At 60.4% G+C, this 54,847-nt stretch carries 56 protein-coding genes and 1 pseudogene (1 of these 57 cut by a window edge); 26 read left to right on the top strand and 31 right to left on the bottom strand.

Annotated elements, in window-relative coordinates; all coding sequences use genetic code 11:
- Positions 1-562, bottom strand: the 5' portion of a protein-coding gene (locus ACKLKD_RS20765) for an MBL fold metallo-hydrolase (protein WP_080897981.1). Its footprint begins 218 nt before the window's first position; 562 of the gene's 780 nt are visible here — the first part of the coding sequence; its start codon is at positions 560-562; the stop codon falls past the left edge of the window.
- 167 nt (positions 563-729) lie between these two features.
- On the opposite strand from ACKLKD_RS20765, the gene ACKLKD_RS20760 reads away from it, so the two are divergent.
- Positions 730-1,290 (top strand): NUDIX domain-containing protein, encoded by a 561-nt coding sequence (locus ACKLKD_RS20760; RefSeq protein WP_016161989.1) that lies wholly within the window; start codon positions 730-732, stop codon positions 1,288-1,290.
- Here the strand turns inward: ACKLKD_RS20760 and ACKLKD_RS20755 are convergent.
- The 3 genes from ACKLKD_RS20755 to ACKLKD_RS20745 all read right to left on the bottom strand — a co-directional run bounded on the left by ACKLKD_RS20755 (position 1,280) and on the right by ACKLKD_RS20745 (position 4,002).
- Positions 1,280-2,134, bottom strand: a complete 855-nt coding sequence (locus ACKLKD_RS20755; protein ID WP_002922972.1) for a DMT family transporter — start codon at positions 2,132-2,134, stop codon at positions 1,280-1,282. The two genes, ACKLKD_RS20760 and ACKLKD_RS20755, sit on opposite strands and share 11 nt — an antisense overlap.
- A 24-nt stretch (positions 2,135-2,158) precedes the next feature.
- Entirely contained in the window at positions 2,159-2,968 is an 810-nt protein-coding gene (gene nlpA, locus ACKLKD_RS20750) for a lipoprotein NlpA (RefSeq protein ID WP_012967033.1), read from the bottom strand.
- 128 nt (positions 2,969-3,096) lie between these two features.
- Positions 3,097-4,002, bottom strand: coding sequence for an AraC family transcriptional regulator (locus tag ACKLKD_RS20745; protein ID WP_025714565.1), 906 nt, complete (start codon positions 4,000-4,002; stop codon positions 3,097-3,099).
- A 118-nt stretch (positions 4,003-4,120) separates the two neighbouring features.
- Here ACKLKD_RS20745 and ACKLKD_RS20740 point away from each other — a divergent pair, with 118 nt between their 5' ends.
- Entirely contained in the window at positions 4,121-4,657 is a 537-nt protein-coding gene (locus ACKLKD_RS20740; RefSeq protein WP_025714566.1) for a carboxymuconolactone decarboxylase family protein, read from the top strand.
- 20 nt (positions 4,658-4,677) lie between these two features.
- On the opposite strand, the gene ACKLKD_RS20735 is transcribed toward ACKLKD_RS20740, so the two are convergent.
- Together ACKLKD_RS20735 and ACKLKD_RS20730 are read right to left on the bottom strand one after the other, a co-directional pair.
- Positions 4,678-5,148, bottom strand: coding sequence for a DUF1348 family protein (locus tag ACKLKD_RS20735; RefSeq protein ID WP_025714567.1), 471 nt, complete (start codon positions 5,146-5,148; stop codon positions 4,678-4,680).
- A gap of 2 nt (positions 5,149-5,150) precedes the next feature.
- Complete coding sequence (locus ACKLKD_RS20730) at positions 5,151-5,777, bottom strand: pyridoxamine 5'-phosphate oxidase family protein (RefSeq protein WP_025714568.1); 627 nt, start codon at positions 5,775-5,777, stop codon at positions 5,151-5,153.
- Positions 5,778-5,818: 41 nt separating this feature from the next.
- Between ACKLKD_RS20730 and ACKLKD_RS20725 the strand changes: the two genes are divergently transcribed.
- Positions 5,819-6,787, top strand: coding sequence for a LysR family transcriptional regulator (locus ACKLKD_RS20725; protein ID WP_370511768.1), 969 nt, complete (start codon positions 5,819-5,821; stop codon positions 6,785-6,787).
- Here ACKLKD_RS20725 and ACKLKD_RS20720 read toward each other — a convergent pair.
- Entirely contained in the window at positions 6,784-8,277 is a 1,494-nt protein-coding gene (locus ACKLKD_RS20720) for an MDR family MFS transporter (protein ID WP_080897982.1), read from the bottom strand. The genes ACKLKD_RS20725 and ACKLKD_RS20720 overlap by 4 nt on opposite strands.
- 80 nt (positions 8,278-8,357) lie before the next feature.
- Between ACKLKD_RS20720 and ACKLKD_RS20715 the strand changes: the two genes are divergently transcribed.
- Positions 8,358-9,005, top strand: a complete 648-nt coding sequence (locus ACKLKD_RS20715) for a TetR/AcrR family transcriptional regulator (RefSeq protein WP_080897983.1) — start codon at positions 8,358-8,360, stop codon at positions 9,003-9,005.
- A 502-nt stretch (positions 9,006-9,507) separates the two neighbouring features.
- On the opposite strand, the gene ACKLKD_RS20710 is transcribed toward ACKLKD_RS20715, so the two are convergent.
- Positions 9,508-9,924, bottom strand: coding sequence for a GNAT family N-acetyltransferase (locus ACKLKD_RS20710; protein ID WP_046620763.1), 417 nt, complete (start codon positions 9,922-9,924; stop codon positions 9,508-9,510).
- Here ACKLKD_RS20710 and ACKLKD_RS20705 point away from each other — a divergent pair.
- On the top strand, positions 9,899-10,015 hold the full coding sequence (locus ACKLKD_RS20705) for a hypothetical protein (RefSeq protein WP_162676795.1): 117 nt from the start codon (positions 9,899-9,901) through the stop codon (positions 10,013-10,015). The genes ACKLKD_RS20710 and ACKLKD_RS20705 overlap by 26 nt on opposite strands.
- Here the strand turns inward: ACKLKD_RS20705 and ACKLKD_RS20700 are convergent.
- Positions 9,975-10,097, bottom strand: coding sequence for a hypothetical protein (locus tag ACKLKD_RS20700; RefSeq protein WP_046620780.1), 123 nt, complete (start codon positions 10,095-10,097; stop codon positions 9,975-9,977). The genes ACKLKD_RS20705 and ACKLKD_RS20700 overlap by 41 nt on opposite strands.
- 206 nt (positions 10,098-10,303) lie before the next feature.
- Between ACKLKD_RS20700 and eefA the strand changes: the two genes are divergently transcribed.
- From eefA to ACKLKD_RS20660, 8 genes are all read left to right on the top strand, one after another.
- Positions 10,304-11,428 carry a multidrug efflux RND transporter periplasmic adaptor subunit EefA gene (eefA, locus tag ACKLKD_RS20695; protein ID WP_016529678.1) on the top strand — a complete coding sequence of 375 codons (1,125 nt, stop codon included), beginning with the start codon at positions 10,304-10,306 and terminating at the stop codon, positions 11,426-11,428.
- Positions 11,428-14,535, top strand: coding sequence for a multidrug efflux RND transporter permease subunit EefB (gene eefB, locus ACKLKD_RS20690; protein WP_080897985.1), 3,108 nt, complete (start codon positions 11,428-11,430; stop codon positions 14,533-14,535). The genes eefA and eefB overlap by 1 nt, the downstream gene beginning before the upstream one ends.
- Positions 14,536-14,538: 3 nt before the next feature.
- Positions 14,539-15,903 carry a multidrug efflux RND transporter outer membrane subunit EefC gene (eefC, locus tag ACKLKD_RS20685; RefSeq protein ID WP_025713767.1) on the top strand — a complete coding sequence of 455 codons (1,365 nt, stop codon included), beginning with the start codon at positions 14,539-14,541 and terminating at the stop codon, positions 15,901-15,903.
- Positions 15,904-15,948: 45 nt separating this feature from the next.
- Positions 15,949-17,112 carry a multidrug effflux MFS transporter gene (locus ACKLKD_RS20680; RefSeq protein ID WP_025713766.1) on the top strand — a complete coding sequence of 388 codons (1,164 nt, stop codon included), beginning with the start codon at positions 15,949-15,951 and terminating at the stop codon, positions 17,110-17,112.
- Between the two features lie 162 nt (positions 17,113-17,274).
- The gene (murQ, locus tag ACKLKD_RS20675) at positions 17,275-18,177 is read left to right on the top strand and encodes an N-acetylmuramic acid 6-phosphate etherase (RefSeq protein ID WP_025713765.1); all 903 of its coding nucleotides are present in this window, start codon (positions 17,275-17,277) and stop codon (positions 18,175-18,177) included.
- Between the two features lie 24 nt (positions 18,178-18,201).
- Positions 18,202-19,632 carry a PTS N-acetylmuramic acid transporter subunit IIBC gene (murP, locus tag ACKLKD_RS20670; RefSeq protein ID WP_080897986.1) on the top strand — a complete coding sequence of 477 codons (1,431 nt, stop codon included), beginning with the start codon at positions 18,202-18,204 and terminating at the stop codon, positions 19,630-19,632.
- Between the two features lie 151 nt (positions 19,633-19,783).
- The gene (locus tag ACKLKD_RS20665) at positions 19,784-20,686 is read left to right on the top strand and encodes a DMT family transporter (RefSeq protein ID WP_080897987.1); all 903 of its coding nucleotides are present in this window, start codon (positions 19,784-19,786) and stop codon (positions 20,684-20,686) included.
- Positions 20,687-20,792: 106 nt separating this feature from the next.
- Entirely contained in the window at positions 20,793-21,083 is a 291-nt protein-coding gene (locus ACKLKD_RS20660) for a YicS family protein (RefSeq protein WP_002923120.1), read from the top strand.
- A gap of 3 nt (positions 21,084-21,086) precedes the next feature.
- Here ACKLKD_RS20660 and ACKLKD_RS20655 read toward each other — a convergent pair whose 3' ends face one another.
- From ACKLKD_RS20655 to galB, 4 genes are read right to left on the bottom strand one after another with little or no spacing between them, the layout of a single operon-like run.
- The gene (locus ACKLKD_RS20655) at positions 21,087-21,950 is read right to left on the bottom strand and encodes an NAD(P)-dependent oxidoreductase (protein ID WP_080897988.1); all 864 of its coding nucleotides are present in this window, start codon (positions 21,948-21,950) and stop codon (positions 21,087-21,089) included.
- A gap of 2 nt (positions 21,951-21,952) precedes the next feature.
- Positions 21,953-23,038 carry a 4-oxalomesaconate tautomerase gene (locus tag ACKLKD_RS20650; RefSeq protein ID WP_080897989.1) on the bottom strand — a complete coding sequence of 362 codons (1,086 nt, stop codon included), beginning with the start codon at positions 23,036-23,038 and terminating at the stop codon, positions 21,953-21,955.
- A complete protein-coding gene (locus tag ACKLKD_RS20645) occupies positions 23,039-23,752 on the bottom strand; it encodes a 4-carboxy-4-hydroxy-2-oxoadipate aldolase/oxaloacetate decarboxylase (protein WP_008806775.1) in 714 nt (237 codons plus the stop codon).
- Positions 23,749-24,489, bottom strand: a complete 741-nt coding sequence (gene galB / locus ACKLKD_RS20640) for a 4-oxalmesaconate hydratase (protein WP_008806774.1) — start codon at positions 24,487-24,489, stop codon at positions 23,749-23,751. Before galB ends, ACKLKD_RS20645 begins: the two co-directional genes overlap by 4 nt.
- Before the next feature lie 127 nt (positions 24,490-24,616).
- On the opposite strand from galB, the gene ACKLKD_RS20635 reads away from it, so the two are divergent.
- A complete protein-coding gene (locus ACKLKD_RS20635; protein ID WP_080897990.1) occupies positions 24,617-25,843 on the top strand; it encodes a LysR family transcriptional regulator in 1,227 nt (408 codons plus the stop codon).
- On the opposite strand, the gene ACKLKD_RS20630 is transcribed toward ACKLKD_RS20635, so the two are convergent.
- The 3 genes from ACKLKD_RS20630 to ACKLKD_RS20620 all read right to left on the bottom strand — a co-directional run bounded on the left by ACKLKD_RS20630 (position 25,840) and on the right by ACKLKD_RS20620 (position 29,639).
- On the bottom strand, positions 25,840-27,102 hold the full coding sequence (locus tag ACKLKD_RS20630) for a gallate dioxygenase (RefSeq protein ID WP_080897991.1): 1,263 nt from the start codon (positions 27,100-27,102) through the stop codon (positions 25,840-25,842). The genes ACKLKD_RS20635 and ACKLKD_RS20630 overlap by 4 nt on opposite strands.
- A gap of 13 nt (positions 27,103-27,115) precedes the next feature.
- Entirely contained in the window at positions 27,116-28,486 is a 1,371-nt protein-coding gene (locus tag ACKLKD_RS20625) for an MFS transporter (RefSeq protein ID WP_080897992.1), read from the bottom strand.
- A 211-nt stretch (positions 28,487-28,697) separates the two neighbouring features.
- Positions 28,698-29,639 carry a LacI family DNA-binding transcriptional regulator gene (locus tag ACKLKD_RS20620; protein WP_080897993.1) on the bottom strand — a complete coding sequence of 314 codons (942 nt, stop codon included), beginning with the start codon at positions 29,637-29,639 and terminating at the stop codon, positions 28,698-28,700.
- Between the two features lie 293 nt (positions 29,640-29,932).
- Between ACKLKD_RS20620 and ACKLKD_RS20615 the strand changes: the two genes are divergently transcribed.
- The 4 genes from ACKLKD_RS20615 (at position 29,933) to ACKLKD_RS20600 (ending at position 33,505) form a co-directional block, all read left to right on the top strand.
- Complete coding sequence (locus ACKLKD_RS20615) at positions 29,933-30,247, top strand: PTS sugar transporter subunit IIB (RefSeq protein WP_025713757.1); 315 nt, start codon at positions 29,933-29,935, stop codon at positions 30,245-30,247.
- Positions 30,248-30,258: 11 nt separating this feature from the next.
- Entirely contained in the window at positions 30,259-31,581 is a 1,323-nt protein-coding gene (locus tag ACKLKD_RS20610; RefSeq protein WP_008806769.1) for a PTS cellobiose transporter subunit IIC, read from the top strand.
- Between the two features lie 97 nt (positions 31,582-31,678).
- Positions 31,679-31,981: a PTS lactose/cellobiose transporter subunit IIA gene (locus ACKLKD_RS20605; RefSeq protein WP_002923158.1), complete on the top strand. Its 303-nt coding sequence runs from the start codon at positions 31,679-31,681 to the stop codon at positions 31,979-31,981.
- A gap of 144 nt (positions 31,982-32,125) precedes the next feature.
- The gene (locus ACKLKD_RS20600; protein ID WP_080897994.1) at positions 32,126-33,505 is read left to right on the top strand and encodes a carbohydrate porin; all 1,380 of its coding nucleotides are present in this window, start codon (positions 32,126-32,128) and stop codon (positions 33,503-33,505) included.
- A gap of 146 nt (positions 33,506-33,651) precedes the next feature.
- Here the strand turns inward: ACKLKD_RS20600 and phnV are convergent, their stop codons facing one another.
- The 5 genes from phnV to phnR form a co-directional block, all read right to left on the bottom strand.
- Positions 33,652-34,449, bottom strand: a complete 798-nt coding sequence (phnV, locus tag ACKLKD_RS20595; protein WP_025713854.1) for a 2-aminoethylphosphonate ABC transport system, membrane component PhnV — start codon at positions 34,447-34,449, stop codon at positions 33,652-33,654.
- 2 nt (positions 34,450-34,451) lie between these two features.
- Positions 34,452-35,312: a 2-aminoethylphosphonate ABC transporter permease subunit gene (gene phnU / locus ACKLKD_RS20590; protein ID WP_025713853.1), complete on the bottom strand. Its 861-nt coding sequence runs from the start codon at positions 35,310-35,312 to the stop codon at positions 34,452-34,454.
- Positions 35,312-36,424: a 2-aminoethylphosphonate ABC transport system ATP-binding subunit PhnT gene (gene phnT / locus ACKLKD_RS20585; protein WP_080897995.1), complete on the bottom strand. Its 1,113-nt coding sequence runs from the start codon at positions 36,422-36,424 to the stop codon at positions 35,312-35,314. Before phnT ends, phnU begins: the two co-directional genes overlap by 1 nt.
- 5 nt (positions 36,425-36,429) lie before the next feature.
- Positions 36,430-37,443: a 2-aminoethylphosphonate ABC transporter substrate-binding protein gene (gene phnS, locus ACKLKD_RS20580; RefSeq protein ID WP_025713851.1), complete on the bottom strand. Its 1,014-nt coding sequence runs from the start codon at positions 37,441-37,443 to the stop codon at positions 36,430-36,432.
- Positions 37,444-37,621: 178 nt separating this feature from the next.
- Positions 37,622-38,341 (bottom strand): phosphonate utilization transcriptional regulator PhnR, encoded by a 720-nt coding sequence (gene phnR, locus ACKLKD_RS20575; protein WP_025713850.1) that lies wholly within the window; start codon positions 38,339-38,341, stop codon positions 37,622-37,624.
- A 141-nt stretch (positions 38,342-38,482) separates the two neighbouring features.
- Between phnR and phnW the strand changes: the two genes are divergently transcribed.
- Positions 38,483-39,586, top strand: a complete 1,104-nt coding sequence (gene phnW / locus ACKLKD_RS20570; protein WP_025713849.1) for a 2-aminoethylphosphonate--pyruvate transaminase — start codon at positions 38,483-38,485, stop codon at positions 39,584-39,586.
- Positions 39,587-39,595: 9 nt separating this feature from the next.
- Entirely contained in the window at positions 39,596-40,405 is an 810-nt protein-coding gene (phnX, locus tag ACKLKD_RS20565) for a phosphonoacetaldehyde hydrolase (protein ID WP_025713848.1), read from the top strand.
- On the opposite strand, the gene nepI is transcribed toward phnX, so the two are convergent.
- From nepI to ACKLKD_RS20550, 3 genes are all read right to left on the bottom strand, one after another.
- Entirely contained in the window at positions 40,402-41,595 is a 1,194-nt protein-coding gene (gene nepI / locus ACKLKD_RS20560; protein ID WP_025713847.1) for a purine ribonucleoside efflux pump NepI, read from the bottom strand. The two genes, phnX and nepI, sit on opposite strands and share 4 nt — an antisense overlap.
- A 230-nt stretch (positions 41,596-41,825) precedes the next feature.
- Positions 41,826-42,350, bottom strand: a complete 525-nt coding sequence (locus ACKLKD_RS20555; RefSeq protein WP_016162009.1) for a hypothetical protein — start codon at positions 42,348-42,350, stop codon at positions 41,826-41,828.
- A 102-nt stretch (positions 42,351-42,452) separates the two neighbouring features.
- Positions 42,453-42,905: a DUF1198 family protein gene (locus ACKLKD_RS20550; RefSeq protein WP_025713845.1), complete on the bottom strand. Its 453-nt coding sequence runs from the start codon at positions 42,903-42,905 to the stop codon at positions 42,453-42,455.
- Between the two features lie 105 nt (positions 42,906-43,010).
- Between ACKLKD_RS20550 and ACKLKD_RS20545 the strand changes: the two genes are divergently transcribed.
- The gene (locus tag ACKLKD_RS20545) at positions 43,011-43,916 is read left to right on the top strand and encodes a LysR family transcriptional regulator (RefSeq protein WP_022064559.1); all 906 of its coding nucleotides are present in this window, start codon (positions 43,011-43,013) and stop codon (positions 43,914-43,916) included.
- A 47-nt stretch (positions 43,917-43,963) separates the two neighbouring features.
- Here ACKLKD_RS20545 and uhpT read toward each other — a convergent pair whose 3' ends face one another.
- The 7 genes from uhpT to ivbL form a co-directional block, all read right to left on the bottom strand.
- Positions 43,964-45,355 (bottom strand): hexose-6-phosphate:phosphate antiporter, encoded by a 1,392-nt coding sequence (uhpT, locus tag ACKLKD_RS20540; RefSeq protein WP_025713844.1) that lies wholly within the window; start codon positions 45,353-45,355, stop codon positions 43,964-43,966.
- A gap of 145 nt (positions 45,356-45,500) precedes the next feature.
- Positions 45,501-46,829 (bottom strand): MFS transporter, encoded by a 1,329-nt coding sequence (locus ACKLKD_RS20535; RefSeq protein ID WP_025713842.1) that lies wholly within the window; start codon positions 46,827-46,829, stop codon positions 45,501-45,503.
- Between the two features lie 11 nt (positions 46,830-46,840).
- Entirely contained in the window at positions 46,841-48,322 is a 1,482-nt protein-coding gene (gene uhpB, locus ACKLKD_RS20530; protein WP_165931846.1) for a signal transduction histidine-protein kinase/phosphatase UhpB, read from the bottom strand.
- Between the two features lie 17 nt (positions 48,323-48,339).
- On the bottom strand, positions 48,340-48,933 hold the full coding sequence (uhpA, locus tag ACKLKD_RS20525) for a transcriptional regulator UhpA (RefSeq protein ID WP_015369064.1): 594 nt from the start codon (positions 48,931-48,933) through the stop codon (positions 48,340-48,342).
- 152 nt (positions 48,934-49,085) lie between these two features.
- Positions 49,086-49,373: an acetolactate synthase small subunit gene (gene ilvN, locus ACKLKD_RS20520; RefSeq protein ID WP_002923283.1), complete on the bottom strand. Its 288-nt coding sequence runs from the start codon at positions 49,371-49,373 to the stop codon at positions 49,086-49,088.
- A 3-nt stretch (positions 49,374-49,376) separates the two neighbouring features.
- A complete protein-coding gene (gene ilvB / locus ACKLKD_RS20515) occupies positions 49,377-51,065 on the bottom strand; it encodes an acetolactate synthase large subunit (protein WP_080897997.1) in 1,689 nt (562 codons plus the stop codon).
- Positions 51,066-51,169: 104 nt separating this feature from the next.
- Entirely contained in the window at positions 51,170-51,265 is a 96-nt protein-coding gene (ivbL, locus tag ACKLKD_RS20510) for an ilvB operon leader peptide IvbL (RefSeq protein WP_002923286.1), read from the bottom strand.
- Between the two features lie 12 nt (positions 51,266-51,277).
- On the opposite strand from ivbL, the pseudogene ACKLKD_RS20505 reads away from it, so the two are divergent.
- The 5 genes and pseudogenes from ACKLKD_RS20505 (at position 51,278) to emrD (ending at position 54,816) form a co-directional block, all read left to right on the top strand.
- Positions 51,278-51,437 (top strand): annotated as a pseudogene (locus ACKLKD_RS20505) (hypothetical protein).
- Between the two features lie 461 nt (positions 51,438-51,898).
- Positions 51,899-52,018: a type I toxin-antitoxin system toxin TisB gene (gene tisB, locus ACKLKD_RS20500; protein WP_004145059.1), complete on the top strand. Its 120-nt coding sequence runs from the start codon at positions 51,899-51,901 to the stop codon at positions 52,016-52,018.
- A gap of 90 nt (positions 52,019-52,108) precedes the next feature.
- A complete protein-coding gene (locus ACKLKD_RS20495) occupies positions 52,109-52,555 on the top strand; it encodes a GNAT family N-acetyltransferase (protein WP_025713839.1) in 447 nt (148 codons plus the stop codon).
- Between the two features lie 67 nt (positions 52,556-52,622).
- A complete protein-coding gene (locus ACKLKD_RS20490) occupies positions 52,623-53,456 on the top strand; it encodes a DMT family transporter (protein WP_080897998.1) in 834 nt (277 codons plus the stop codon).
- 175 nt (positions 53,457-53,631) lie between these two features.
- Positions 53,632-54,816 carry a multidrug efflux MFS transporter EmrD gene (gene emrD, locus ACKLKD_RS20485; RefSeq protein ID WP_004181587.1) on the top strand — a complete coding sequence of 395 codons (1,185 nt, stop codon included), beginning with the start codon at positions 53,632-53,634 and terminating at the stop codon, positions 54,814-54,816.
- Positions 54,817-54,847 lie beyond the last annotated feature (31 nt).

The raw sequence follows: 54,847 nt of genomic DNA, 5'->3' as shown, positions 1-54,847 counted from the left end.
CGGCGTTGAGGACCACCACGTCCGGGCGCAGCTTCAGCAGGTCGGCTTCAATTTCATCACGCCAGATGGTATCCCCCATCAGCCACAGCGTCTTCTCCTGCGGATGGCGAAACACCACGCCGCAGGCTTCTCCCAGGCGCTCAGCCATCGCCGGCACCGCGTAGGTACGGTCGCTGCCGTGTTGGCCGGAGGTGGTTTTCTGCAGGCGCACGCCGGCAAATTCGCTGTCTGCCGACAGCAGGCGCAGATCCTGAAATCCCTGGCTGCGCAGCAGCGCGGCGTCGGCCTCATGCTGGACGAACACCGGCAGGGTTTTCGGGATCGCGGCGATCGCCGCCGCGTCACAGTGATCGTCATGGGTATGGGTGACGATCACCGCATCAACGTCGATAATTTTATCGCGGGAAAACGGCAGCTCAACCAGCGGATTGTGCAGCTCGCTGCGCGCAGTGCCAGGAAAACCTGGCCAGGCGCCCTTGTCAGCCAGCATCGGGTCGATGAGAAATCTTTTCCCGGCGTAGTCAATCCTCTGGGTCGCATTACGGATGTGGGTGATGTTCATGTTGGTGTTCCTCAGTGGGGTCATCTGACGAACATCGTACTGAGTACTAGCCTGGCTCAACAGGGGCATTTGGACAATGATCGATGAAATCGGGCCAACCTGCGGCAGTTGCCATCCGCCTCCGGCTATGTTGTTCTTAAGGCTCAATTTTTGACAGGAGTGGCAGGATGAAAAAGAAACTGACCGCCGCCGATATGCACGACCCGCAGGTCATCGCCGAGACGCCGTGGTTCAGCATGCGTAAGGTGGGGATTGATGTCGCCTCCGGCGAGCGCCGCGACTTTTATTCCATTCATTACCCGCGCCCGGCGGTGGGGATTGTGGCTATCCAGGATGAGAAAGTACTGCTGATTCGCCACTACCGCTATCTGATCGATCAGGTGGTGTGGGCCATTCCCTCTGGCGGCGTCGATGAAGGGGAAGATCCGGCGGTCGCCGCGCTGCGCGAGCTGCGGGAAGAGACCGGCTGGCAGGCGCAACGCGTCGAGGAGATCATTCGCTTCAACCCCTCCTACGGCAGCAGCGATCAGCTGTTTATCACCTGGCTGGCCACCGGTTTACGCTGGGTAGGGATGGATGCAGATCAGGATGAGGTGATGGAGACCGGCTGGTTTACCTTCGACGAGATAAACCAGCTGATCGCCCGCGGCGAGATGCCGGACGGGCTGTCGCTGGTGCCGCTGCTGCAGCTGATGGCGCAGCGGCGAAGCGGCCCGCTTACGGCTTAAGCATCCGCCAGCGGAACCACAGCTGGGCCACCAGGATCAGCACGCCGCCGATAATCTTCTGTAGCGGCAGCTGTTCGCCGTACCACAGCGCGGCGGCAATGACCGTCAGCAGCGGTTCGAGCACCATGATGATCGCGGCGCTGGCCACCGCCGCGTACTTCTGCCCCTTCATCTGCAGACCGAAGCGCAGGCTGGTGGCGATGACAATGCTGGCCACCAGCCAGCCGAGAGTCGGCAGGGTCATCGGCTGGTCCCAGCGTTCAACGGCAGCGGAGATGGTCAACCCGACGATACCGGTGATCGCCAGCTGCACGGTGGTCAGGGGGATCAGCGGTACTTCACGCGCGCAGCGGCTGGTGTAACAGAACCAGATCGACTGCACCAGCGCCGTCAGCAAAAACCAGCCCTGGCTGGGGTGGAAGGCTATCGGCATATGCAGACTGAGCAGCCCCAGGCCTACCACCGCGATCGGCAGGCACTCCCACCAGGCGCGAGGCGGGCGCACCTTCATCATCACCCACGCGGTTAGCGGGACGAACATCATCGACAGGCTCATGATAAACGCCCCTTCGCCGAGCGACGCCGTCGTGGAGACCGAATAGATCCACAGGCAGAGGTTGAGGGCAAACCAGAGTCCGCTGATGATGAGTTTTGGCCAGTGCTGCTTTTGCGGGCGAAAACCGCGGCAGAACGGCAGCAGAAGCAGCGCGGCGAAGAAAAAGCGCAGCCCAAGGAACGCGAATACCGGCATGCCGGCGATCGCCTCGCGGGAAAAAATCCAGCCGCAGGCGGCAATCACCGTCGCGGCAATCAGCAGCAGGTCAGCCTGCCGTTGGCGTACCATACGCGCCTCTCCCTGTGTGTAGGCTTACCAGCCCGGCACCGCGCCGCCGTTGAAGATAGTCTCCGCCGCCTTCGCCACCTCCGGCGACTGGTACGACTGCATAAACTCCTTCACGTTTTCCGCGTCTTTATTGTCTTCCCGGGTCACGATGATGTTCACGTAGGGCGAGTTTTTATCTTCGATAAAGATGCCGTCACGAACCGGCGACAGCCCGGTTTGCTGCAGGTAGGTGGTGCTGATGATAGCCACATCGACTTTGGGATCGTCGAGTACGCGCGGCAGTTGCGCCCCTTCCAGCTCCATGATCTTCAGGTTATGCGGGTTGTCGGTGATATCCACCGCCGTCGGCAGCAGGCCGGTCCCGGCTTTTAAGGTAATCAACTTCTCTTTTTGCAGCAGCAGCAGCGCCCGCCCGAGATTGGTCGGGTCGTTGGGGATGGCGATCGTCGCGCCGTCTTTCAGTTCGGCGACTGACTTGATCTTGCGCGAATAGCCGGCCATCGGGAAGACGAAGGTATTGCCGACCGCCACCAGATGATAGTTATGCGCTTTGTTGTCCTGCTCGAGGAAAGGCCGATGCTGGAAGACGTTGGCGTCCAGATCGCCGGCGTTGGTCGATTCGTTAGGCAGCAGCGAGCCGCTGAATCCCACCAGTTCGACGTCCAGACCGTACTTCTCTTTGGCCACCTTCTTCGCCACTTCCGCCACATCCTGCTCGGCGCCGTTAATCACACCGACCTTAATGTGCTTCGCTTCATTACCCTTTTGGTCGCAGCCGACCAGCGCCAGACCCGCCAGCATCACTGCGGCGGCGGCCCGTAAACGTAATCTCATCCTCTTCACCCTGTCTGTCCTGACTGTCATTGTTTTTTTCCGTGCAAAACTATAGCGACTTTCGGGTCGGGTAATAAACAGCAAACCACGCAACTGGAAATAAAATCATCTTCGCGGAATGCGACGCGCTAGCCCCGGCGCCACTCGCCCGGCGTCACGCCATAGCGCATTTTGAAACGCTTCGAGAATGACGCCAGCGACTGAAAGCCGCAGCGTTCGGCAATGACCTCGAGGTTGGTCTGCCGCTCCAGGCGCAGCAGCCGGGCGGCCAGCGCCATTCGCAGCTGCGACAGCCACGCCTGCGGCGTCAGGTGATAAACGCGGGCAAAATGACGGGCAAAGGTGGCCCGCGACAGAAAGGCACGGGCGGCCATGGTTTCCAGCGTCCACGGCTGCTCCGGGGTCGCCATCACCGCCAGCACCGCCGGCATCAGACGTTCATCGCTCATCAGGCGCAGCAGACCGCCGGGCGGCTGTTGCTCGCCAAGCAGCATGCGCAGCAGGAGCACCAGCAGCGTATCGCCGAGGCTACGCACAATAGCGCTTCCGCCGGGACGCTGCGCCAGGCTCTCGCGCACCAGGACGTTAAGCAGCGCCTCCAGCTCCGGACAGTCTTCACGCGTATCGGTATGCAGGTGGATCAACGTCGATTCTTCAGTGAACAGCCAGCTGACGTGCGGGCCAAAATAAAATTCGCCGCACAGCATCTCCAGCGCCCCCTCCGCCGGGCCGGCGCGCATTTCCGTTACCGTACCGTTAAACCGGTGCGCCACCGGCAGCACCTGGCCCCACTCCACCAGGCTCTCCATCACATGCGGCGAACCGTGGGGCAGGAGGACGACATCCCCCGCGCGCAGGTGATGGGTCTGGCTGCCGACGTTGAGCCGCCCCTCGCCGCGCAGCACCACGTGCCATGGCACCACGCCGTTGCGCATTTGATCGTGCCCGGCCTGCCAGCGGCCGCCGAAACGGCAGTGCAGGTTCACTTCGCAGCGCGGCGCCAGCAGCGTCAGCAGATGACTGAGACTATCCATGCTTCTCCTGAGACGATAAGACAAAAAGGTGAGACGAAGACCGCCAGTCTAGCATGCGGCAAGCGCCTAAGATGACTCCATTGCCAACACACACCCTCGATAACAACAGGAGTTAACCATGAACCGTTTAGCTGATATCCGTGAACAAGACGCCACCGGTAAAGCCGCCGATATTTTCGCCGGGATCAAAAAAGCGATGGGCAAAGTGCCGAACGCCTACCTGACCATCGGCGGTCACTCGCCGGCGGCGCTGCAGCAGGCGCTGGCGCACAATGCCATGCTGCACAAAGGCAGCCTCAGCGCCCAACAGCTGGAAGCGATTAACCTGTCGGTCAGCGAAGCCACCGGCTGTGACTACTGTCTGGCCGCGCATACCTTGATGGCGAAAAAAGCCGGCTTCAGCAGCGAGCAGATCCATGCCCTGCGCCGTGGGGAGTATGCGGAAGAGGCGCAGCTTGATGCGCTGGTGAAATTCGCGCAGACGCTGGTGACCACCACCGGGACGCTGCCGGAAGCCGACGTCGCCGCGCTGCGCAACGCCGGTTTTAGCGACCAGCAGGTGATTGAGATTATCAGCGCCATCAGCGCGATCCTGTTCACCAACATGGTGAACCGGGTTAACGACACGGTGGTTGACTTCCCGAAAGCCGATTAACCCGCGAGGCGACGCCGGTTTTACAGCCCCAGATCGCTGAGCCCCGGATGATCGTCCGGGCGGCGCCCCTGGGGCCAGTGGAACAGGCGCTCGCTCTCGGCAATCGGCAGATCGTTGATGCAGGCGTAGCGCGTCTGCATCAGTCCGTGCTTATCAAACTCCCAGTTCTCATTGCCATACGAGCGAAACCAGTTGCCGCTGTCGTCGCACCACTCGTAGGCGAAGCGCACGGCAATGCGATTCTCCTGCCATGCCCACAACTCCTTAATCAGCCGGTATTGCTGCTCCTTGCGCCATTTTCGCTGCAGGAACTCAACAATTTGCCCCCGACCGTGGACAAATTCGCTGCGGTTGCGCCATTCGCTATCCACGGTATAGGCCAGGGCGACTTTTTCGGCATCGCGGCTGTTCCAGCCATCTTCTGCGGCGCGGACCTTCTGGATAGCGCTCTCGCGGGTAAACGGCGGTAACGGGGGACGTTGTTCGGTCATGCTTACTCTCCTCTGCGGGCTAATTGCTGCTGCAGGCGCTGATTCTCCTGCTCCAGGTCATGAATACGCTGCTGCAGGTTCTGGCTATATGCCGCCACCTGCTGCGCGCTGTAGCGCGGTGTAATGTGCTGCGGGCAGTTCCAGTCAAACGCCTGCAGATGAAAAAGAAACAGACGTTCGATGCGGGCGCGATAGTTTGCCGGCGCCACCTGCGCCAGCAGATCCGGGTGGTCCTCTGTCGCCAGCACCTCGACGGTGGCGTAGATTTTCAGCCTGGCACGGCGCGGATAATCCATCAAAAACAGGCAGGCCCGGTCGCTGCCGCGCAGATTGCCGGTGGTGATGTACTGCCGGTTGCCGCCGAAATCCGCCATCGCCAGGGTGGTGTCATCCAGCAGATGCAGAAACCCCTCCGGGCCGCCGCGATGCTGAATATAGGGCCAGCCGCTCTGCGACACCGTCGCCAGATAAAAGCTGTCGCGGGTGGCGATCATCCCCGCTTCGCTGTCGCCGAAGCGGTCGGCCTGGCGGCGACTGTGCGGCGTTTGCCACAGCGAGTCGCTGCCCATTTCATGCTGCACATCCATCACGTCCGGGGTGACGGCGATATCGAGAAAGGTTGCTGCCATAGCGCCTCCTGTTGTCTGGCGCCATCATGGACTGTACTGTTATGAATGATAATACGGGTAAAGTGGCAATCATCTTTCCGAAAAACGGGAGAATAATGGATCGATTAAACGCGATGGCGCTGCTGGTGAAAGTGACCGAGCTGGGGAGTATGTCGGCGGCGGCGCGGGCGCTGAACATGCCGTTGACCACCGTCAGCCGCCATATTGGCGAGCTGGAGAGCGCGCTGGGCGTGCGCCTGCTGGCGCGAACCACCCGCAAACTGACGCTCACCGACGCCGGAGTCGATTATGTCGCCGCCGCCCGGCGGATCCTCGAGGAGGTGGAAAACGCCGAACGCCAGGCGACGGGCGAATATCAGGAACCAAAAGGCGAGCTGGTGATCTCCGCGCCGACGATGTTTGGCCGCCAGCACGTTCTCCCGGTGATCGGTGAATTTATCGCCCGTTATCCACAAATTCGCGTCCGTTTGCTGCTCAGCGATCGCAATGCCGACCTGGTGGGCGACCATGTCGATCTGGCGGTGCGGATTGGCGACCTGGCGGACAGCAGCATGGTGGCCACCCGCCTCGGCACCATGCGGATTGTGGCCTGCGCCCATCCGGCGCTGCTGGCGAAATACGGCGAGCCGCAGCGGCCGCGCGATCTGGCGGCGCTGCCGATCATCCGTATTGAATCGCCGATGCCCTATCGCGGCTGGCGCTTTCGCACCGCCGAGCGGGAGGACCAGCTGATTAACCTGCCGCCGGTATTATCCGTCACCACGCCGGAGAGCGCCGCCGATGCCGCGCGGCTGGGGGTGGGCGTGGCCCGCTTACTGCATTATCAGGCGCTGGATGGCCTGCGCCACGGGGAGCTACGCCTGCTGCTTGAGCGCGTCGAGCCGGAACCCGCGCCGGTCCATTTGCTGTATACCGCACGGGAGCTGACGCCGCTTAAGCTGAGGAAATTTATCGATTTTGCCGCGCCGGCGCTGCGTCAGGCGCTGCTGCGCATCGCTGGCGCCGCTTAATGCGCCGCGGTCTTCAGCGGCGCCTCCTTTAACAGCCAGGAGAGAACAAACGCCACCGCCATAATGCCGGCCGCCATCAGGAACGCCGCGTGGATCGCCGCGCCGAAGGCGTCGAGGTAGTCGAGACGGATATCCGCGGGCAGGTGCTGAACCGCCACCGGATTCATTCCCTGCGGCAGCACCGCCCCTTCCGGCAGCAGTTTTTGCAGGTTGCTCTGCAGCACATGCGTGAACACCGCGCCAAACAGCGCCACCCCGATGGAGCCGCCAATCGAGCGGAACAGGGTCACGCCGGAGGTGGCCACGCCGTACAGCTTCGCCGGCATCGCATTCTGCACCGCCAGCACCAGTACCTGCATCACCAGTCCCAGACCTGCCCCCAGCACGCCGGTAAACAGATACAGCTGCCACAGCGGCGAGTGAATGGTGATGCGGGTCAGCAGTACCATACCCACCACGCCGAGCAAGGTACCAAGGATCGGAAACAGGCGATATTTACCAGTGCGGCTGATAATCCGCCCGCTGATAATCGAGGTCAGCAGCAGGCCGCCCATCAGGGGGATCAGCTGCAGCCCGGCCTCGGTTGGCGTCGCCTCCTTCACCACCTGCAGGTAGAGCGGCAGAAAGGTGACCGACCCGAACAGCGACATACCGATGACGAAGCCAATCAGGCTACACAGCAGAAAGCTGCGGTTACGGAACAGGTCCAACGGGATAATCGGTTCAAACGCCAGCCGTTCTTCATAAATGAAGCCGGCGATACCGATCAGGCCGAAGGCCAGAATGCACCATAGCTGCGGATCGCTCCATGGACGAACGGTCCCCCCCTCCGAGGTAAACAGAATAATGCACAGCAGCGCCATGCTGAGGTAGATGGCTCCCAGCCAGTCAATCTGATGCTGGCTGCGTTTATTGCTGCTGTGGAATACCGCGCCGATCACCAACAGCGCGAACAGGCCGAGCGGCAGGTTGATATAGAAGATCCAGCGCCAGGAGGCGTGCTGCACCAGAAAACCGCCGATCAGCGGGCCGATCACCGTCGCCAGGCCGAAAACGCCGCCGAACAGCCCCTGATAGCGGCCGCGGTTGGCGGGCGGGATGACGTCGGCGACCGCCGCCATGCTGATCACCATCAGGCCGCCGCCGCCGAGCCCCTGCAGGCCGCGCATCAGCACCAGTTGGGTCATATTCTGCGCCAGCCCGCAGAGCGCGGAGCCGACGAGAAACAGCCCAATCGCCACCTGCAGCACGGTTTTGCGGCCGAACAGATCGCCAAATTTACCGTACAGCGGCACCGCGATGGTGGAGCTGAGGATATAGGCGGTGACCACCCAGGAAAGCTTGTCCAGCCCGCCCAGTTCGCCGACAATCGTCGGCAGCGCGGTGGAGACAATGGTCTGATCCAGCGCTGAAAGCAGCATCACCAGCAGCAATGCGCTGAACAGGAGGCGTATCGACTGCACCGGTGGGTTTGCGACTTGAGTAGTCATTACAACGCTCGCTTGAAATTAATTAAATGCATAATTAATATTTAGTGAAAGAATGAGTCGGGTCAAGAGATCGCCATATCATGACAGCACAAAAGGATCAGGATGCTCCCCGCCGCCCGGGTCGGCCGCGCGGTAAAAAACCGGGTACCGCCAACCGCGAACAGTTGATGGACATCGCCCTGACGCTGTTTGCCCGCGACGGGGCGGGCCGCGTATCGTTGAACGCCATCGCCAAAGAGGCCGGGGTGACGCCGGCGATGCTGCATTACTATTTTAGCTCCCGGGAAGCGCTGGTGACCCAGCTGATTGAGGAGCGCTTTATGCCGCTGCGCAATCACATCAGCCGCATTTTTGTCGATCATCCGCAGGACCCGGTGTTGGCGCTGACGATGATGGTCGAGACGCTGGGGCATATGGCGGAGAAAAACGCCTGGTTCGCGCCGCTGTGGATGCAGGAGATCATCGGCGAGATGCCGATTCTGCGCCAGCATATGGATGCCCGCTTCGGCGAGGAGCGTTTTCAGGTGATGCTGGAGACGGTGCGTCGCTGGCAGCAGGAGGGGAAAATTAACCCGGCGCTGGCGCCGGAACTGCTGTTTACCACGGTGATTAGCCTGGTGCTGGTGCCATTTTCACGCATTCACAGCGATCCGCGTTTACAGGCGGTCAACCGCCAGACCATCATCAGCCACGCGCTGGCGTTAATGGGCCACGGCATCGGGGGTTAAGGCGTGGTTTTGACGCTTTTGTAGCCCGGATAAGGCGCCACGCGCCGCCATCCGGGATTTTCCCTGCTCGCGCTACGCTTAGCAGGGCTACCACTCCCGTGTTATGTCCGGGCAGATTGCGCTCCCGATATTTCTTCTGCGCTATGTCTCTTATGGCGCAGGGAGCGCACAGGGGGCGGCCAGTCGCCGCCGCCCCCTGTACCCCCGGGCTCCGGCCAGCAAAATCGCCGCTACGCGGTCCCTTCGACTTATCCCTGCAGGCTTCGGGTCGGGCCGAGGCAGCGTCCATGCAAAACACGGCCCTCAGCCCGCATCCATGCGGGCTGCCCCGGCCTTCCGGGAACGTCTCAGCGATTTTGAGGCCGCAACACCGGCAGTTTCAGTCGCGCAAGTGGGTATATCAACAACAGGCCGCTCGGAACGTAGGCCGGATAAGGCATTTATGCCGCCATCCGGCACAACCACAGGTACGGTACCTGACCGCCCGGGGATACCAGGACCGTTATAGCGCCTTCGACAAATAGTGGCGCTGCATCCCTGCGTGGGGGAAGTCGGGCAGCGACATCTGCAGCTGATAGCCTAACTTCTGATAAAACGGCAGCGCCTGGAAGCTAAAGGTATCCACCAGCAGATGGCTGCAGCCTAGCGCCTGCGCCTGCTGTTCCGCCTCCTGCATCAGCTCGCTCCCCAGCCCGCGCCCGCGCGTCGTCTCGCTGACCCACAGATACTCAATGCACAGCCAGTTGCCCTTGCGTTTGGCAATCAGCCCGCCCTGCATCACCCCCTGCGCATCGCGGGAGTAAACCCCCAGATCGCCAAACTGTGCCGCATCGAGATACTGCTGATTATAGTGCCGCAGACCGGCAAGCAATTCTTGTTGATCGTCGGGATTAATGCTTTTTGTAATGATTAGTGTCATTAACTATCTCCAGTATTGCGATGCCGAATCGTTATTTTCCCTCTCCACTTTCACAAAATATTCTTATTTTCTCCATGATTATTTGCCTTAATTTTTTGTGTTCTAAAAGTAAGCAAAAAAACCTTTCCATTATCGCGGCGGATCGTATAATGGAGAAAAATGAGAATGATCATTCTCACCACAAAACCAGAGGAGATGCGCTTTTCACCTCCTGAAGACCGAAGAGGTTGGCTTCAACGGAGACACAATAACAATCACGTTCAGGAACATCTGTGTTCCTTTTTTGTCATTTTCGGTAATCCGAAAATGCCTCAGCGCCCAACCTATTCCCTCGTTTTTAAATAAACGGGGCGGACGTCTTATATCTTGAGAAAATATAATGAAATACATCATAGCTCCCATCGCGACAGCATTATTTCTCCTTAGCGGATGCGATAATGCGCAGACATCTGCTCCGCAGCAACCCACGCCGGAAGTGGGCGTGGTCACCCTGCAAAGCCAGCCGGTGCCGGTAGTTAGCCAGCTCACCGGCCGCACCACCGCCTCGCTCAGCGCCGAAGTTCGCCCGCAGGTGGGCGGCATCATTCAGAAACGCCTGTTTACCGAAGGCGATATGGTGAAGGCCGGGCAGGCCCTTTACCAGATCGATCCCTCCAGCTATCGCGCGACCTGGAACGAAGCGGCGGCCGCGCTGAAACAGGCCCAGGCGCTGGTGGTCTCCGATTGCCAGAAGGCCCAGCGCTACGCGTCGCTGGTCAGGGATAACGGCGTTTCCCGCCAGGATGCCGACGACGCCGCCTCCACCTGCGCCCAGGACAAGGCCAGCGTGGAATCGAAAAAAGCGGCGCTGGAGAGCGCGCGCATCAACCTGAACTGGACCACCGTCACCGCGCCGATTGCCGGGCGCATCGGCATCTCGTCGGTTACGCCGGGGGCGCTGGTCTCCGCCGATCAGGATACCGCGCTGGCGACGATCCGCGGGCTAGACACCATGTATGTCGATCTGACGCGATCCAGCGTCGATCTCCTGCGTTTACGCAAACAAAGCCTGGCCAGCAACAGCGATACCCTCAGCGTGACCTTAACCCTGGAAGATGGCAGCACCTATCAGGAAAAAGGGCGTCTGGCGCTCACCGAAGTCGCCGTCGATGAATCCACCGGCTCGGTGACCCTGCGCGCTATCTTCCCCAACCCGCAGCACGTCCTGCTGCCGGGGATGTTTGTCCGCGCGCGCATCGATGAAGGCATTATGAACGACGCGATCCTCGCCCCGCAGCAGGGGATCACCCGCGATGCCAAAGGCGACGCCACGGCGCTGGTGGTCGATGCCGCCAACAAAGTTGAACAGCGTACCGTGGAAACCGGCGACACCTACGGCGATAAATGGCTGGTGCTGAGCGGCCTGAAAGCGGGCGATAAACTGATTGTCGAAGGCACCGGTAAAGTGGCCCCCGGACAGACAGTGAAGGCCGTTGCCGTCAACAATAACGGAGGCAACGCCTGATGTTCTCCCGTTTCTTCGTGCGTCGCCCGGTCTTTGCCTGGGTGATCGCCATTCTGATTATGCTCGCCGGGGTACTGGCGATCCGCACCCTGCCGGTAGGCCAGTATCCGGACGTCGCTCCGCCGGCGGTGAAAATCTCCGCCACCTATACCGGGGCGTCCGCCGAAACCCTGGAAAACAGCGTCACCCAGGTGATCGAGCAGCAGCTCACCGGGCTCGACCACCTGCTCTACTTCAGCTCCACCAGCAGCTCCGATGGCTCGGTCAGCATCACCGTCACCTTTGAGCAGGGGACCGACCCGGACACCGCCCAGGTGCAGGTGCAAAACAAAGTCCAGCAGGCGGAATCGCGACTGCCGAGCGAAGTCCAGCAGTCCGGCGTGACGGTGGAAAAATCGCAGAGCAGCTTCCTGCTGATCCTCGCGGTGTATGACAAAACCAACCGCGCTACCAGCTCCGACATCTCCGACTGGCTGGTCAGCAATATGCAGGACCCGCTGGCGCGCGTGGAGGGCGTCGGCAGCCTGCAGGTGTTCGGCGCCGAATACGCGATGCGCGTCTGGATGGACCCGACCAAACTCGCCTCCTACTCGCTGATGCCTTCCGACGTCCAGTCGGCGATTGAGGCGCAGAATGTGCAGGTTTCCGCCGGTAAAATCGGCGCGCTACCGTCGTCCAATGCCCAGCAATTAACCGCCACCGTGCGGGCGCAATCCCGTCTGCAAACGCCCGATCAGTTCAAAGCGATCATCGTGAAAAGCCAGGCCGACGGCTCGGTAGTGCGCCTGAGCGATGTCGCGCGGGTGGAGATGGGCAGCGAAGATTACACCGCCACCGCCAATCTGAACGGCCATCCGGCCGCCGGGATCGCGGTGATGATGGCCCCCGGCGCCAACGCGCTGGACACCGCGACCCTGGTGAAAAGCAAAATCGCCGAATTCCAGCGTCAGATGCCGCAGGGCTACGATATCGCCTATCCGAAGGACAGCACCGAGTTCATCAAAATCTCGGTCGAGGACGTGATTCAGACTCTGTTCGAAGCGATTATCCTCGTGGTCTGCGTGATGTATCTGTTCCTGCAGAACTTCCGCGCGACGCTTATTCCGGCGGTGGCAGTGCCGGTGGTGTTACTTGGCACCTTCGGCGTGCTGGCGCTGTTCGGCTACTCGATTAACACCCTGACGCTGTTCGCCATGGTACTGGCGATTGGCCTGCTGGTGGATGACGCCATCGTGGTGGTGGAAAACGTCGAGCGCATTATGCGCGACGAAGGGCTCCCCGCTCGCGAAGCCACCGAAAAATCGATGGGCGAAATCTCCGGCGCGCTGGTGGCGATCGCCCTGGTGCTGTCGGCGGTGTTCCTGCCGATGGCCTTCTTCGGCGGTTCGACCGGGGTGATCTATCGCCAGTTCTCGGTAACCATTATCTCGGCAATGATGCTGTCGGTGGTGGTGGCGCTAACCCTCACCCCGGCGCTGTGCGGCGCGCTGCTCAGCCACTCCAAACCGCACACCAAAGGGTTCTTCGGCGCCTTTAACCGCCTGTCGGGACGCACGGAGGCGAGTTACCAGCGCCGGGTGCTCGGCGGCCTGCGCCGGGGCGTGGTGATGATGGGCGCTTACGCGCTGATTTGCGGGGCGATGGCGCTGGCGATGTGGAAGCTGCCGGGCAGCTTCCTGCCGGTGGAGGACCAGGGGGAAATCATGGTCCAGTACACCCTGCCCGCCGGGGCGACGGCGGTGCGTACCGCCGAGGTGCGCCGCCAGGTGACCGACTGGTTCCTCACCAAAGAGAAAGCCAATACCGACGTCATTTTCACCGTCGACGGCTTCAGCTTTAGCGGCAGCGGCCAGAACGCCGGGATGGCCTTCGTGTCGCTGAAAAACTGGTCGCAGCGCAAAGGGGACGACAATACCGCCCAGGCCATCGCCCTGCGGGCCACCAAAGAGCTGGGGACGATCCGCGACGCCACCCTCTTCGCCATGACCCCGCCGTCGGTGGACGGTCTCGGGCAGAGCAACGGCTTCACCTTCGAACTGATGGCCAGCGGCGGTACTGACCGCGACAGCCTGATGAAGCTGCGCAGCCAGCTGCTGGCGGCGGCCAACCAGAGCAGCGAGCTGCAGTCGGTGCGTGCTAACGATCTGCCGCAGATGCCGCAGCTGCAGGTGGATATCGATAACAACAAAGCCGTCTCGCTGGGGCTGTCGCTGAGCGATGTGACCGATACGCTCTCCAGCGCCTGGGGCGGTACCTACGTGAATGACTTTATCGATCGCGGCCGGGTGAAGAAGGTCTATATCCAGGGCGAGAGCGACGCGCGCGCGGTGCCGTCGGACCTCGGCAAATGGTTCGTTCGCGGCAGCGATAACAGCATGACGCCGTTCTCCGCCTTCGCCACCACCCACTGGCAATACGGCCCGGAAAGCCTGGTGCGCTACAACGGCTCCGCCGCCTTTGAGATCCAGGGCGAAAACGCCGCCGGCTTCAGCTCCGGCGCGGCAATGGACAAGATGGAAAAGCTGGCCGACAGCCTGCCGGCGGGCTCCACCTGGGCGTGGAGCGGCATTTCGCTGCAGGAAAAGCTCGCCAGCGGCCAGGCGATGAGCCTGTACGCCATCTCGATTCTGGTGGTGTTCCTGTGCCTGGCGGCGCTGTATGAGAGCTGGTCGGTGCCGTTCTCGGTGATCATGGTTATCCCGCTCGGCCTGCTCGGCGCGGCGCTGGCGGCGACGCTGCGCGGTTTAAGCAACGACGTCTACTTCCAGGTGGCGCTGCTGACCACCATCGGCCTGTCGTCGAAAAACGCCATCCTGATCGTGGAGTTCGCTGAATCCGCCGTGGATGAGGGGTATTCGCTCTCCCGGGCGGCGATCCGCGCCGCGCAGACCCGTCTGCGTCCGATTGTCATGACCTCGCTGGCGTTTATCGCCGGGGTGCTGCCGCTGGCTATCGCCACCGGCGCCGGGGCCAACAGCCGCGTGGCGATCGGCACCGGCATCATCGGCGGCACCCTGACGGCCACCCTGCTGGCGGTGTTCTTCGTACCGCTGTTCTTCGTGCTGGTGAAGCGTCTCTTCACCCGCCAACGTCCTTCTCAGGAGTAAGGTATGTTTCGTTTGAGTGTAGTGTTTATCGCGCTCCTGACCGCGGGCTGCGTCTCGCTTGACCCGCATTATGATCGCCCGGCCGCGCCGGTGCCGGCCACCCTGCCCGGGGCGCACGGCGAATCGACGGCGGTGGTCGGCGACTGGCAGAAAGTGGTCAATGACGCGCGGCTGAAAAAAGTGGTCAGCATCGCGCTAAACAGCAACCGCGATGTGCAAAAAGCGCTGGCCGATATCGAGGCCGCGCGCGCCCAGTACGGCGAGACGCGGGCGTCGCTGTTTCCCACCGTTGATGCCGAACTGAGCCACACCCGCAGCAAAACGGTAGCCAGCGGCCTGAGCTCCGCCTCGCAGGCCGACGGCGCGGTCTCCAGCTTCGAACTGGACTTGTTCGGCAAGAACCAGAGCCTGTCGCGCGCGGCGCGCGAAACCTGGCTTGCCAGCGAATTCACCGCGCAGAATACCCGGCTGACGATGATTGCCGATTTGACCACCGCCTGGGTGACGCTGGCGACGGATAACAGCAATCTGGCGCTGGCGCAGCAGACCATGGACAGCGCAGCAAACTCGCGCAACATCGTCGCCCGCCAGATGGCGGTGGGTACCGCCTCCGCCGGCGACTTAAGCTCGGCGGAAAGCGTCTATCAGCAGGCCCGCGCCAGCGTCGCCAGCTACCGCACGCTGGTGGCGCAGGATAAAAACGCCATTAACCTGCTGGCGGGGGACACCGTGCCGGAGAGCCTGCTGCCCGGCACCCTCGAGAGCCTGGGGGATAACAGTATTGCGCTGGTGCCGGCGGGCGTGTCATCGTCGGTGCTGCTGCGTCGGCCGGACATTCAGGAAGCGGAGCACAATCTGAAGAGCGCCAATGCCGATATCGGCGCGGCGCGGGCGAACTTCTTCCCGTCGATTTCCCTGACCGCCAGCGCCGGGGTCGGCAGCGACTCGCTGTCGTCGCTGTTCAGCCACGGGATGCAGGTGTGGTCGTTCGCCCCGTCCATCAGCCTGCCGCTGTTCACCGGCGGCAGCAACCTGGCGCAGCTGCGCTATGCGGAAGCGGAGAAAAAGGGGCTGATCGCCACCTACGAGAAATCGATTCAGAGCGCGTTTAAGGATGTTGCCGATGCGCTGGCGCGCCGGGAAACGCTGAGCGAAGAGCTTGATGCCCAGCGGCAGTACGTCGCCGCCGAACAGGCATCGCTGGATATCGCCATGAAAAGCTATCAGGCCGGGGTCGGTGATTATCTGTCGGTGCTCACCGCCCAGCGCACGCTGTGGTCGGCGAAAACGACGCTGCTGTCCCTGCAGCAAACCGACCTCAATAACCGGATCACCCTCTGGCAATCGCTGGGCGGCGGCGCCAGTTAAACTTACCCGCCGGGCGGCCGCGCCCGGCCTCTACAAGGAATTGTTATGGCACGTGTTTCCCTCTCCTGGGCGCTGATCCTCGGTCTGCTGTCGGGTATCGGCCCGCTGTGCACGGATTTTTATCTGCCGGCGCTGCCGGAAATTACTCAGCAGCTGCAGGCCACCAGCACCCAGACCCAGCTGTCGCTGACCGCCGCGCTGATTGGCCTCGGCCTGGGTCAGCTGTTTTTCGGCCCGCTGAGCGACCGCATTGGCCGCCTGAAACCGCTGGTGCTGTCGCTGCTGCTGTTTATCTTTTCTTCGGCGATGTGCGCCCTGACCCGCGATATCAACATACTGATTGTCTGGCGTTTTTTACAAGGCTTTGCGGGCGCTGGCGGCTCGGTGCTGTCGCGGTCCATTGCCCGCGATAAATACCAGGGCACCCTGCTGACCCAGTTTTTCGCCCTGCTGATGACCGTGAACGGCATTGCGCCGGTGCTGTCCCCGGTGCTGGGCGGCTACGTTATCACCGCCTTCGACTGGCGAATTCTCTTCTGGACAATGGCCGCCATCGGCGGCGTGCTGCTGGTGATGAGCCTGGCGATCCTGCGGGAAACGCGCCCGGCCGCAGCAACGCATACTGCCCGCCAGCAACCCGGCCAGCCGGTGCTGAAAAATCGCCGCTTTTTGCGCTTCTGCCTGATTCAGGCGTTTATGATGGCCGGGCTGTTCTCCTACATCGGCTCCTCTTCCTTCGTGATGCAGAGCGAATACGGCATGAGCGCCATGCAGTTCAGTCTGCTGTTCGGTCTGAACGGTATCGGGCTGATCATCGCCGCGATGACCTTTTCCCGTCTGGCGCGTCGCTTTAGCGCCGACGCCCTGCTGCGCGGCGGCCTGACGCTGGCGGTGAGCTGTGCGGCGGTCATGCTGCTGTTTGCCTGGCTGCAGCTGCCGGTGCTGGCCCTGGTCGGCCTGTTCTTTACCGTGTCGCTGATGAGCGGCATCAGCACCGTCGCCGGCGCGGAGGCGATGAGCGCCGTCGACGCCGCGCAGTCCGGGACCGCGTCCGCACTGATGGGCACCCTGATGTTTGTCTTCGGCGGCATCGCCGCGCCGCTGGCGGGCCTCGGTGGTGAAACGATGCTGAAAATGAGCCTCGCGATGGCCATTTGCTATCTGCTGGCGCTGCTGCTGGGCCTCAGCAAGCCGCGCAGCGCGCGCTAAACGCCAGGTGCGGTAATAAAATATTCCAGATTTATTACCGCACTATTTCCCGCCATACCTACCATTCTCCTATTATTCTCCGCGTACTAATCGTGATACTCTTCACAGGCAAGGAATAAATAATTCCTTATACTGCGCGCCACTGAGAATAACGAGGTTTCTATGAGTATCGACCTGAGCAAACTGCTGACCGAGCGACGCAACGCCAACAGCGCCAACATTGACACCCTCTCCACCCTCGACATGCTGACGGTGATAAACCAGGAAGACCAGCAGGTAGCCCAGGCGATTACGCCCTATCTGCCGCAGATTGCCGAGGTGGTGGATAAGGTCGCGACGGCGCTGCAGGCCGGTGGCCGCTTGATTTATATCGGCGCGGGTACCTCAGGGCGTCTGGGGATCCTCGATGCCAGCGAATGCCCGCCAACCTTCGGCACCCGCCCGGAGCAGGTGGTGGGGATCATCGCCGGCGGACATAAAGCGATTCTCAGCGCCGTGGAAAACGTGGAAGACAACAAAGCGCAGGGGGCGATGGATCTGCAGAACCTGAACTTCAGCCAGCGCGATGTGCTGGTGGGGCTGGCGGCCAGCGGACGCACGCCGTACGTCATTGGCGCCATGGAATACGCCCATCGTCAGAATGCCTTTGTCGCCATCGTCAGCTGTAACCCGCATGGTGAAATGGCCCAGCTGGCGGACGTGGCGATCACCCCAGTGGTCGGCCCGGAAGTGGTCACCGGCTCTACCCGTCTGAAAGCCGGTACCGCGCAGAAGCTGGTGCTGAACATGATCTCCACCGGGGCGATGATCCGCGTCGGCAAGGTGTACAGCAACCTGATGGTGGATGTGGAAGCGACCAACGCCAAGCTGATTGAGCGCCAGGTCTCTATCGTGATGGAGGCCACCGACTGCGATCGCGCCACCGCCCAGAAGGCGCTGGAGGCCTGCGGCCGCCACTGTAAAACGGCGATCGTGATGGTGCTGGCGGACTTAAGCGCCGCAGAGGCGCAGTCGCTGCTGGCGAAAAACAACGGCTATATCCGCAAGGCGCTCAGCAACACCTGAGCGCCGACAGACAGGTAACGGGCAATGGCAAAAATAACGAAAGAGATGATAGCGCGGATCCTCGCCCACGTGGGCGGCGCCGCAAACGTCGCGCAGGCAGGCAACTGCATGACGCGCCTGCGCTTGACCCTGCGCGATGAAAGCCTGGCCAACAGCGCCGCCATCCGCCAGATTGACGGCGTGATGGGGGTGATCGTCAGCGATGAGCAGTTCCAGGTGGTGCTCGGCCCCGGCAAGGCGCAGACCGCCGCGGAAATGATGAACGGCCTGCTGGAAGAGGCGCCCGCCGCGCCGTCGCTGGCCGACATCGCAGCAGAGAAAAAGCAGGCGCTGAAGGGCAGGCAGACCAGCGCGGTGCAGAAATTTCTCGCTAAATTCGCCACCATCTTTACGCCGCTGATCCCCGGCTTTATTGCCGTCGGGCTGCTGCTGGGCTTTGCTACCCTGGCGGAACAGGTCTTCGTGCTGGAGAACGCCCATCCGAACGCCAGCCTGGTGGCGCTGATTGGCTATATGAAGGTCTTCAGCAAAGGGATGTTTACCTTCCTGAGTATCCTGATTGGCTATAACGCGCAGAAAGCCTTCGGCGGCTCCGGCGTGAACGGCGCGATTATCGCCTCGCTGTTCGTGCTGGGCTACAACCCGGAGGCAACCAGCGGCTTCTACGCCGGCATTTCCACCTTCTTCGGCCACGGCATTGACCCGCGCGGCAATATCATCGGCGTACTGATCGCCGCTATCCTTGGGGCGTGGGTTGAGCGTCAGGTGCGGCGAGTGATGCCCGCCAACCTCGATATGATCCTGACTTCGGCGGTGACCCTGCTGATCATGGGCGCAGTGACCTTTACGGTGATCATGCCGATTGGCGGCTGGTTGTTTACCGGCATGTCATGGCTGTTCCTGCATCTTAACGGCAACCCGTTTGGCTCGGCGGTGCTGGCCGGCCTGTTCCTGCTGGCGGTGATGTTTGGTGTGCATCAGGGGTTTGTGCCGGTCTATTTTGCGCTGGTGGACGCCCAGGGCTTTAACTCGCTGTTCCCGATCCTGGCGATGGCCGGGGCCGGGCAGGTGGGGGCGGCGCTGGCGCTGTTCTGGCGGGCGAAGCGCGATTCGCTGCTGCGAACCCAGATTAAAGGGGCGATTATTCCGGGCTTCCTCGGGATTGGCGAGCCGCTGATCTACGGCGTCACCCTGCCGCGGATGAAGCCGTTTGTCACCGCCTGCCTCGGCGGTGCCTGCGGCGGGTTCTTCGTCGGACTGATCGCCTGGCTGGGGCTGCCGGTCGGCCTGAACACGGTGTTCGGCCCGTCCGGTCTGGTGGCGCTGCCGCTGATGACCTCCGGCAGCGGAATTTACGCCGGGATGGCGGTCTACGCCGGCGGACTGGCGGTCTCCTACCTGTGCGGCTTTGTCCTCACCTGGCTGTTCGGCAGTAAAAATATCGATTTAAGCTAGAACGCGACTGTCGGGTAGTGCCCGGTGGCGGCTTCGCCTTACCGGGCCTGCAACATCGTTACGCCGCCGCGCCCGACTACCATTTCCTGCCCCGCCGTCCGGGCGGGCGCATGCTATGATTCCCCTTTGTCATATTTCGCTTGAGGAAAAGATGGGCTCCAGCAAAAAAGGGATGCTGAACGTACTGATTGCCGCCGTGCTGTGGGGCAGTTCCGGGGTGTGTGCGCAATTTATTATGCAGGAAAGCCAGATGTCGTCGCCGTTTCTGACCATGACGCGTCTGCTGTTCGCCGGGCTGATCCTGCTGATGCTCGGCTTTGTTCACGGCGACCGCATTTTTCGCGTGCTGCAAAACCGCCGCGACGCCCTCAGTCTGCTGTTTTTCTCGCTGTTTGGCGCGTTAACCGTGCAGTTCACCTTTCTGATGACCATTGAAAAATCCAATGCCGCCACGGCCACGGTGCTGCAATTCCTGTCGCCGACGATCATCGTCGCCTGGTTCGCCCTCGCCCGCAAAGCGCGTCCCACGCCGCTGGTGCTGGGGGCTATCTGCACCTCGCTGGCGGGCACCTTTCTGCTGGTGACTCACGGCAACCCAACGACGCTGTCGATTTCGCCGGCGGCGCTGTTCTGGGGGATCGCCTCGGCGTTTGCCGCCGCCTTTTATACCACCTATCCCTCGACGCTGATTGCCCGCTACGGGACGCTGCCGATCGTCGGCTGGAGCATGCTGTTCGGCGGCGCGATGCTGCTGCCGTTTTACGGCGGCCAGGGCACCAACTTTGTGGTTAACGGCAGCCTGCTGTTAGCTTTTTTCTATCTGGTGGTGATCGGTACCTCGCTGACCTTCAGCCTCTATCTCAACGGCGCGCAGAAGATTGGCGGCGCCAAAGCCGGGATCCTCAGCTGCGCCGAACCGCTGAGCAGCGCCCTGCTGTCGCTCCTGCTGCTGGGGATCACCTTCACGCTGCCGGACTGGCTGGGCACCCTGCTGATCCTCGCGTCGGTGGTGCTGATCGCCATCGACTCGCGGCGGCGGGTGAGAGCCGCCTGAGCAGGCGAGAAAAAGCGCATTTTCAACAAGTTAAACTGTCCGCTATTTGCGTGTTTTCGCGCCTGCGCATATAGTTGACGAGAGCGATTACGGAAGGAGAAGCCTGATGAAAGCATGTTGGATGGTATGCCTGGTCACCGCCCTGAGCGCCACGTCGGCGTGGGCCGAATCACCGCTGCAAAGCCTGCAGTTCGAGCAGCAAAAGCAGCAGGTGCTCAAAGCGGTGAAGGAAAAATGCGCGCCAGCAAGCCACCTCAGCGATAACGATTTTGCCAATAAAGTGCTGGCGACCGACGGTAACAAGAACGCGGTCCGCGAAGCAACGCTGGCGAAAGAGCGCAATAACCAAAAAAGCTACCAGGCCGCAATCGACAAAATCGTCTGTCCGGCCAAATAGCGGTTATTTCAGCCTGGCGACCAGCGTTTTCCAGTCAAACGGCGTCAGCTGCCTGTAGCTCAGGCTACGGGCGGCCATCTGCTCCGGCAGCTGGCGCTGGCTTTTCGCGATCGCCTCGCTCATTATCCCGGCGCTCCCCACGTCACGCAGGGTTTTCACCACCTCTTCCATCTCTTCGCTGCGCCGAATGCCATGTTCCGCCACCCGGCTGATCAGATAGTCGGGGAACGCGCCTGTCCAGCCCAGAGAGGGGAAACTATGATGCAAGGAGCTAAGCACCTCCTCCTCGACGCCATATTCACGGGCTGCGAACAGGCATTCTGTGGTGAGTGCTTCAAGACCCTTGATCATCACGCTGCGGCACATTTTTATCGCCGACACCTGGCCCACCGTACTGGCGCCATAGCGGGCATTCAGCCCCAGCCCCTGCAGACGCGGCGCGATCGCCTCCGCCTGCGGCCCACCGATCAATAACGGTGTCTGCAATCGGGCGGGCGGTACCGGCGCCATCACCGCGACATCAATGTAGGCGCCGGGCAGAAAATGAGCGGCGGCCTGCCGTTTTGTCTCCGGCGCCACGGAGTTGAGATCGAGGAAGTATTGCCCCGGCTGCAGCAGCGCCGCAGCCTGCTGCGCCACCTTTAGCGCCTCACCCGCGGTCACAGTAGAGAAAACCAGCGTAGCCCCCTCCAGCGCCTGCGCCAGCGAATTCCCCACCTGAACGCGCGAGTCACGGGCTTTTTTGCCCATCGCCTCTCGCGCCGGGCCATTGAGCTTGCAATCCCACATGGTCACCGTATGCTCACGGGCCAGATCCGCCGCCAGAATGCCACCCGCCTCGCCAAAACCAATAAACGCGATTGTCATCATCACTCCTCACGCGGCCAGACGCGGGCCGGAATAAAAACCTCGCCAGCAAACAGCAGTCGCGCCGTGCGTAACAGGCCGCAGCCTGCCAGGGCACCGTCAGCGTCAAGCTGAAGCGTCACGCTAAATTCGCCTGTCGGATGCTCAACGCTGAGCAGCGGCGTAGCGCCAGGCGTCACCTGCGCCATGCCCTGCGCGACGGATCCGGGGAGCAGACAGGCGCTGGCCACACTCACCGCGCCAAACACGCCGATCGACGCGTGGCAGCGGTGGGGGATAAAGGTGCGGCTGCTGATGGCGCCGCCGTGTCGCGGCTCGGCGATCAGGGTCATCTTGGGCACCGTGCGCTGGCTGACGTCGCCAAGCTGCATCAGCGGCCCGGCCTGCAGGCGAATCGACTCCAGGCGACGTTTCAGCGCGTCGTCATTATCCAGTTGTTCGCGCGTCTCATAGCCGGTGCAACCGAGGTCGCAAGCGCGCAGCAGGATCACCGGCATACCGTTATCGATGCAGGTCACCTCAACGCCGTCAAAACGGTCACGGACCCGGCCGGTCGGCAGCAGCGCCCCGCAGCTGGAGCCGGCGACATCAAGAAAATGGAGCAGGATCGGGCTGGCGCTGCCCGGCACGCCATCGATACGGCTCTCGCCGACGTAGTTGACCCCGTCGGCGTCACAGGGGATCTCTGCCACCGCCAGTTGCCCCGTGTTCTCCATAAAAATACGCACCCGCGTGAGCGGCGCATCGTGGCGAACCAGCCCGCGCTCGATGGCGAAAGGGCCAACGGCGGCGAGAATATTGCCGCAGTTTTGGCCGTAATCCACGGTGGCCGCCGCCACGTTCACCTGGGCAAACAGATAGTCCACATCGGCGTCAGGCCGTGCGGAGCGGCGGATAATCGCCACTTTACTGGTCAGCGGATCGGCGCCGCCGATCCCGTCAATTTGCCGGGGATCAGGCGAGCCCATCACCGCCAGCAGCACCGCATCACGTTGCACCGGATCGGCAGGCAGATCGTCAGCCAGAAAACAGGCTGCCTTCGAGGTGCCGCCGCGCATCCATAGACTGGGGATTCCGCGTTGCGCCATTTATTCCTCCACCTCGTCTGCGCGGTCGTAATACCGCAGTCCCTTTTCCGCCAGACGCGGGCGCATCGCGTAAATATCCAGCCCCAGCTCGCCATGGCGCATCCGCTCACGCTTCGCAAGCTCATTGCTCATGCGGGCTTCCGCTTTATCAAGCACATCACGGACCTGCGCGTGAGGCAGCACCACGACGCCATCGTCGTCGGCCACCACGACATCGCCCGGCTGCACAAGCTGGCCTGCGCAAATCACCGGGACGTTAACCGAACCGAGGCTCTCTTTCACCGTTCCCTGGGCATAAACCTGACGGGACCAGACGGCGAATCCCATCTCCCGCAACGTTTGCGAATCGCGAATGCCGATATCGCCCACCAGCCCCACCACGCCGCGCGATTGCAGAGACGTCGCCAGCAGATCGCCGAAGAAGCCATCGCCGCACGGCGAGGTCGGGGCCACCACCAGAATATCGCCGGCGCGGCACTGCTCGACCGCGACATGAAACATCCAGTTGTCGCCTGGCGTCACCAGCACGGTTACCGCGTTGCCCGCCCGGCTGACGCCCTGCTGAATCGGCCGGATTGCCGGCCCCATCAGCCCCTGACGATCCCAGGCTTCATGGAGCGTCGCTACCCCGGCCGCCTCACAGCGGCGCAAAACCGCCTCGTCATGGCGCGGCAGATGGCGGATCACAAGGCCTTTTTTATTTAACAGGTTCATGCCAGGTTCTCCGTTACGCGCGGGAAGATGCTCTGGAAGGCTTCGCCGTGAACGATATCGCGCGCGGCCGTGATGCCGATATTGCGCTTGGCCTGCACCCCGCGCTGCAGCGCCACGCGGGTGTAGTACTCCCACAGATGCTCCTGACCCTGCATGCACTGAATGGCCTGATACTTTTTCTCCCAGACGGCGGTGATGTCCAGCAACACATCGGGTTTCCAGTTGCACTGCTCCGGCTGGTGCGGTTCGAAACAGTAAACCGGGGGAGCAGCGACAATTTTCTCGCCTGGGCGATAGCCTTCTGCCTGGGCGATAATCCGCGCTTCCTGCGCCAGATGGGAGGCCAGGGGATGATCGTAGTTATAGGGATCGTGCAGGGAGTGCGTCAGGACAAAGTGGGGCTGGATGCGGCGATACACATCCGCCAGACGAAATAGCGTCTCTTTATCGGCGCGCAGCGGATAGTCGCCGATATCAAAAAATTCGACGCTGGCGCCCAGGATCTCAGCGGCGGCCTGCGCCTCTTCGCGACGCACCTGCTTCACCGCCTCCTCGGTCATGTTGCCTTTGCGCCACAGTTTGGCGGACTCGCCGCGCTCGCCAAAGGATAAACAGACCACGTGGACCTGATAGCCCTGCAGGGCATGCAGCGCTATCGCACCGCCCGCGCGCCAGACGAAATCGGCCGAGTGGGCGCTGACGACAAGGGCACTTTTTTCGCTAACCGGATGAGACATGATGGCTTCCTCTGTTGTTTTTTTCAGCTTGTCATGTCCCGTCGCAGGGAGGTAATTCGTTAACTTGCGAAGGCTATGATTTTTATTTATGTTGTCGATTCACTCACTGTTTCAGGCCTGACGAACAATGCTGAAGAGAAAGCACGATAAAATTATAAATATCATGCAGCTGCGCTTTTTCTGTCAGGTCGCGCTGCGCGGCAGCGTCTCGCGTGCGGCCGATGACTTATTCCGCACGCAGTCAGCAATAACCCGGGCGATCCGCGACCTTGAAGCCGCGTTGAACGTCACGCTGTTCGAACGCCATTACAGCGGCATGGTGCCCACCGAGTATGGCAAGTGCATCCTGCCGCGCGCCCGGCGGGCGATTGACGACCTGCAGGCCATCCCGGCGCTGTTGCAGAAACACCATACCCGCAGCAGCGGCCCGCTGGCGGACGCCGGCTGGCTGTTCAATACCCGCCGGTTAGCCATTTTTATTCAGCTCTATCACGTCAACCATACCCAAACCGTCGCGCAACAGTTGGGGATCACTCAGCCGGCGGTCAGTGCCGCGCTGAAGGTCCTGGAAAAAGGAGCGGATTCGGCGCTATTTCGCCGGACGCCAGAAGGGGTGCGCCCCACGCCCGCCGCGGAGCTACTCTATCCCCCGGTCAGCAGAGCGCTCAACGAGCTGGAAAATATCTGGAGCGATCTCGCCGCCCGTCGCGGGGTGCTGGAGGGTAGCGTGCGCATTGGCGCCCTGCCGCTGAGCCGGACCCGGCTACTGCCCTCCGCCATCGCCGCCTTTCTGGCCCAGCACCCGGGCATCACCCTCATGACCAATGAAAGCCCGTATGAGTCGCTGGTCGCCGATATGCGGGCAGGTAATATCGATTTTATTATCGGCGCCCTGCGCCAGGATGAAGATCTCCCGGACCTCTGTAGCGAAGCGTTATTCGAAGAGGATATGTTGATTTTACTGCGTAATAACCACCCGCTGCTGCGCCATCCGGATCCGCGCAGCCAGCTGGCGACCGCGCAATGGGTGCTGCCGCGCGCCAACGCGCCGGCGCGCCATTTGCTGGATAAGGCGTTTGTCACCCTGGGGCTGCCGCTGCCCCAGCCGACGGTGGAGACCGGGGATGCGGCAATGGTGCGAGGATTGCTGCAGGACTCCGACATGCTGGCGGCGGTCTCCGCCAGCCAGATGCGTTTTGAGACAGACAATGGGCTGCTCAGCGTGTTGCCGGTCCCCCTGCCCGATACCACCCGGCGTATCGGGCTGACGTTTCGCGCCGGTAGCCTGCCCTCCCCGGCGACGCAGGCGCTGTTGCGTTTTATCTATCAGCAGGTTCAGGACGGGACCGTTTAACGTTTACCCGCCACCGAATAGGTTACCTGTTGGTTGCGCGTTTGCTGAAACGCCTCCAGCGTCTGCCCGCGCATCGCGGCGTAAATATGCAGGTTGGATACACCGACCACCGCGCCCATTTTCTCCAGCAGGAAGAAACTGGCGCCATACTGAATCAATCCCCGCCAGTCGCGCGCGTTGAGCAACTGCTGTTCCTCCTCACTCAGTCCGGCTTCGGCATAAAGCGACTGAGGCGACTGCAGAAAACGTTCGCGCCAGGCAGGCTCAATCAGCCGATGCAGGAAACGGTTAAGCCGCAAGCCATTCAGGCTGCGCTCGTGGGTAAAAGGATAGGTTCCCGGTAGTTTCTCCACCCCGGCCAGCTGCTGCGCCATATGCTGGCGATGGCGCGTCAGGGTATCGACGGGAGGCAGGCGCGCATTGTTCTCAAGGATCAGCGTGGCGATACCGGTCATCGACGGCAGGTAATAGTCGCGCCAGGTTTCGGTGACATTGGCTGATAGCGCGCCGCGCATCACCAGCCACATGATCACTTCGGACCCCTCCATCCCCCCCAGCTCGGCATATTCGCCAAGGGTCATTTCGGTGAGCTTTTCCGGATCATTAACCAGCATGTCAACAAACTGGGCATCCCAGTCGGGATTATTAAATCCGCAGCGCTCGCCATGAACCTGATGCGAGAGGCCGCCGGTCGCGACAATCGCCACATTGAGATCTTCCGGGAAGCTTTCAATCGCCCGGCGCAGCGCCTGACCGAGTTTGTAACAACGACGCGCGCTCGGTACCGGAAATTGCAGCACGCCGATCTGTAACGGGATCACCGCCGTCGGCCATCCCTGCGCTTCATCCCAGGGCAACAGCGCCGAAAGCGGCGAGAAAAGGCCGTGGTCGAGCTTTTTATCCATAAAGAACGACATATCAAACTCATCGGCCATCAGGCTGGCGCCAATGTGCCTTGAGAGCGCCGCGTTGCCCTGGACCGGCGGCAGGCAGCGCGGTCCGCCGCCCTCATCGGCAACGTCATAGTGACTGTCGATTCCCAGCGTAAAAGTCGAATAGTGATCGAAGAAAAAGGCGGTTACATGATCATTAAAGATGTACACCAGCGCATCCGGTTTTTTCTCCTCCAGCCAGCGCTGCAGCGGTTCGAAGCTCTGGAAGATCGGCGCCCACGCCGGGTCCTGCTGTTTATGATGATCGACCGCGAAGCCGATAGTCGGGGTATGAGAGACGGCGATACCGCCGAGAATGTTAGCCATCAGATAACTCCACTTATCGGTGTTCCAGGGGGGATGACAAAGCGTCCAGTTCTGCCTCTGTGAGTCGAGGCTTAGCGTGATTCATACGGTGCAACAAAATACAGATCCCCGCCAGGCAGGCCGGCAGCGCAAGCACCAAAAAGATCGACGAGTGTCCCGGCACGGCCAGCATCAGCATCCCGCCCAGCGTGGAGCTGAGAATAGCCCCGGTACGGCCGATACCATGCATCCAGCTGACACCGGTAGCGCGGATCTCGGTTTGATAATAGGCTGGCGAATAGGCCTGCAGACCGTTCTGCGCGCCGTTAATGCACATCCCGCTGATGAAAATCAGCACCGACAGCGCCGCCGAACCGAAATCCATCAACCCCTGGGACAACAGGCACAGGCAGCCGAGGAAATAGGTTGCCGCAATCACCTCTTTCGCCGAAGCACGATCCATCAGCATACCGACAAGGATCCCGCCCAGCGGGCCGCCGAGCTGGAACAAGCCGGTCATCATCGCCGCCTGCTGCAGCGACAGCCCGCCGGAGCGGAGAATGGTTGGCAGCCAGCCGTTCAGCAGATAAATCACGAACAGCCCCATAAAATAGGTCAGCCACAGCGCTACCGTGCCGCGGGCATAACCATGCCGGAACAGCTGCGCCACTTTGCTGCTCCGCGTGATGGGCGGTGCATTGAGCTGGAAAACGGTTTCAGCCGTAAACTGGCCCCCAAGCCGGTTAAGCGCCCTGGCGATCTGCTCGCCCGGTAGTCGGCGCGCCACCATGTTCATCGCCGACTCCGGCAACATCACGATCATAAAGGGGAGCACCACGAGCGGCAGCACGCCGCCAAAAATCAGCGCCGAGTGCCAGCTGTAATGCGATAACAACCCGGCGGCGATAAAGCCGCCGAGGCCGGAACCCACGTTAAAACCGCTGTACATCAGGGTGATCATCACCCCTTTACGCCGCTCCGGCATATATTCCGCCACCAGCGTGACGCAGTTGGGCATCACGGCGCCAAGTCCAAGGCCGGTAAGAAAACGCATCAGCGCCAGCTGTGATGGGCTTTGCGCCACGGCGCCGGCCAGGCTGAACAGCGCAAACAGCGCCACCGACCAGAGTAAAATGCGTTTTCGGCCGTAGCGGTCAGAAAGCGGGCCCGCCACCAGGGCGCCGATGGCGACGCCGAACATGGCCGCCCCGAGTATCGGCCCCATTTCAGCCCGGCTGATGCCCCAGTCCTCAATGAGCGCCGGGGCGACAAAGCCCATCACCGCAGCGTCATAACCATCCAGCATAATGATGATGAAACAGAGTAGCAGCACGTTCCATTGAAAGCGCGAGACCGGGCGGGCATCTATCCACGCTTTCACATCGACAACGTTCGTGTGATTCATAGGGTGACATCCTCAAGCAGGCGGTACGAATGTTCTGGTTAGTGTTTTTTGAGTGGAACTTTCGTACTCAACTTAAGGCAGGTCACGCAGGCTGTCCGGTTCGAAAACCCGGCGTCAGATATGAGTTTTATTTATAATGTGAGGGATACGACAAAAACCAGCCAGCAAAAAACCCGCAGCCAACGGCGGCGGGTCAGGGCAAGAGTGGTGTTTAGTGCTTAGGAATAATTAAATCGCCGCGCAGCGGGCTGCTGCCCGGGTTGTCCGTTTTCTCGGTCAGCCAGTTGACGATCCGCGACGCCATCGCGTCCATGGAGTATTCAATCGCCGGGATAGTCGGGATACCGGGCAGCTGTAACGATCCAGCGAGACTAAACACCATGACATTTTGCGGAACAGCGCGGTTAAAGGCCTGCAGCTGCGGCACCACGCGCTGCGCCTGCAGCTCATCGCTCACCAGCAGCGCGTTAAAGTTCAGCGTCGTGGCGTTATTGACCAGCTCCTGCACCGCCACCGACGGTGAGGTGTTATCCAGAAACACCAGGTTGCGGTTAAACGGCAAAAAGTTTTTTTCCAGCGCGTGCTTATAGCCCAGCAGCACCTGATCGGCAAAGCCGCTGCTCTGCGGATGAATCAGCGCAATCTGCCGTCTTCCCTGGCTTATCAGATAGTGGCACGCGGTTTCGGCGGCAAAGGCATGATCGTACTGAATGCTGTTGTCGCCCTCGCTGTCGAGGCAGTCCACCAGCACCACGTCCGGGCGGTTAATATTCAGGGGGAAACGCGCGCCGATGATCAGCACGTTATCGCACAATCCGCAGGTCAACTCCTCCAGCGAGTTCATCACGCCGTTGCTGGTGTTGGCGAAGCGCAGCAGCAGGTGTTTCTGGTGCTGGCTGAGCTGTTTTTCCAGGGCGTAGAGATAGCTGGTGGTTTGATTGATGTTGTCCTGGGCGCAGATGACGCCGATGCAGCCGGTGGACTGACTGAGCAACGACTGGGCTATCATGTTTGGCCGGTAATTGAGCGCTTCCGCCGCCTGCAGTACCGCCTGACGACTGGCTTCCTTCACGCCACGTGAGCCGCTCAACACTCGCGACACCGTGGCTTTGGAAACCCCGGCAAGTCGTGAAACATCATTGATTGTCGACATCATTTTCCCCTGCGCGGGCGCCGCGTCCCGCCAAAATCCTGTAAACCTGAATCGCTTCAATTGTGACCAGCGCAGTATATCCATTTCGTCATTTGTTTGGAAACCGATTTTCCATTTCAGCGCAAAACATCGCCAAATCGACAGAATAATGTGAGCGAAATCCAATAAATCCGCCCCATAAGCAGGAGATCTTGACCACTATCACAGTTCTGCTTTTTATGAATGGAAACCGGTTTCCGTCTGATATCAAATCACCGACGCAATAACTTTTTACATTTTGAGGATGGTCGTCGATGTACAAGATTATGCTGTGCTGCTCTGCCGGGATGTCCACCAGTCTGCTGGTCAGAAAGATGGTGGAGGCGGCGAAGGAACGTGACCTGCCGGTGCAGATTGATGCCTATGGTGTTTCCGAATTTGACATGCAGTTTCCGCAGTATCAGGTGGTGTTGCTTGGCCCCCAGGTGAAATACATGTTGAAAACCCTGTCTGAGAAAGCGGCTTCCCTGAACATTCCCGTTCAGCCCATCGATACGATGGACTACGGTATGCAGCGGGGAGACAACGTCCTGAATTATGCTCTGTCGCTGATCCCAGCGGCGCACTGAGAGGTGTTGAAATGAGTTCTCTGTATCAGTCCATGATTGCCGTGATCGAGCAATCTATTACTCCGCTGGCAGGACGCCTTGGGCAGCAGAAATACGTTATCGCGATCCGCGATGGCTTTACTGCCGCCTTGCCGTTTATGATCATCGGCTCTTTCATGCTGGTATTTATCTTTCCGCCGTTTTCCCCCGATACCACCAACGGCTTTGCCCGCGGCTGGCTTGATTTCTCCCAGCATTACCGCGAACAGCTGATGCTGCCGTTTAACCTCAGCATGGGCGTGATGACCTTCTTTATCTCGGTCGGCATTGGCGCCAGCCTTGGTCGTCAGTTTCAGCTCGATCCGGTGATGTCCGGTCTGCTGGCGTTTATGGCCTTCCTGCTGGTCGCCGCGCCCTATGCCGATGGTAAAATTTCCACTCAGTATTTGTCCGGCCAGGGCATTTTCACCGCCCTGATCACCGCCATTTACTCCACCCGCGTCTACGCGTGGCTGAAGCAAAACAACATTACTATTCGTCTGCCGAAAGAGGTGCCGACCGGCGTCGCCCGTTCGTTTGAAATCCTGATCCCGGTGCTGGTGGTTATCGCCACTCTGCATCCGCTGAATCTGTTTATCGAAGCGCAGACCGGGATGATCCTGCCGCAGGCGATCATGCATCTGCTGGAGCCGCTGGTTTCCGCCTCCGACTCGCTGCCGGCGATTTTGCTCTCCGTTCTGATGTGCCAGATTTTCTGGTTCGCCGGGATCCACGGCTCGCTGATTGTCACCGGCATTATGAACCCGTTCTGGATGGCCAACCTGTCGGCAAACCAGGCGGCGCTGGCGGCGGGTACGGTACTGCCGCACGTCTATCTGCAGGGCTTCTGGGATCACTATCTGCTTATTGGCGGCGTCGGTTCGACCCTGCCGCTGGCTTTCCTGCTGCTGCGTAGTCGGGCTACCCATCTGCGGACCATCGGCAAGATGGGCATCGTGCCGAGCTTCTTTAATATCAACGAGCCGATCCTGTTCGGCGCGCCGATCATCATGAACCCGATGATGTTTATCCCCTTCGTCTGCGTACCGATGGTCAACGCGGTGCTGGCTTACGGCGCAACCCGTCTTGGCTGGCTGAGCCAGGTAGTGTCGCTGACGCCGTGGACCACGCCGGCCCCGATTGGCGCCTCGTGGGCGGCTAACTGGACCCTGAGTCCGGTGGTGATGTGCGTTATCTGCATGGTGATGTCGGCGGTCATTTACCTGCCGTTCCTGCGCGCTTATGAACGTTCCTTAATGAAAACCGAAGTTGAGAAAGCCAAAAATAGCGTTCCGGTGGCAGAAACCGTTAGCTAATCCCTCTCCTTCCGGAGAGATAATAAGATGACAGCGTAATAATGCAGAAAATGGACTTTCCCTGCATTATTAAATAATAAATACCTCAGGAATATACATGATTGAATTAGAAGATGCGGTAATGGAAATTATCGTTAATGCGGGACAGTCACGCTCATTATGTTTTGAAGCGCTGCATGCGGCCCGAACCGGAAATATCGACGAAGCGCGCTTACTCTTAAATGAGGCCGACGGCTACGCCCGCCGGGCGCATCAGATGCAGACCCAGCTCATCGGGCAGGATGCCGGTGAAGCGCGTCAGCCCATGACGCTGATTATGGTACATGCCCAGGATCATCTGATGAATTCGCTGCTGGCCCGTGAATTCTCAGAGGAATTAATCCATCTGTACCAGCGTTAATTAATATGGAATAACGTCAGCGAGAATATTATTCTCCGGCGTCGCTGTACCCTAAAAAACAAATCAGCTTATTTTGGTTATTTATTTTAGCCAGAATGGGATGGTTATTATCTGAAATATATTAATTATTAAAGCGAGATAACCATGAATACTGTGAAAAAACTGCCTTTAGCCATGGCGGTTGTCGCCGCGCTGTGCCCAATTTCTGTCATGGCCCAAGAATTTACGCAGGAACAGATCGACGCCATCGTCGCCAAAGCCGTTGATAAAGCGCTGGCCGACCGCCAGGCGAAAATTGACGCCGCGGCCGACAAAAAGGTCGACGTGATCACCAACCCGCAGACCACCGCCGCCTCGCCGGATATGGCCATTCCGTTCGGCCTCAAGTTCAGCGGCTACGCCCGCTATGGCGCCCACTTCCAGACCGGCGACCAGAAATATGTCGGCGTCGACGGCTCCTATAACGGCGCCTCGGCGATCGGCCGTCTGGGCAACGAAAGCAACGGCGGTGAATTCCAGATCAGCAAGGCCTTCAAAAGCGCGCAGGGGGCTATCTGGGATCTCAACGTGATGTTCGACCACTGGAGCGATGAAGTTAACCTGAAGAAGGCCTACGTCGGCGTCACCAACGTGCTGGAATCCAACCCCAACGCCTATATCTGGGCCGGGCGCGACTTCCACCAGCGTCCGCAACAGGGGATCAACGACTACTTCTGGATGAACCACGACGGCCAGGGCGCCGGGGTGAAGAACTTTGATATCGGCGGCGTGCAGTTTGACGTGGCGGCGGTGTCGCAGGTGAAATCCTGTAGCCCGGAAGTGATGGCCGATGAGACCAACCCGTCGCGCATCACCTGTACCGGCAGCTCCGACACTGGCGACAACGGCCACTACGCGCTGACCACCAAAACCCACAACATCAAGGCCGGGCCGATCGACGTCGAGGTGTACGCCAACTACGGCTTTGATTCGAAGGCGGTGGACAGCGACGCCCGCCTCGAAGCCTGGCAGGGCGGGCTGGTGCTGAGCCACACCAACGACAGCGGGGTGAACAAGGTGATCCTGCGCTACTCCGACAACTCGGATAACAGCGTCTACAACAAAACCGACGACCTGACCACGGTCTACGCCAGCTTCGAGGGCAACCATAAGTTCACCCAGCAGGCGCAGATCGAATACCTGCTGGCCTTCCATGACTACGACAACGGCAAGGACAATACCGACAACCGTAAAAACTACGGCGCCATCGTCCGGCCGATGTATTTCTGGAACGACGTGCACTCCACCTGGCTGGAAGCGGGCTACCAGCGCGTGGATTACGACCAGGGCGGGGATAACCACGGCTGGAAGCTGACGCTGTCGCAGAACATCGCCATCGGCATGGGGCCGGAGTTCCGTCCGATGCTGCGCTTCTACGTGACCGGTGGTCAGGTGGATAACGAGCATACCGCGAAGGTCAACAACACCAAAGACCAGCAGCTGGATTCGCTGAACGTCGGCGGGATGTTTGAGGCGTGGTTCTGATGCGATAGCGTTGTTGAAGGAGCGTTCCCGGCTGGCGCTACGCTTAGCCGGGCTACGACTGAGGAGGCCTGCGGGATCCCCCCAGGACCGGCAAGCGTAGCGCCGCCGGGCGGTCAGCCCCGTGCCCGGGTGGCGTTATCAATTCTTTATCTCTGGCTTAATCGGCGGGCGATACGCTCAAGCTTCATCATCAACAGCAGCGTGACGCCCACCAGCACAATGGTCAGCGCCGAGCCATCGGCGATATTGCCGCGATCGGTGAGGCTGAAAATGGTCACCGGCAGCGTCGTCCAGCCCGGCGGATAGATCATCACCGTCGCCCCCAACTCTCCCATCGACAGCGACAGGCTCAGCGCCAGCGCTGAAATCATCCACGGCGTCATCAGCGGCAGCGTCACATGGCGCAGGCGATACCACGGTGAAGCGCCCAGGCTTGAGGCGACGTTTTCAATATCGGCGGAAATCCGCGCCAGCCCGGTGGTTACGTTGCTGAAGGTAAAGGCGGAGATCAGCACGAAGTGCGCCGCCAGAACGATAAAGAAGGTGCCGTTCATCTGCAGCGGCCCCTGGCTGAACGCCACCAGAATGCCCAGCCCGACGGAAACCGAGGGGATGGCGCTGGGCAGATAAAACGCCAGGCCAAGATATTTCTGTAGCCTCGCGCCATACTGGCGCAGCGCCAGCGCCGCCCACATCCCACACAGCAGCGCCAACAGGCTGGCGCAGAAGCCCACCATCAGGCTCGAAAACAGCGAATCCCACGCCGCGCCGCGAAAGGCGTTAACAAAGTGGGCAAAGGTAAAGCCGGTGGGCAGCAGGCCATTCCATTGTTTACTCAAGCTGGAGAGTAAAATCACCGCCAGCGGCAGCAGGAAAACGCCGGCAAATAGCGTGACCGCCAGCGCGCCCGCCGCCGCGCGGCCTTTACGCGACCAAATCAACATCGTTAACTCCTTACGCCAGTGCGCGCCGCCGCCAGCCGATAGAGCATAAACAGCCCCAGCGACAGCAGAATATTAATCAGCGCAATCATGCAGGCCACGCTGTAATCCGACTCCAGAATCGCCTTGCTATAGACCATCATCGGCAGGGTATTAACCCCTTTGGCGCCAATAAACAGCACGATGCCAAACTCGTTAGTGGTCAACAGCAGGCACAGGCTGCCCCCCGCCATCAGCGCCGGTAGCGCCGCCGGGAAGATAACCTGGGTAATCACCCGTAACGGGTGAGCGCCGAGAATACTCGCCGCTTCCAGCTGGCTCTTATCTATCTGCCGCAGTCCGGCCATCAGCGGGCGCATCACCAGCGGCGTAAAGACGGTGATCTCCGCCAGGATCACGCCGTTTATTGAATAGAGAAAGTCCACCGGCGGCAGTTCAAAAGCAAACAGCGTCATCAGGGTGCCGTTGAGCAGCCCCGCCGAGCCGTAAATAAAGGTGAACGCGAGAGTAATCAGGAAGGTCGGCAGCGCAATAAAAGTATCAATGACCCGGCTCACCAGTTGGCTGCCGGGAAACGGAATAAACACCAGAATCAGCGCCAGCACGCTGCCGAGTATCAGGCAGCCAAGGGTAGCGAACACCGCAATCTGTAAGGTATTGAGCAGCGCGCCAATAAAGCGTTTTGAGTCAATCACCTGCCAGAAGGTCTCGAGGCTCAGGTTGCCGCTGGCGTCGCGCAGCGCCTGTTCGGCGATCAGCAGTAGCGGATAGAAAAACAGCGTCGTCAGCACCAGCAGCGGCAATGCCAGCCACAGGTAAGGGCGTAGGTTTCGCGCCGGACGCGCGAGCGTGAGGGTCTGCGTCATCATGGCACCTCGATCAGAACCGCATCGCCAGGTTCGAAGTAGAGCGCCAGCTTGTCCCCCGCGCGCGGCAGTGGGTTGACGTGGGTCATGACGATCCGCACCGCTTCGCCCGCGACGTCACACAGCAGATGCGTCAGATCGCCCTGCCAGTGTATCGAGGTCAGGGTGGCGTTGAGACGATTACTCATCGCTGAACGCGGCGCCAGGCTCATGTGCTGCGGGCGAATGCATAACAGCTTGTTGTTGCCATGCAGGCCGCCCCGGCTGAAGGCGTTAATCAGGCCGCCGCCGCAGCTCACGCTAACCAGCCCCGGCTCGGTGCTGTCCTTCAGCGCCGTCGCCTGCAGGATATTGGCGCGGCCAAGGAATTCGGCGCTAAAGCGGTTCGGCGGATAGTGGTACAGCTCGTGCGTTTCACCGTGGGCAATCAGCGAACCGTCTTTCATGATGCCGATTTTGTCCGCCAGGGTCAGCGCTTCGGTCTGATCGTGGGTGACGTAGAGAATGGTCAGTTCCGGCAGTTCGCGATGCAGACGGGCAATCTCTTCCACCATGTTATGACGAATTTGCGCATCCAGCGCCGACAGCGGTTCATCAAGCAACAGTACCCGAGGACGCACGGCAATCGCGCGGGCTATCGCGACGCGCTGCTGCTGGCCACCGGAAAGCTGATGCGGGTAGCGGGTGGCGTAATCCGCCATACCGACGATTTTTAAGGCTTCAGCCACCCGCTCGGCAATAAGCCCCCTGGGCTGCTTTTGCGCCCGCAGGCCGAAGGCGACGTTATCTTCCACCTTCATATGCGGAAACAGCGCGTAGTTCTGCACCACCATCGCCAGCCCGCGTTGATACGGCGGCAGCTGGGTGACGTCAGTATCGCCGATCAGGATCCGACCGCCAGCCGGTTGCACAAAACCGGCGATCGCCCGCAGCACCGTGGTTTTCCCGGAACCGGAAGGGCCTATCAGCGCCAGCACCTCACCGGGTTCAATGGTCAATGACAGCGGTTTTAAGACCACGTTGCCGTGGTATGAAACGCGCAGCGAGTCCAGGGTGATCCCGGAAGTCCCCGCCAGCGACGGGGAAGAAGTGACGGTGGTTTTCATCAACATCAGGCTTACTCGCTATCGGTCACTTGGTGCCAGCGGGCAATGTCAGCCGACAGCGATACCGCGACATCATCCCAGTTCGGCTCCCAGCGCTTCACGCCGTCGAGCGCCGCTTTCGCCGCCTTAAAGTTAGCGTCCTCTGGCGCCACGTCGCTGCGTACCGGCAGGCCCCAGGAGCGCGCGCTGACGCTGGATTGCGCCGGTTTATCCAGCAGGAAATTGATCAGCTTCTTGCCGTTTTCGCTGTTCGGCCCGTTCTGCACCAGCCCGATAGTGTAGGGCAGCGCCAGCGCGCTGCGCTCGCCTTTGTCATCCGCCGGCCAGAAAATTTTAACGTTCGGGTTACGCGCCATCTGCGACAGGTTCATCTGCAGATCGCCATTGGCGACGTACAGCTCGCCTTTGTTGACCAGCGCCGTCAGCTTGCCGGTCGAGGCCGACGGGCCGACATTATTGGCCTGTAGCTTACTCAGATACGCAAAACCGGCGTCTTTATCGCCGAGGCTGTGGAACGCCTGCAGCATCACCGCGGTACCGTCGCCCGCCTGCCCCGGCGTGGAGTACTGCAACTTGTTCTTGTAGCGGCTATCCAGCAGATCCTGCCAGCTGGCCGGCGCGCTTTTCAGCAACTGGCCGTTATAGATGAAGGTCAGATAGTTGTTCACCAGCGGCGCGTAACGGTCGTTAGCGCCGGGGATCTGCGCGCTACCTTGCGGGGTAAAGGTGGCCAGCAATTGCTCTTTCGCGGCGCGCTGGATAAACGGCGGCACCGTGACCAGCACGTCAGCCTGCGGATTGGTGCGCTCCTTCGCCAGACGTTCCACAATCGCGCCGGAGCCGCCTTCCACATACTGCACTTTGATGCCCGTCGCTTTGGTGAAGGCGGCGAACTGGCTCTGATACCAGCTGTTATCGCCATCATGCAGGCCATCGGCGGAATAAACCGTGACGACGCCGTCCGCCCAAACCGGAGAGCTGGTCAGCGCGAACAGGGACAGCAGAGCAAGTCGGGAGAGTTTCATCGTTTAAGCCTCATCGGATGGTCAGTTATTCTGGTGTAGACCAGATTTGCCTTCACGCTACCGGGGGTTTATGACAAAACGATGAAAGAAGTGTGTCGGAAGAGTTAAAACGAGGGGAAGTGCGTAGCCCCGGTACGCGCTAGCGCCCCGGGGAGATCAAAAAATTTAACCAATAAAATCAATGGGTATCGACTTCGATCCGCAGGCTGTCATGCCGCCAGTATTCAATATCGTAATCGAGAATACGCCCGTGCTGATCGTAATTCAGCCGGCGCAACAGCAGCGCCGGGCGCCCTTCCATCACCCCCAACGCCTCTGCGGCCTGCGGCGGCATTGAGGTGGGATAAAACGATAGATGCATACTGGTATAGATCAGGTCGTACTGAGTTTGATAAATCTCGGTCAGACTGCCGTTGAGATCGTGGCGCAGCAGCTCAGGCACCCGCGCGGGCAGACAGTGGTTTTCGCAGTAGCACACCGGCCGGCCGTCGGCATAGCGCAGACGCGTCAGCAGGTAAACCTGATCGAAGGGCTGCAGCGCCAGCGGCGCCATCACGTCCAACGGCACGGCGGTTAAGCACCCTTCAAGCAGCACCGTTTTCGGTTCGCGCCCCTGCTCGAGACACAGCTTGTGGAAGTTGGTGTTCTGCGTCGGATCCAGCCATAGACGCTCCGGCGTCACGAACCAGCCGCGGCGGTCGGCGCGGTAAATCACGCCGCTGGCCTCCAGCTGCGCCAGGCTCTCACGCACCGTAATCCGGGTCGTGTTGAACAGCGCGCACAGCTCGCGCTCGGAAGGCAGCTTGTCGCCGCTTTTGAGGGCGCCGTTTTGAATACGCGCCTGCAGCTGCGCCTTAATCATCAGGTATTGCGGCATCTCGCCAGAGGGTGATTTCATGTTTACTCACTGCCACTTTTCGTGCGCTCATTATACATAGCCAGATGAATTTTTTGTTGCAGCGCCACATTTCCTTTGACCCTGCCCCGGCTTTGTCTCCATGATAAATGCAAATCTGGTATAGACCAAATGGTGAGACAAATGACTTCACGGAACTACCTGCTGCTGACCCCCGGCCCGTTAACCACCTCCCGTACGGTGAAAGAGGCGATGTTGTTCGATAGCTGCACCTGGGATGATGATTACAATCTCGGCGTGGTACAGACCATTCGCCAGCAGCTGGTGCAGTTGGCTACCCCGGCCGACGGTTACACGGCGGTGCTGCTGCAGGGTAGCGGCAGCTACGCGGTCGAAGCGGTACTCGGCAGCGTCATCGGCGAACAGGGCAAAGTGTTGATCGTCAGCAATGGCGCCTATGGCGCGCGTATGATTGAGATGGCGCAGCTGATGGGCATCGCCTGCCACCCTTACGACTGCGGCGAAGTCGCACGCCCTGATGCGGCGGCGATCGAACAGATCCTGCAGAACGACCCGGCGATCACCCATATCGCGATGGTACATAGCGAAACCACCACCGGCATGCTGAATCCGATCGAAGAGGTGGCCGAACTGGCGAAACGGTACGATAAACGCTATATCGTCGATGCGATGAGCAGCTTTGGCGGCATTCCGTTGGATATCGCCGCGCTGAATATTGATTACCTGATAAGCTCCGCCAACAAATGCATTCAGGGCGTGCCGGGCTTTGCCTTCGTGATTGCCCGCGAAGCGGAGCTGGCCGCCTGCAAAGGCCGTTCGCGCTCGCTGTCTCTGGATCTGTACGCCCAGTGGCGCTGCATGGAAGATAACCACGGTAAGTGGCGTTTCACCTCGCCGACCCATACCGTGCTGGCCTTCGCCCAGGCGCTGAAAGAGCTGGCGCAGGAGGGCGGCGTCAGCGCCCGCCATCGGCGCTACCGCAACAACCAGCGCCGGCTGGTCGCCGGAATGCGCGCGCTCGGCTTCCGGCCGCTGCTCGACGATAGCCTGCACTCGCCGATTATTACCGCCTTTTATTCACCGGATGCGCCGCAGTACCGCTTTCACACCTTCTACCAGAAGCTGAAAGATCAGGGCTTCGTTATCTATCCGGGAAAAGTATCGCAAAGCGACTGCTTCCGCATCGGCAACATTGGCGAAGTCTACGATGCCGATATCACCGCCCTGCTGGCGGCTATCGACAACGCCATGTACTGGAAACAATAAGGAACCGCCATGAACCGTATTAGCGCACTGATCCTTGACTGGGCAGGCACCACCGTAGACTTCGGCTCTTTCGCCCCGACGCAAATTTTCGTCGAGGCCTTCCGCCAGGCCTTCGATATTGAGATCACCCTTGAAGAGGCCCGCGTGCCAATGGGGCTTGGCAAGTGGCAGCACATTGAGGCGCTGGGCAAACTCCCTGCTGTCGATAGCCGCTGGCAGGCCAAATTTGGCCGCGCGATGACGGCCGCCGATATCGATGCGATCTATGCCGCGTTTATGCCGCTGCAAATCGCTAAGGTTGTCGATTTTTCTGCACCGATTGCCGGCGTTGTCGACACCCTCGCCGCGCTGCGCGCCGAGGGTCTGAAGATTGGCTCCTGCTCGGGTTATCCGCGCCCGGTGATGGAAAAGCTGGTACCGGCCGCCGCCGCCCAGGGCTACGCCCCGGACCACTGGGTCGCCACCGATGATCTTGCCGTCGGCGGTCGTCCGGGCCCGTGGATGGCGCTGCAGAACGTGATTACCCTGGGCATAGACGATGTGGCCCACTGCGTGAAGGTCGACGACGCCGCACCGGGCATCAGCGAAGGGTTACATGCCGGGATGTGGAGCGTCGGCCTGGCGGTGTCCGGTAACGAATTCGGCGCTACCTGGGAGGAGTACCAGGCGATGTCGAAAGAGGAAATCGCCACCCGCCGCGAGCGGGCGGCAGGCAAACTGTATGCCGCCGGGGCTCACTATGTGGTTGATACCCTGGCGGACCTGCCGGAAGTGATTGCCGACATCAACGCCCGGCTGGCAAAAGGCGAACGGCCTTAAGCGGGTGAATTCACCTTCACTTTGGCCGCTACCAGCAGGCCGGTAAACAGCATTAATATTCCTGACAACACCAGCGGCGACAGCAGCCCTAAGTGGTCGAGCGCAACGCCGCCGACCGCGGCGCCGCAGGTGTTGGCCAGCTGGATCACCGCCACCTGAATCGACCCGGCTTTTTCCGCCTGATCGGAGAGCGAACGGGTGATCCACGTTGACCACCCCACCGGGATCAGCGCAAACGCGAAGCCCCAGATAATCGCCACCGTTGAGGCGACGATTTTGCTTTCTCCCCACAGTACCAGCGCCGCCGCGCAGGCGGTCAGCACCAGCGGCGCAATCGCCAGCGCCGCTTTGACCGAGCGCTTCAGCACCACCGAGGAGAGCGAGGTGCCGATAAAGCTGGCGATACCAAAGCTCAGCAGCACCAGCGTCAGGCCGTCGACGTCAAAACCGGCGAGGGTCATGTAAACCGGGCGAATATAGGTAAAGAAGGCGAACTGTCCGGCAAAGGCCATGAAAATGGCGCACATCCCGGCCATCACCCCCGGACGCTTCAGCAGACCAAACATATTTTGCTGCTGAGCCGCCGATTCACCGGGCAGCGACGGCAGCGCTTTCAGCACCCAGAGCGTACACAGCACGCCCATCACCGCCGCGCCGTTAAAGACGTTGCGCCAGCCGATAAGCCCGCCAAGGAAACTGCCCAATGGGGCGGCGATCACCAGCGCGATTGATACCGCGCCGAAGATAATCGACAGCGCTTTCGGCACCACGCGCATCGGCACCAGCCGCATGGTCAGCGAGGCCGACATCGCCCAGAAACCGCCGAGCGCCAGGCCCAGACAGGCGCGCCCCAGCAGCAGCAGGGTGAAGCTATCGGCAAACGATACCAGCAGGCAGGAAAGGGTCAGCAGCAGCGAAAACAGGATCACCACGTAGCGGCGATCGGTTTTGCCGATAACCGTGGTGATAAACAGGCTGGAGAACATCGCGACGAATGCCGTCGTCGTCACCGACTGCCCGGCCATCCCTTCGGAGATGCCTAAATCCAGCGCCATCGGCGTCAGCAGACTGACCGGTAGAAATTCGACGGTAATCAGGCAGGCAACGCAGAAAGCAACCGCGAAAACCGCCGACCAGTTTGGTCGCGCCAGCTCGCGTGCATGGGGTTTGGCTTCATTTGAATGACTCATGAGTGACCTGCGAAGAAAGTGGCTGAAAGCCGCGCAGTGTAACATTTTGTTTGTGACGAATTTAACGTTTTCACAACTCTCATCGCTTTTCACGGCATGATACAAAGGGATAGCCTGAGAATATAGCCTTCGCCATTCTGCCGGATGGCGCTTACGCTTATCCGGCCTACAAGTGACGAGTGCGGAAACCGTAGGCCGGATAAGGCGCAGCCGCCATCCGGCACTCGGATTTACTCACCGCGAGCCGATTTCACCAGCCCGCAGATCCACTCCTGGTGACCGTTAATCATCGGATTGGGCAAGGTACGCGCCAACTCCTGCGCCGGAACGCCTTTTTGCGACTCCTGGGTGAGGATACGTACGCGCCCGCCGGGCAAATCTTCAAATAGCCACGCGTGGATCACATCAAGACGCGTCGTTGCATCCCCTTCCGCCCAGCCGTGCCAGGCTACGCGCGCCGCCTGCCCGGCAGCGGGAGGTACATACTCTGTAATCTGCGCCTCAATCGGGAAGCCGAAGGTGCTGAAGCGGAAACGGGCGTTGGCGCTGAGGGTCGGGCCGCTGCCGTCATGGAAATGGATATCGGCAACGTTGCTGTAATAGCCCGGCCACAGCGTGGTGTCATCGAGCTGCGCCCATATCTGAGCTGCCGTCAGGCCGCTAACGATAATTTCATTAGAGGCAAAATTGTCGGTCGTACCTGGCAGATACTCTTCCGGCCAGACGATGGCGCTTTGCAGCAGGGGCTGTTTCATGATTAACCTCGTGAACGATTGTTTTAACGAGGTTAATCATGCGTCGGTGAGTGATATAAATCGAATCATCATCCTTGATAATACACATAAGAAATTATGATATCAGTGCAGCCAGTGCACGCCGTCTTCCGGCAGAAACAGCGCGTTATAACGCTGCTGTAGGTTATGCAAATCGCTTGCATCCGGATCCAGGTCGCGCAGAAACCCTTGCGCAAGACGAATTTGCGCGTCGGTAATCGGCGCCGCTAAACGCGCTTTTTGCATCAGGCGATACCAGTAATGCAGGTTTTTTTCGCTGGCATCGACGATAGCGGTCTGCCAGATCAGCAGTACCTGTGCGGCGTTCTGCAGATGCGCTTCATTCGGCCGCTCCAGGTAGCGCAAATACTCATTACCGGCGGTTTTTCCCAGCTGATCGATCATCGATTCCAGCGGAACAGGCGTAATGCCAAGGCGTTCGCTCAGGCGACGAATCGCGCGGCGTGAATCAGAGGTAAGCACCCGAAATCCCACAACAAATACCACTACCAGGGTGGCCAGTCCTATCCAGATCATGCATCCTCTCATCCAATCGCAGCCTCACTATCATAATGGGAATTTGCCTGCTGTCGACTACCGGGCATACCATAATGTGACTTATCGCGTTTGCGGATAGCTATCATGAAATCTGATATCAGAAACCTCGATCTCAACCTGCTGAAAGCCCTGGATGCGCTGCTCGATGAGCGCAGCGTCACCCGGGCGGCAGCGCGGCTGGCGCTCACCCAGCCGGCGGTCAGCGGCATGCTCACCCGCCTGCGCGACGCCTTTAATGACCCGCTGTTTATCCGCGCCCCACACGGTATGGTGCCGACACTGCGCGCTCAGGCGCTGGCGGCTCCGGTAAAGCAGCTGCTGATCGATGCTGAAACCCTGTTGCAACCCGCCATCTTCGAGCCGCTGGAAGCCAATTTTACCTGGACCATCGCCGCGACGGATTATGCGTTGAAAGCAGTGATCGTGCCATTTATCGCCGCGCTGAAGCCACTGGCGCCGGGTATCCGCGTGCGCATCATTCCCGAATCACCGGCCACGCTGCTGGCACAGTCCGAACGTGGTGAAGTAGATATTGCGCTATTGACGCCCCACGATACGCCGCCGGCGCTGCACAGCCGGGCGCTGTATCAGGAAGACTATGTCTGTCTGATGCGCGAAGACCATCCGCAGGCCAGCCAGCCGCTGACGCTCGACCGCTTCTGTGCGCTGGAACATGTGCTGGTTTCATGGCAGGGCGATAGCTTTCGCGGCGTGACCGACGACGCGCTGGCGGCGCTTGGTCGAACCCGGCGGGTGGGATTGTCGGTGAGCAGTTTCCTGGTGTTGCCGGAAATACTGGCGGTGAGCGACATGATCGCCGTGGTACCGCGCCGACTGGCGAAAAGAGCCAGCGGCATGAAAATAGCCCCACCGCCGCTGACGATCCCGGGTTTCACCAAAAGCATGGCCTGGCACGAGCGTAACCATCATGACCCGGCGCAGCAGTGGCTGCGGGAGCTACTCCTGCAATCCAGCCAGCAAGAACAATAAAAAAGCCCGGCGCGAAGGCCGGGCAAGGTTACCAAATACCTGGTGAATCAGGCAGTCTGCAAAATACGGTTCTTTTTCTCGCGGCGAATTTTACGCTCTTCGAAGATAGCCACGATGGCCATCAGGCAGATACAGCCGATGGCGGCGGCGTCCAGCGCCGCAAAGGTGCCGGCCCAGCCGGTCAGGCCGAAGACCGGCGTGCCGTCGGCGATCATCCCGAGACCCAGCTTGGCGAAGCTATCGCCGATCAGATAGGCGAAGGTGCCCTTGATTCCATCGGCGGCGCCGATCGCTTTTTTCGGCACGAAGCCGACGGCGGCGACGCCGATCAACAGCTGCGGACCAAACACCAGGAAGCCCAGCGCAAACAGTGAGGCCAGATAGACATACTGGTTGCTGGCGTGTTGATAAACCCCGAGGGTGGCGATAATCAGCGCCAACGCGACGCAGGCTACCAGCGCGCGGCGGCCATTGGCCAGATCCGACAGCCAGCCCCACAGCAGCGTGCCAACCAGCGCGCCGACTTCAAACAGAGTAAAGCCCTGAATCGCCACCTCTTTAGACAGCTTCAGCTCCTGGAAGGCATAGACGGTGGACCACTGATCGATGCCGATACGTACCACGTAGAGGAAAATGTTGGAGAAGCACAGCAGCCAAATCACTTTGTTTTTCAGCACGTACTCGACAAAGATTTGCCATTTGGTCATCGCGTTCTCTTCGGTCTCTTTGTCCTCTTCGCTGATCGCTTCGCCAAACAGCTCCTCCGCCGTGCCGAGTCCATAGGCTTCCGGAGAGTCGCTACCAAACCGCAGGCCGATAAAGCCCACAATCAGCGCGATAATCGACGGGAAGATAAACATACCGATGACGTGACCATCGAACAGGTAGTTGGCGCCAAGCAGCGCTACGCCCGCCGCGCCTGCGCCGCCGAGGTTATGAGAAATATTCCAGAACCCAAGGAAGGTGCCGCGTTTGCGGCGCGGCGTCCACTTGGTGATAGTCGAGTAGCTGCACGAGCCGCCGGTGCTCTGGAAGAAACCGCTCAGCGCATAGAAGGCGATCATCAGGAACAGGCTGGTTGAACCCGCCCCCATACTGGCGCTAAAGCCCAGCATACAGATGGCGGAGAGGATCAGCATAAACGGCAGGAACTGCTTGGTGTTTTTACCGTCGGCATAATAAGAGACCAGCGTCTTGCCCACGCCGTAGGTGATGGAAAAGCCCAGGCCAATCATCCCCAGCTGCGTCATGCTCAACCCGTAGGTGGAGATCATGTCGTTCTGCGCGATGTTAAAGTTCTTGCGGATCAGATACATGGTCAGGTAGCCGATGAAGACCACCAGGTAGGACTGCATGAAAGGTTTGAACCACATTTTGCGCCGCACGTCGAGCGGCAGATCCAGGGTCGGCTTGCGCACCTGATTCAGAAAGGCCAGCATGGGTATCTCCTGAGCTGATTTTTTATGCCTGCGTCATAACCAGGCATTGTAAAAACCAGCGCGCCGTCTGGCCTGAGACGGCGTCCAGGTGAAACCGGGAAAATTTCTTAGTTTTGCCCCGTTCGCGGCGAAAGGGTGAGCTACATCACGCTTCGCTGGCGGTACGCGGCGCCTGCGCGTTTAAAAACGGCAGCAGCAGCAGCGCGGAAATGCCGGCGGCAATCGCAATCACCACGAAGAATCCGGTCCAGTGCCAGATATCCATCACCTGCGCCAGCGGCCAGCCGGAAAGCGAGGCGCCAAGATAAGCGAACAGGCCGACAAACCCGGTCGCCGCCCCGGCGGCTTCTTTATGCGAACATTCCGCCGCCGCCATGCCGATCAGCATCTGCGGGCCGAAAACGAAGAACCCGGTGGTGAAGAAGCAGGCCGCCTGCATGACATAGCTGGCGAAAGGCATCAGCCACAGCCCGCCAACCGACAGCAAAATTCCGGCGGCGAAAATCAGGTTCATCGGCCCGCGATTGCCGTTAAACAGTTTATCCGAGCCCCATCCCGCCACCAGCGCGCCGATAAAACCGCCCAGCTCAAACATGGTCACCGCCGAGTTAGCGGTCACCAGATCGACGCCGAGCGTCTCCGACATATACAGATTACCCCAGTCGTTAATCGCCGCCCGCACCACGTACACCAGCACATAGCACAGCGACAGCAGCCAGATGTAGGGATTGGCCAGCACGTAGCGGGTCAGGATCTCTTTACGCGTCAGCCCGGCGCCTTCCTGCTGCTGGGCGATTTCCAGCGCATCGTGACGCCAGTCGCCTACGGCGGGTAACCCCACCGCCTGCGGGCGATCGCGCAGCCGCCAGCACAGATACAGTCCGGCGAGGATCGCCAGACAGCCGGCAATCATCATCCCCGCGCGCCAGCCGTAGTGCAGCGCCGCCGCCCCCACGACCATCGGGATCAGCGCGCCGCCGACGTTATGCGCGGTATTCCACAGCGCCCACCAGCCGCCGCGTTCGGTCCGCGAATACCAGGCCGTCAGCAGCCGGGCGCACACCGGCGAGCCCCAGCCCTGGAAGAAGGCATTCAGCGCCCACAGCAGCGCGAAAGCCCACAGCGAGGTGGAAAAACCAAACAGGATATTCACCACCCCGGTAGCGATAAGCCCCAGCCCCATAAAATAGCGGGCGTCGGAGCGGTCGCTGACGATACCGGAGAAAAATTTCGACAGTCCGTAAGTGATGTAAAACAGCGTGGCCAGCAGGCCGATATCGCTGCGGGTCAGCACATTGCTGGCCAGAATTTCCGGAACCGCGGCATTAAAGCTTTTGCGGGTGAAATAAAACAGCGCATAACCCAGCCAGATAGTGAGCAGAATATGTCGACGCCAGTAACGATAACGCTCGTCCAGCTCGCGTTTATCGCTAATCGGCGCGGCGTCCGGCGGCGCTTTTAAAAAGGCAAACATCGGCGCTCCTCTCAGACGTAACGCAGCGGTAGATTGACGCACACCCGGGTACCGTGGGTGCAGGAGATAGTTAACGTACCGCCCAGCGCGGTCACACGCTCGCGCATGCCGGTCAGGCCGAACCCCTGCAGATTCGAGCCCGGCGGCAGGCCGCAGCCGTCATCCTCCAGCACCAGCATCAATCGCCCATCCTGCTGCCAGCCCTGGAGGGTGACGGCGCTGGCGCTGGCGTGCTTGACGATATTATTCAGCCCCTCCTGGCAAACGCGAAACAGCGTCACGCGCTGGTTTTCGCTCAGCCCCGCCTCGTTAATCCGCCATTCAAGGTGGCTGACGATGCCGCGGTCTTCCAGTTCCATTTCGCGCATCAACGAACGTATCGCCTGTTCAAGCGGCAGATCGTCAAGCTGGCGCGGACGCAGACGACCCAGCAGTCTTCGCACGGAGTCGTAAACCCCCAGCGACAGTTGTTCTATCAGCTGGCCGCTCTGCCGTACGCTACCGTTGTGTGGCGCCAGACGCTGCACGATCCCCGCCTGGGTGCGAATTGCCGTGATAGTCTGGCCAATATCATCGTGCAGCTCGCGCGCCACGTCGCGCCGCACGCTCTCTTCCGTTTCCAGCAGGCGTTCCGCCAGCCGCCGATTACGCGCCAGCTCGTTCTGTAGCGACAGGTTAAGCTCGCGCAATCGCTGGATCCCTGCTCCCAGCAGCAGTCCGGTCAGGCTCTGGGCCAGCAGTGAAAGCAATAAATCAACCGGGTGATCGTGCCAGGTCTGGCTGGCAATCAGCGCGATGGCGTTCATCAGGGTGGCGATCAGCGCCCCCTGCCAGCCATAGTGCCAGGCGAGAGCGATAATCGGCAGCGCCAGACAAAAAGGGGTAAAGCGGGAGAGTTCGGCGGGCAACCCGAGCTGTAGCCACAGGCTGACGGTAAAGAGCAGCAGGTACCAGATCAGATGCCGGCCGCGCCAGTTAACCGGCTGCGACACCAGCGACGGTCCCAGCGGCCGCCAGACGGTGCTGGTAAGATAGTGCCAGATAACCAGGCAGGTCGGCGCCAGGGTCAGGCCGCCGGTCAGGGTCAACAACAGCGCGGTCAATCCTTCGCTCCCTTGCGCCAACCACGGCAGCGATTGCAGCAGCGAGGCGGCGATCAGCGCCCCGCCCTGGCGCAACAATGTCAGCCAGTCGCGCTGATGGCGATAGCGTGAAATCAACGCTACCGGCAGCAGGGTCAGCAGACTTCCGGTCATCAATATTATCGGGTGCGCCAGCGCCACTTCCTGCGCCAGCCAAAAGATAAGCAGCCACTCGGCGCCCAGCAGCACCGGCCAGTAGCCACGCTGGCACTGCAGCATCAGCCCTAAACGCAGGCCAAAGGGAAACAGCAGCACCGCCAGGTCCGCGCGTTCCACCAGATGCAGACTGATGCTCCACAGGCAGAACCAGGCGGCTGAGAAGATAAAGGCGCAGCCGATCACCGACAGCAAGCGCGAAACGACGGTGTTCATTGCCAGCTATCGAACATGCGGCGCGCCAGCTCAACGTCGTTACTGACGCCCAGTTTTTCCAGCAGGTTGGCGCGGTGAACGTGAACGGTTTTCGGCGACAGGCCGAGCTCGGCGGCGATCTCTTTCACCGCCATCCCCTGCGCCAGCTTTTCCGCCACCTGGCGTTCGCGTTTGGTGAGCGGATCCTGGCGCCCGGCGGCCAGCTTCATGGCGATATCCGGCGTGAGATAACAACCGCCCGCCGCCACCGTGCGCACTGCGGCAATCAGTTCATCCGGACTGCAGCGTTTCGACAGGAAGCCGCGCGCGCCGGCGTTCAGCGCCTGCTCGATCAGCGCCGGGCTGTCGTGTACCGACAGCATGATGGTCGCCATCCCCTTCGGCAGCTGGCTTAGCAGCTCCAGCCCGGAAATATCCGGCATTGAGATATCGCAGATACAGACCTGCACGCCGCGCCCCGGTAGCCCCGCCAGCGCCTCGCGGCCGCAGCCGAATTCAGCGACAACCTGAAAATCAGCTTCCAGCCCCAGCAGCTGAGCAAAACCGGAGCGGACAATCAAATGATCGTCAATAAGGGCGATGGTAGTCATGGTGTTTCCTGGTGCCTGAAAGCGCCGGATGGCGGCGTAAACGCCTTATCCGGCCTACGGATCCACTCCCTGTAGGCCGGATCAGCGCAGCGCCATCCGGCAAAGGCGCTTACCTTAACCATAAGCACCTTACCGTTCAAGCCTTGCGCGATTCACTCGAAGAACACCGCAATTTTGTTAAACATGGTGGGATCGGACTGGTTGCGCGCCACTTTAGTGACATCTTCCAGCTTTTCAATCTGGCTAATCATCTGCCCGAGACGCTGATCGTCGTTTACCAGCAGCCAGATGCGGCTGTGTTCGCTGCCCTGAATCGGCAGACAGAGAATGCCTTCGACGTTAAACGCCCGGCGGGCAAATAGCCCGCAGACGTGGGTCATGACGCCGGGGTGGTTGCGGACGGTGAGTTCCAGAATGACGTTATCACATTGTTTTTGCATGGCTTATTCCCCCACCATCTCAGTATTGGCCGCACCCGGCGGTACCATCGGATACACTTTCTGCTGCGCGTCGATGCGCACGTGGATCAGCGCCGGCCCCGGACGGTCAATGATCGCCTGCAGCGCCGCCTGCGGATCGGCTTCGTTATTTAAATCACAGGTTTGCAGACCAAAACCGGCAGCGATCTGCATAAAGTTAATCATCCCCGGATAGGTGGCGGCAAAAACGCCCTGCTGATAGAACAGGCTCTGCTGCTGATGCACCAGCCCCAGCGCTTCGTTGTTCAGCAGGATAATTTTTACATCCAGCTGATTTTCAGCGGCGGTGGCCATCTCCTGAATATTCATCATCAGGCTGCCGTCGCCGGAGAAGCAGATAACCTTGCGCTGCGGATTCGCCAGCGCCGCGCCGATGGCCGCCGGCAGGCCGAAGCCCATGGTACCGAGACCGCCGGAAGTCAGCCACTGGTGCGGACGGTTGAGCGGATAGGCCTGCGCCGTCCACATCTGATGCTGGCCAACGTCGGTGGTGATAATCGCCTCGTCGTCAACGCAGGCGGCCACGGCGTTAATCAGGCCGTAATGGGAGAGCGGGTCGCTTTCCTGCGGAATGGCGCAGGGGAATTCTCTTTGTAAATCAGCCACCAGCTGGCGCCACTCAGCACGCGGCTGCGCCTCAATCTGCGGAATAAGCTGGGCCAAGACCTCCGCCACATCGCCCTGAATCGCTACGTGCGGTTGCTTAATTTTGCCAAGCTCCGAGCGGTCGATATCGACGTGAATAATCTTCGCGTTCGGGCAGAACTGCTCGGTCTTGCCAATCGCCCGGTCATCAAAACGCGCGCCTAAAACAATCAGTAAATCAGCCTCTTGCAGAATAAAGTTAGTGCTGCGCGCGCCGTGCATCCCCAGCATCCCCAGCGACAACGGATGCGCCTTCGGCAGCATACCCAGCGCCATTAAGGTCATGGTGGTCGGCAGGTTGGCTTTTTCCGCCAGCTCACGGATCGGCTGCGGCGCGTTAATCACGCCGCCGCCCAGATACAGTACCGGGCGTTTCGCCGCGTTGATCATTGCCGCCGCTTCACGCACGCTTTCAGGCGCGCATGCCGGTGCCGGGGCGCACTCGCCAGGCTCAGGCAGCGTTTCCAGTTCAATCGTCGCCGACTGTACGTCCTTAGGAATATCTATCCACACCGGCCCGGGGCGCCCGGACTGGGCAATACGGAAGGCGTCGCTAATCACCTGCGGCAGCTCGGCGATATCGCGCACCAGGTAGTTATGCTTAGTGATGGGGATAGAGATGCCGTAGGTATCGACTTCCTGGAAGGCGTCGGTGCCGATCATTGAGGCCGGAACCTGCCCGGTGATGCAGACCAGCGGAATAGAATCGAGGCGGGCATCGGCGATGGCGGTAATCAGGTTGGTGGCGCCAGGGCCGCTACAGGCCATACAGACTGCGGGTTTACCTTCGGTACGCGCCATCCCCTGAGCGATAAAACCCGCCCCCTGCTCGTGGCGCGCCAGGATGTGGCGGATCTGCGTGCTTTGGCTCAAGGCATCATAGATAGGCAGAATGGAGCCGCCCGGAATGCCGCTGACCATAGTGATACCCTGGCGTTCCAGTAAATGAACAACCAGCTGCGCGCCGGTAAAGCGCATTGTGTTTGATGTGGTGCCCGAACTTGCCATGCTCCAGTCCTTTTCTTCTGGGCCGACTTTACCGGGGGGCTCGCCAACAAAAAACCCCGCTCGGTTTGCGCCGGCGGGGTTTGGAATTCGTGTTGTTCCGGACCCTACGGCGCATTGCCGACGACGACCACCACAGACACGACGACCACCGCGGCAGGCGCGGTTTTTAGTAGGGTCGAAGCGATCAGGGTTGCGTTCATTAGGGACCTGTTGTGTCAATAAATAAGCTGAATTTATACAAACACAGGTTTTACGTTTTCACAATGGATTTATTTTCATCCACGAAAATTTGCGCGAAAGATCACAATTCGCCGCAAAAAGGGCTGAAAACAAAAAACCCCGCCGGAGCGAGGTTTTGATCAGCATGTTTAAGGTTGGTAGCCGCAAGCACACTGTATTACGTCAACGCCAAAAGTATACGCGATCGCTGCAGTTCGCGCAATTTAAGGCCGGTTTTTCTCTGTCATAGAGTATGGGTGAGAGAGGCGCATTTGTCCAAAAAATACTGTTCATCCATACAGTATTTATCTATACTGGGTGTGTTCACTTTGTGCCATTCGGGGGCCGCAAGTTTGACCGGCGCAACGAAGTCCTGGCTGAAACGGGTGGTGCCGTCAGTGCCTTAACCCCGAGAGAGCACACTGTGTTACGTCAACAACGTGCAGTGTCTGGCCCGCGCGGCAACGCGTGGTTCTGCGCTGCGCACCCCTGTCGTTGCAGGCGGCGGGCCGGGAAGCCGTCCATGGAAAGGACGAACTATCGGCCAGGGCAGACGCCGCCTGCGGCAGCCAGGGATAAGCTGGCAACGGGCAGCGGAAAGGTACGTCAGCTTATTGTGCTCCTTAACCACAGGAGACGCGCGTATGGGCGGAATGGATATTATTATTTTAATCCTGAAACTCATGGTTGCTGTGTTGCAACTACTTGATGCAGTCCTGAAACAGTTCCGCTGATTCAGGTTCAAGTCGCACCTGAGGGGGGCGGGAAACCGCCCCCCTGCAGGCGCCCGCCGGGCGTCCCGGGATGACTTGATGGAGGAAGCTATGCCACCGCTATTAATTGCCGCCACGACGCCGGATGCCCCGGGGTTCGGGGCATTGCGCACTGAAAGTGTCGAACAGCATTTCAACATGCTGCGCCGCCTGGCGGAAAACTGGCAGAGCGGCAAAAACCGCTTTAACGCGCCGGGCGAAGCCCTGCTGGGCGCTTTCGTGAACCACCAGCTGGTAGGGGTATGCGGCATCAATAGCGATCCCTTCAGTCCGCAGCCGCGGGTCGGGCGTATTCGTCATCTCTACATCAGCGAACGCTACCGCCGCCGGGGCATCGGCCAGCAGCTGCTGGTCTCGGTCATTACCCACTCCAGCGCCTGGTTCGACTTTCTCAACACCCATGCCCCGGCGCAGGCCTGGCCCTTTTATGAAAGGCTTGGCTTTCGCCCGGTGTACGATGAACCGCGGGTCACACATCGCCTGTTTTGTTCACTTTAGCCGCCTCTGGCAGGCGGCATGGGCGCGTGTTACAGTCCGGTGACCTTCACTGTTGAACCTGTCTGCGATGACCCTCACCGTATTCTGCATTTTGCTGTTCGCCGCCCTGCTGCACGCCAGCTGGAACGCGATTGTCAAAGCCAGCGGCGATAAAATGTACGCGGCGATCGGCGTCAGCGGCTCGGCCTCGCTGATCGCCCTGGTGATGCTGCCCTTTGCCCCGCAGCCCACGCTTGCCAGCGCCCCCTATCTGCTGGCGTCGTGCGCGTTACAGGTGGTGTATACGGTGCTGGTGGCGAAGACCTATCAGGTGTCGGATATGAGCCAGACCTATCCGCTAATGCGCGGCACCGCGCCGCTGCTGGTGGCGGCGATAAGCGTGCTGTTCCTCGGCGATCGCCTGTCGCCTCTGGCCTGGCTGGGCATCGGCGTGATCTGCCTGGCGATTCTGGCGATGGCCTTCAACGGCCGCGCCAGCTCCCGCAAAGGCATCGTGCTGGCACTGATCAACGCCTGCTTCATCGCCGGCTATACGCTGGTGGACGGCACCGGCGTCCGGCTGGCGGGCTCTGCGCTCGGCTATACCCTGTGGACCTTTTTTATGAACGGCTTCTGCCTGCTGTGCTGGGCCATGGTGGCGCGGCGGCGTGAGGCCAGTCGTTATTTACGCCAGCACTGGAAAAAGGGCATCCTCGGCGGTGTCGGCACCATGGGCTCCTACGGCCTGGCGCTATGGGCGATGACCCAGGCCCCGCTGGCGGTGGTCGCCGCCCTACGCGAAACCTCCATTCTGTTCGGCGCGCTGATCGCCTTTATCGTCCTGAAAGAGCAACTGATGCCGCTGCGCATCGTGGCCGCCTGCGGAATCGCCGCCGGGGCGATCCTCCTGCGCCTGGCGTAGCGTGAATTGGCAACATTAGTTGCCGTTCCTGTTTACATAATCTGCCTGCCCCTCTCTCAACAATCGGTACTATGCAGTTGTTCTGTCATTTTTATATGGTAGATTCCTCCATCGTTTTCGGGATGTGCCAGTCACATATTCTTTATTTCTCTTTACTCTCAAAGTATTCATCGACATGAAACGGCATAAGAACTTCAATTTGTTGTTGATGCTGGTACTGCTGGTGGCCGTCGGCCAGATGGCGCAGACCATTTATATTCCGGCCATCGCCGACATGGCGGTCGCGCTGAACGTCCGCGAAGGGGCAGTACAAAGCGTGATGGCGGCTTACCTGCTGACCTACGGCATTTCGCAGCTGTTTTACGGCCCGCTCTCCGACCGCGTCGGTCGCCGACCGGTGATCCTCGTTGGGATGTCGATTTTTATGCTGGCGACGCTGGTAGCTATCACCACCCATAGCCTGCCGGTGCTGATCGCCGCCAGCGCCATGCAGGGGATGGGCACCGGGGTCGGCGGCGTGATGGCGCGCACCCTGCCCCGCGATCTGTACGAAGGCGCTCAGCTGCGTCATGCCAATAGCCTGTTAAATATGGGTATTCTGGTCAGCCCGCTGATAGCGCCGCTGCTCGGCGGCATCCTCGACACCCTGTGGAGCTGGCGCGCCTGTTACGCCTTCCTGCTGGTCCTGTGCGCTGGCGTGACCTTCAGTATGGCGAAGTGGATGCCGGAAACGCGGCCGGAGGGCGCACCGCGCACCAAACTTCTGGCCAGCTATAAAACCCTGTTCGGCACCGGCGCCTTTAACTGTTACCTGTTAATGCTGATCGGCGGTCTGGCAGGGATCGCGGTATTCGAAGCCTGCTCCGGGGTGCTGATGGGCGCGGTGCTCGGCCTGAGCAGCATGGCGGTGAGTATTTTGTTCATTCTGCCAATCCCGGCGGCCTTCTTCGGCGCCTGGTTTGCCGGCCGCCCGAACAAGCGTTTCCCGACGCTGATGTGGCAGTCGGTTATCTGCTGCCTGCTGGCGGGTTTGATGATGTGGATCCCGGGGCTGCTGGGCATCATGACCGTCTGGACCCTGCTGGTGCCTGCAGCGCTGTTCTTCTTCGGCGCCGGAATGTTGTTCCCGCTGGCCACCAGCGGCGCAATGGAGCCATTCCCGTTCCTCGCCGGTACCGCCGGGGCGCTGGTTGGCGGCTTGCAGAATATCGGCTCCGGTGTGCTGGCCTGGCTGTCGGCGATGATGCCGCAAACCGGTCAGGGTAGTCTCGGTCTGCTGATGATGCTGATGGGCCTGTTGATTCTGCTGTGCTGGCTGCCGCTGGCCTCGCGCTTCACCCACCATCAGCAGCCGGTATAAGCGCCGCTGGCGCTCCCCGGATAGCGGCTGA

The organism is Klebsiella sp. 10982 (assembly GCF_048589245.1).
GTDB classification, from domain to species: domain Bacteria; phylum Pseudomonadota; class Gammaproteobacteria; order Enterobacterales; family Enterobacteriaceae; genus Klebsiella; species Klebsiella quasivariicola.
Note: the sequence above shows the minus strand (reverse complement) of the source record. Positions and strands in the feature narration are given on the sequence as shown.

Bases quoted from the DNA above. Each gene is read 5' to 3' on its own strand.
- ACKLKD_RS20760 (WP_016161989.1), top strand. From the start codon at position 730: ATGAAAAAGAAACTGACCGCCGCCGATATGCACGACCCGCAGGTCATC.
- ACKLKD_RS20755 (WP_002922972.1), bottom strand. From the start codon at position 2,134: ATGGTACGCCAACGGCAGGCTGACCTGCTGCTGATTGCCGCGACGGTG.
- nlpA (WP_012967033.1), bottom strand. From the start codon at position 2,968: ATGAGATTACGTTTACGGGCCGCCGCCGCAGTGATGCTGGCGGGTCTG.
- ACKLKD_RS20745 (WP_025714565.1), bottom strand. From the start codon at position 4,002: ATGGATAGTCTCAGTCATCTGCTGACGCTGCTGGCGCCGCGCTGCGAA.
- ACKLKD_RS20740 (WP_025714566.1), top strand. From the start codon at position 4,121: ATGAACCGTTTAGCTGATATCCGTGAACAAGACGCCACCGGTAAAGCC.
- ACKLKD_RS20735 (WP_025714567.1), bottom strand. From the start codon at position 5,148: ATGACCGAACAACGTCCCCCGTTACCGCCGTTTACCCGCGAGAGCGCT.
- ACKLKD_RS20730 (WP_025714568.1), bottom strand. From the start codon at position 5,777: ATGGCAGCAACCTTTCTCGATATCGCCGTCACCCCGGACGTGATGGAT.
- ACKLKD_RS20725 (WP_370511768.1), top strand. From the start codon at position 5,819: ATGAATGATAATACGGGTAAAGTGGCAATCATCTTTCCGAAAAACGGG.
- ACKLKD_RS20720 (WP_080897982.1), bottom strand. From the start codon at position 8,277: ATGACTACTCAAGTCGCAAACCCACCGGTGCAGTCGATACGCCTCCTG.
- ACKLKD_RS20715 (WP_080897983.1), top strand. From the start codon at position 8,358: ATGACAGCACAAAAGGATCAGGATGCTCCCCGCCGCCCGGGTCGGCCG.
- ACKLKD_RS20705 (WP_162676795.1), top strand. From the start codon at position 9,899: ATGCTTTTTGTAATGATTAGTGTCATTAACTATCTCCAGTATTGCGAT.
- ACKLKD_RS20710 (WP_046620763.1), bottom strand. From the start codon at position 9,924: ATGACACTAATCATTACAAAAAGCATTAATCCCGACGATCAACAAGAA.
- ACKLKD_RS20700 (WP_046620780.1), bottom strand. From the start codon at position 10,097: ATGATCATTCTCATTTTTCTCCATTATACGATCCGCCGCGATAATGGA.
- eefA (WP_016529678.1), top strand. From the start codon at position 10,304: ATGAAATACATCATAGCTCCCATCGCGACAGCATTATTTCTCCTTAGC.
- eefB (WP_080897985.1), top strand. From the start codon at position 11,428: ATGTTCTCCCGTTTCTTCGTGCGTCGCCCGGTCTTTGCCTGGGTGATC.
- eefC (WP_025713767.1), top strand. From the start codon at position 14,539: ATGTTTCGTTTGAGTGTAGTGTTTATCGCGCTCCTGACCGCGGGCTGC.
- ACKLKD_RS20680 (WP_025713766.1), top strand. From the start codon at position 15,949: ATGGCACGTGTTTCCCTCTCCTGGGCGCTGATCCTCGGTCTGCTGTCG.
- murQ (WP_025713765.1), top strand. From the start codon at position 17,275: ATGAGTATCGACCTGAGCAAACTGCTGACCGAGCGACGCAACGCCAAC.
- murP (WP_080897986.1), top strand. From the start codon at position 18,202: ATGGCAAAAATAACGAAAGAGATGATAGCGCGGATCCTCGCCCACGTG.
- ACKLKD_RS20665 (WP_080897987.1), top strand. From the start codon at position 19,784: ATGGGCTCCAGCAAAAAAGGGATGCTGAACGTACTGATTGCCGCCGTG.
- ACKLKD_RS20660 (WP_002923120.1), top strand. From the start codon at position 20,793: ATGAAAGCATGTTGGATGGTATGCCTGGTCACCGCCCTGAGCGCCACG.
- ACKLKD_RS20655 (WP_080897988.1), bottom strand. From the start codon at position 21,950: ATGACAATCGCGTTTATTGGTTTTGGCGAGGCGGGTGGCATTCTGGCG.
- ACKLKD_RS20650 (WP_080897989.1), bottom strand. From the start codon at position 23,038: ATGGCGCAACGCGGAATCCCCAGTCTATGGATGCGCGGCGGCACCTCG.
- ACKLKD_RS20645 (WP_008806775.1), bottom strand. From the start codon at position 23,752: ATGAACCTGTTAAATAAAAAAGGCCTTGTGATCCGCCATCTGCCGCGC.
- galB (WP_008806774.1), bottom strand. From the start codon at position 24,489: ATGTCTCATCCGGTTAGCGAAAAAAGTGCCCTTGTCGTCAGCGCCCAC.
- ACKLKD_RS20635 (WP_080897990.1), top strand. From the start codon at position 24,617: ATGCTGAAGAGAAAGCACGATAAAATTATAAATATCATGCAGCTGCGC.
- ACKLKD_RS20630 (WP_080897991.1), bottom strand. From the start codon at position 27,102: ATGGCTAACATTCTCGGCGGTATCGCCGTCTCTCATACCCCGACTATC.
- ACKLKD_RS20625 (WP_080897992.1), bottom strand. From the start codon at position 28,486: ATGAATCACACGAACGTTGTCGATGTGAAAGCGTGGATAGATGCCCGC.
- ACKLKD_RS20620 (WP_080897993.1), bottom strand. From the start codon at position 29,639: ATGTCGACAATCAATGATGTTTCACGACTTGCCGGGGTTTCCAAAGCC.
- ACKLKD_RS20615 (WP_025713757.1), top strand. From the start codon at position 29,933: ATGTACAAGATTATGCTGTGCTGCTCTGCCGGGATGTCCACCAGTCTG.
- ACKLKD_RS20610 (WP_008806769.1), top strand. From the start codon at position 30,259: ATGAGTTCTCTGTATCAGTCCATGATTGCCGTGATCGAGCAATCTATT.
- ACKLKD_RS20605 (WP_002923158.1), top strand. From the start codon at position 31,679: ATGATTGAATTAGAAGATGCGGTAATGGAAATTATCGTTAATGCGGGA.
- ACKLKD_RS20600 (WP_080897994.1), top strand. From the start codon at position 32,126: ATGAATACTGTGAAAAAACTGCCTTTAGCCATGGCGGTTGTCGCCGCG.
- phnV (WP_025713854.1), bottom strand. From the start codon at position 34,449: ATGTTGATTTGGTCGCGTAAAGGCCGCGCGGCGGCGGGCGCGCTGGCG.
- phnU (WP_025713853.1), bottom strand. From the start codon at position 35,312: ATGACGCAGACCCTCACGCTCGCGCGTCCGGCGCGAAACCTACGCCCT.
- phnT (WP_080897995.1), bottom strand. From the start codon at position 36,424: ATGTTGATGAAAACCACCGTCACTTCTTCCCCGTCGCTGGCGGGGACT.
- phnS (WP_025713851.1), bottom strand. From the start codon at position 37,443: ATGAAACTCTCCCGACTTGCTCTGCTGTCCCTGTTCGCGCTGACCAGC.
- phnR (WP_025713850.1), bottom strand. From the start codon at position 38,341: ATGAAATCACCCTCTGGCGAGATGCCGCAATACCTGATGATTAAGGCG.
- phnW (WP_025713849.1), top strand. From the start codon at position 38,483: ATGACTTCACGGAACTACCTGCTGCTGACCCCCGGCCCGTTAACCACC.
- phnX (WP_025713848.1), top strand. From the start codon at position 39,596: ATGAACCGTATTAGCGCACTGATCCTTGACTGGGCAGGCACCACCGTA.
- nepI (WP_025713847.1), bottom strand. From the start codon at position 41,595: ATGAGTCATTCAAATGAAGCCAAACCCCATGCACGCGAGCTGGCGCGA.
- ACKLKD_RS20555 (WP_016162009.1), bottom strand. From the start codon at position 42,350: ATGAAACAGCCCCTGCTGCAAAGCGCCATCGTCTGGCCGGAAGAGTAT.
- ACKLKD_RS20550 (WP_025713845.1), bottom strand. From the start codon at position 42,905: ATGATCTGGATAGGACTGGCCACCCTGGTAGTGGTATTTGTTGTGGGA.
- ACKLKD_RS20545 (WP_022064559.1), top strand. From the start codon at position 43,011: ATGAAATCTGATATCAGAAACCTCGATCTCAACCTGCTGAAAGCCCTG.
- uhpT (WP_025713844.1), bottom strand. From the start codon at position 45,355: ATGCTGGCCTTTCTGAATCAGGTGCGCAAGCCGACCCTGGATCTGCCG.
- ACKLKD_RS20535 (WP_025713842.1), bottom strand. From the start codon at position 46,829: ATGTTTGCCTTTTTAAAAGCGCCGCCGGACGCCGCGCCGATTAGCGAT.
- uhpA (WP_015369064.1), bottom strand. From the start codon at position 48,933: ATGACTACCATCGCCCTTATTGACGATCATTTGATTGTCCGCTCCGGT.
- ilvN (WP_002923283.1), bottom strand. From the start codon at position 49,373: ATGCAAAAACAATGTGATAACGTCATTCTGGAACTCACCGTCCGCAAC.
- ilvB (WP_080897997.1), bottom strand. From the start codon at position 51,065: ATGGCAAGTTCGGGCACCACATCAAACACAATGCGCTTTACCGGCGCG.
- ivbL (WP_002923286.1), bottom strand. From the start codon at position 51,265: ATGAACGCAACCCTGATCGCTTCGACCCTACTAAAAACCGCGCCTGCC.
- ACKLKD_RS20495 (WP_025713839.1), top strand. From the start codon at position 52,109: ATGCCACCGCTATTAATTGCCGCCACGACGCCGGATGCCCCGGGGTTC.
- ACKLKD_RS20490 (WP_080897998.1), top strand. From the start codon at position 52,623: ATGACCCTCACCGTATTCTGCATTTTGCTGTTCGCCGCCCTGCTGCAC.
- emrD (WP_004181587.1), top strand. From the start codon at position 53,632: ATGAAACGGCATAAGAACTTCAATTTGTTGTTGATGCTGGTACTGCTG.